Consider the following 57,671-nt stretch of genomic DNA (forward strand, 5'->3'; position numbering starts at 1 on the left):
CCGCAACGTCATGACTGCCCCCGATCGTGTGGTCGCCGTGGTCGTGACCTACAACCGCCTTAACCTGCTGCGCTTGACCCTGCAAGGCATCGAAAACGGTGCGAAGGTGCCTGATGCTGTTGTCATCGTTGATAACGCTTCGACTGACGATACTCCTTCTTTCTTGGCTAACCTTGAAACGTCTCTCACTGTTGATGTGGTGCGACTCGATGAAAATACCGGTGGTGCCGGGGGTTTTGCGGTGGGCATCGATAGAGCGCTGACACGACACCAGGCTGATCTCGTGTGGGTGATGGACGACGATACTGAACCGACCGAAAATACCTTGAGCGAATCGTATGCAGCCTGGTACAACTATGCCCCGGTGCGTTTGCAACGTCCTGCAGTTGTTGCCTCAACGGTGGTGTGGGATAACGGCCAAGAGCACCCCATGAATACTCCGCGCACTATGTTCGCAGCAGGGGAACAGCGCCACCGTCGCGCTCAAGCTGTTGGCGCCCGTCCCATTCGCTCTGGCTCCTTTGTCTCTCTGATGATGGATGCTGCCGTCATGCGCCAGTACGGGTTACCGCTGGCTGACTTCTTTATCTGGAATGACGATTTTGAGTATTCCACCGCGCTGATCCGCCACAGCAACGGAATATCTGTCGAAGGATCAGTGGCTAAACACCACACCAAAACCTTCGGTACCACTAACGCTGCCCCCGGCCCGCGTTTTTACAATGACGTGCGTAATAAGCTCTGGGTCTTTACCCGCCGCCGCACCCTCAACCCCCTCGAAAAATTCTTGTACGGGGGATCCACTGTACGTCTGTGGATGAGTACTATGCTCAACACCACTGACAAAAAAACCTACGGTGGGTACCTGGCTCAGGGAATCAAGGACGCGCTGATTCGCTTTCGCAGTAATGAGCAGGTTCTGCACAACCTCTATAGCTTGGAATCCACCCACCCCGTAGAACTTGCCCCGGTGGCAACAGACTTTACCGTGCTCATGAGTGTCTACCGTGCCGATACCGCTGAGCAACTTGAAGAATCGCTTCGCTCAAACCTCGTGGAACAAGAGCTCAAGCCTGCCGAGCTGGTCCTTGTTCTCGACGGGCTCCTTGCCCCAGACGTAGAAGCAACCATCGACCGCTGGATGCACAGCTCCCAGCAGGGGAGCACCTGCCCTATCACTCTCGTCCGTCTGACAGAGAACGCAGGTCTAGCCGCAGCCCTGACCGAAGGATTGCGCTACTGCAACCACGACATCATCGCGCGAGCGGATGCTGATGACATCTCAACCCCGCAGCGTTTCTCAACACAGATCCCGCGTATCGCCGCGGGTAACCTAGCGGTGTTGGGCGCGTCCATGCTTGAATTTGAAAGCACCACTAGCACCGATCAGCCTGTGCGCCAAGCATGCACCGGGGTGCAAAATATTCGCAGGGTGCTGCGCTCGCGCAACCCCATCATGCACCCCACCGTCGTTTTCCGTAAAAGCGCGGTGGAATCAGTGGGCGGGTACGAACACGTGACAGGTGCCGAAGACTACTGGCTGTGGGCACGCTTGAGTATGCGAGGCTATCGTCTTGATAATCTGGCTCAACCTTTGGTGCGCTACAGGGTCGGAGCCGGCGCCTATGAGCGCAGGGGTGGCACCGAAGCGCTGCGAAAAGACTTCGAACTTCAACATCGCCTTTACACCGGAGGATTCCTCACAGGAATTCAAACCGCCAAAAACTTGAGTGTGCGTCTGGTTTACCGGGCGTTACCGGTTGGTACTCGAAAGAACCTGTACCGATCAATGATTGGTCGTTCATTTGCTTCTACTTTCAGGAAGGGAGGGTAAACACATGGAAACTACCAACACAACAACCCTGCCCGTGGTAAATACCGGTTACGAGCGTAAGAAATGGTGGCAGTACGTTCAGATTGCCTTGGACTCGCTGTCATGGAGCCTTGCCCTGCCCCTGGGATTCTTCCTGCGTTATGGCGGTCAGCTGGAGCAGATTAACCCCACCGGTATCACCGTTGTGGTGCTCACCGCTATCATTGTGCAGATTGGGCTGGGCGCGCTTTTCGGTCTTTACCGCGGACGCTACTCCTACGGGTCATTTGCCGAGGGCAAAATTCTTTACCCCGTCACCCTAGCGGTTACGGTCTTCATGCTACTGGCGCTCTTGCTTTTCGCCTGGCACATTAGCGTGCCCCGTTCTGTCATTCTTATTGCCTTCCCCTTTGCCTTGCTGCTGATGATGGTCATGCGCTATCTCAAACGCATCGTTGAGGATTACACCAATCGTCCTTCTTACGAACATACTGAGCCGGTTATTGTCTACGGTGGCGGTTTTGTGGGTCGTTCTTTTGTTTCGAATTTGATGTCGGATTCAAAGTCGACCTACCGACCGGTAGCTATTGTCGATGATGATCCTTCTTTGCGTAATGCGCGCATCCAGTCTGTTGCTGTTATGGGTACTGGCAAAGACCTCGAGACCCTGGTCAAGCGCTACCATGCAACTAAGGTCTTTGTTGCAATGACCGATATCAAAGACTCGAAATTGAGCAATATTAGTCAGCGTATGCATGAGCTGGGTGTTGATGTGCACCGGGTTAAGAACATGATTTCTAATATTGCCGGTTTGAATGACGAGAGCGTTAAAGACGTCAACCGCCATATTCTTGAAGGTATTCGCGGCAAGATTGATTATCAGATTCGCACCGAAGACATCAAAGCCTACATTACGGGTAAGCGGGTGCTGGTGACCGGTGCCGGTGGTTCTATAGGTTCAGAGCTGTGTCGTCAGATTCATGAATTTGAGCCCGCTGAGCTGATGATGCTTGACCGCGATGAGACCCTTTTGATGGAGACCCGCTACACCATCTGGGGTGACTCCAACCTCAATGACCCCTCAGTGGTGCTGGCTGATATCCGTGATCGGGGCGCGCTGGAGAAAGTATTTACTGAACGTCAACCTGAGGTTGTATTTCACGCTGCCGCGCTTAAACACGTTACAGCGCTTGAGGCTTACCCCGAAGAAGCCTGGAAAACCAATACATTGGGCACCAAGAACGTACTGGAAGCTGCATCTAAGGTTAATGTTGAAGCTTTTGTTAATATCTCGACGGATAAGGCTGCTGACCCCACAACCGCTCTTGGTCAGTCAAAGTTGAGCGCCGAGATGCTCACCGCATGGTACGGGGAACAGACCGGCAAACGCTATGTATCAGTACGCTTTGGTAATGTCTTTGGATCGAGGGGCTCTATTAAACCGCTCTTCACCCGTCAGATTATGGACGGCGGCCCGATCACTGTGACCGACCCTGACGCTACCCGTTACTTTATGCTGATTCCCGATGCTTGCCTGCTAGTGATGACAGCGGGAGCAATCGGTGCCCCCGGCGAAGTGATGGTGCTCGATATGGGAAAGCCTGTCAAAATCTACAGCGTGGCTGAAAACCTTATTCGAACTTACGAACGTTATGACGTGAACATCGCCGTGACCGGGTTGCGTCCGGGAGAGAAACGGGACGAGGTTCTGTTTGGTAGCAGCGAGGATTTCAGGGTGAGCGATAAGAACTCCTTTATCTCCCACACGCGCGCTATTCCGCTTGATCCTGAGCACTTAGATTACTCCAAGTGGTACAAGCACTATCTTGATGACCGCACCTACGGGCGTGACTCATCAGGTCAGCTTCACGCCCAAAAGATGGCGCACCGTACCGAAATATCACAGGAGCAATCATGAACCACGACATCATGACCTTAGCGGTACCCGCTGCGATTGCCGGTGTGCTGGGGCTTCTGCTTCCTTTCGCGGTGCGTCCTTTGTTGCACCGTTGGAACCTGGTGGATTTACCCACTGCCCGCTCTTCCCACACAACACCGGTTTTCCGTGGCATGGGGCTAGCAATTGCCTGCGCGGTAGCTATCGCCTTTTTTATCAGCCTGGTTCTGGGACTCGTGACGGTCGATCGCTCGATTGCGATCATTGTTTTAGCAGGCGCTATCGCATCGGGCATGCTTGGGTGGGGTGAAGACTTCCGCGGGGTGCCAATCATTGCTCGACTAGCGGTTCAGTTTTTGGTGGGCGCGGCAGTCACCATCGGTCTGACCCTGGTTTTGGGAACTTCTATTTGGTGGATTCCTTTGGGCGTTATTGCCGTCATTGCTTATATCAATGTCACTAACTTCATGGACGGTGTCAATGGTATTTCGGGCTTGCACGGTTTCATGGTGGGCGGAGTTTATGCCTACGCTGGTTACAGCACTGATACTCGATGGCTCATGGTAGGCGGTGCCGCCCTTGCCGTCGGTTATCTTGCCTTCTTACCCTGGAATATTCGTACCGGTAAAAATGTCTTCTTGGGGGACGCCGGATCCTACTTCCTGGGTGGAGCCATTGCCTGTATGGCGGTGGGTGCTTTTCTCTCGGGCATCTATGTTGAGTACATTCTCTCGCCGCTGCTCATTTACTTAGCAGATACCGGCACTACTCTCTTACGCCGCGTCCTCCGCGGAGAACAGTGGTACAAACCCCACCGTTCGCACACTTACCAACGTCTTACAGACTACGGCTTTAGTCATGTGGCAAGTGCTCTATTAGTCAACGGCCTATCGTTGGTTGTCTCTGTCATCACAATTGTGGCGTTGCCTTTTGAAACGCAGCAGGCGCTGGGCGCCGGGCTGGTGGTTTTGATTCTGATTGGTTTTTACCTTGTCCTCCCATACCTTCTCAAGCGTCGGGCGGAGAAACATGCGTAAGGCATCACAGCGTACTAGCTACGATTCTGATATTCCGTGGTTACGAATTTTTCGCGAGGTCAGTAAATATTTCCTGTGGGTAGTAACAGGAGGCTTAATCCTTGCTATTATCGTAGATGGTATCAACGCGGCTTTAAGTTTCGGCTTGGGGGCTGCGCTGGTCTACATCTGTTTTGCAGTTGGAATCGTGGTTGTCATTGTTGCTGGGCGTCGTTCGATGTCTGAGGCAGTAAGGGCGCTGATGCTGGCATACGTCGCGAAAGTAACCTTCTTGGGGCTTGTGTTGCTGACAGTGCCTGTTCCCGATTACTTAAGAAACAACTGGCTTGCTGTAGGCGCCCTCATCGCAGTGGTGGTTTGGCTCAGTGTGGAGATGAAAACAGTCATGGGTATGAGAATCTTATACTTTGATGCCCATGATGGCTCTCACTCGATTGACGCACAAGCAAGAAAGAGATAGATGAAAAAACCGAATAATCAACCCCGAAAATCTGATTTGAGATCACCCGGTCAACTTGTTGCTGGGGGAGGGCTATCGGGTGCTGTTATGACACTTATCTATGTCGTAATCGGGATTGCTTTCTGGAGTTTGGTAGGCTTTGTCCTCGATAGGCTCTTTAGCACTCATTTTTTTATCTGGGTAGGAGTTCTCTTAGGAGCCGTTGGCGGTTTCTACTTGGTGTACTACCACATGACCCACACTCAAGAACGAGAAAAATAATTTTCTCTGACATAACTTGATAAAACTTACAGCTGTCTGCTCTGGTAACAGCAGCATGCGTAGCAGGAAAGGAACTTGCCTTGATTTCAAACGGGCTAGTAGTAGCGGCATACACCCCGCCCACTGTGGATGATATGCATCTACCCGATTTCTTCCAGATTGGTTCGTTTGGCTTCGGCAAGCAGATGCTGCTGGTGCTGCTCTCGGTCGTCATTGTTGCTGGCTTCTTCATGTGGGCTGGACGCAAGCGCGCAATGGTGCCTTCACGCGCACAGTTCCTAGCTGAATCGGGTTACTTGTTCACTCGTAACTCCATTGCTAAGGAAATGATTGGCGTACACCACTTCAAGCCCTTTGTTCCCCTGCTCTTCACCTCATTCTTCTTTGTCTTGGTGAACAACCTTTACGGTTCAATTCCCGTCCTTCAGCTTCCCAGCTTCTCGCACGCTGGTAGCGCTTACGCACTTGCTGGCATCGCCTACATCTCGTGGATTGTCGCCGGTATCAAGGCAAAGGGCCTGGGTCAGTTCTTCAAGGATATGACCATGCCTTCAGGCGTTCCTCCGTTGCTACTTGTTATCTTGATTCCGATTGAGCTGTTGTCAAACCTGGTGATTCGCCCTGTCACTCACGCTCTGCGTCTGTTCGCAACCATGTTCGGTGGTCACATCGCTTTGATGGTTGCCTCGTCGCTGACTGCCTACCTGGTCACTGAGGTAGGTGGCGCCACCGCAGTAGTCGGTCTGGCATCAGGCTTCCTGGGTATCTTCCTCTTCTTCCTGGAGCTTATGATTCAGGTTATCCAGGCATACGTCTTCACCCTGCTCTTCGCGGTCTACATCCAGGGCGCAGTCGCTGAAGGTCACTAAATAAAGATTTTCTCGCGAGAAACCTTTTTCGTGGAGAATAAAGCAACCCGTCACCCGCGGGTCAACAAACCCTCAAAACTACATCTAGAACACAACACATACAGTGTCATGAAGACACAACAGTTCTAGATGCAATCGAAAGGAAACACAATGGAAATCGCTGGTTCATTGAGCGCAATTGGTTACGGTCTTGCAACCATCGGTGGTGGCATTGGCGTAGGCATCATCTTCGCAGCTTACTTCACCTCAGTAGCTCGCCAGCCCGAGTCGCAGCGCACCTTGCAGCCCATGCTGTTCGTTGGCTTCGCGCTGGTTGAAGCACTCGCAGTTCTCGGTTTCGTGCTTGCACTGATTAGCTAGTCTGATTAGCAAACACGTCCACACCAACTAGAGAACAGGAAAATTCCCCATGTCACATTTGATGGCAGCTGCAGAGGGTCACGCTAACCCCCTCTTTCCCAACCCTTGGGAAATCGCCATTGCCGCCATTGGGTTCCTGCTGCTCCTTGGCATCGTCATCAAGTTCGTTGTCCCGATGTTCGAAAGAATTTATCAGGACCGAAAAGAAGCTATCGAGGGCGGTCTCGCCAAGGCTGAAAAGGCCCAGGCTGAGGCTGCAGCGGCTCGTGATGAGTACAACCAGCAGCTCGAAAGCGCTCGTCTGGAAGCTCAGAAGATTCGTGAAGAAGCTCGTGCAGAAGGCGAAGCTATTCTTGCAGACTTCAAACAGCGTGCAACCGTTGAAGCTACCCGCATCACCGATAACGCTCAGAAGACTATCGAAGCAGAACGCGCAGCAGCGTTGACCTCACTTCGTGCTGAGGTTGGCACCCTGGCAACAGTTCTTGCAGGCAAGATTGTCGGCGAATCCCTGAACGACGATGCACGCTCAAACCGTGTAGTAGATCGTTTTCTTGCTGACCTTGAAACCGAACAGCAGAGTGTAGGTGCTACTCGGTAATGACAGGAGTATCGACTGAATCACTGAAAAAGGTTGAAGCAGCGTTGCAGACAAATGCCTCGCAGCATGCCGCTTCACTGGCTGAGGAACTCTTCGCAGTCGTTGATGTTATCGACCGCGATGGCACCTTGCGTCGAGCACTAATTGATCCTTCCCGCGAGATTGAATCTCGCACTGGAATCGTCAAAGCAGTCTTTGCAGGCAAAATCTCAGACTCCGCTTTGAACGTTGTGGCTGAAGCAGTATCACAGCGTTGGAGCGAAGAACGAGATTTGGCAGATGCTCTTGAAACCGTAGCAACTTTGTCAGCAGCTATTGCTGCAGAGTCACGCGGGGGAGTTGAGGCACTGGAGACAGTCGTCAATAACCTGCTGATCTTCATCAACACTGTGAACACTTCGGCTCAGGCTCAGGAAGCACTCGTCGATGGTCGGGCAAGCAATGAAGCAAAAAAGAAGCTGGCGATTTCACTGGGCGGCACCAACGTTGCCCCTGAATCTCAGCTTCTGCTGGAACGTGCTGGCGCGCGTCCGCGCGGTCTCACAGCAGCCCGCGTCGCACAAAAGTTCGTGGAAATCATCGTCAAGCGTCAAAACCGCTGGATCGCCCGTGTTACCGCGGCGCGTCCGCTGTCTGAGGCTCAGATCGTGAAGCTCCAGAACGCACTGAACAAGGTATACAACAAGAACCTTAAGCTCGATATCACTATCGACCCCGCGGTTGTTGGTGGTCTTCGTGTTCAGGTCGGAGACGAAATTGTAGACGGTACCGTCTCAACCAAACTTTCTGAGCTCGATCGCGCAGTAGCGTAACAAACGCATCTGTCTTGATGCAGACGGTGATTTAGTAGATACAACGGTTTGTTCTCGACCGGTTAGTGGATAATCACCAACCCGTCAGAGAACACTCACGCAAGATTCGGTCTGTGTATACCGTTGATAAAACCGTATACCAGCCACAAATTAGGAGAGCAGGACACAAGATGGCCGATTTGACCATCAACGCCGATGATGTCCGTAATGCGCTGAATGACTTCGCGGCGTCTTACGAACCCGGCAACGCAGAACGTGTTGAGGTAGGTCGCGTTGCAACCGCATCAGACGGTATCGCACGTGTTGAGGGCCTTCCCTCAGTAATGGCTAATGAGCTGCTTCGCTTTGAAGACGGCACTTTGGGCCTGGCACAGAACCTTGACACCCGTGAAATCGGTGTAATCGTCCTTGGCGATTTCACCGGTATCGAAGAAGGTCAGGCAGTTCACCGCACTGGTGAAGTACTGTCTGTACCCGTAGGTGACGAGTTCCTCGGTCGTGTAGTTGACCCCCTCGGTCAACCCATTGACGATTTGGGTCCCATCAAGGCTGAGGGACGCCGTGCATTGGAACTCCAAGCACCCGGTGTTACCCAGCGTAAGTCAGTTCACGAACCGCTCCAGACCGGTCTCAAGGCAATCGACGCCATGATCCCGATTGGTCGCGGTCAGCGTCAGCTGATTATTGGTGACCGTCAGACCGGTAAAACCGCAATTGCGGTTGACGCGATTTTGAACCAGAAAGCTAACTGGGCTTCAGGCGACGTCAACAAGCAGGTTCGTTGCATCTATGTTGCAGTGGGTCAGAAGGCATCAACTATTGCCGCAGTACGTACCACCCTTGAGGCGCAGGGCGCTTTGGAGTACACCACCATCGTGGCGTCTCCTGCATCCGATGCTGCAGGCTTCAAGTACCTGGCACCTTACACCGGCTCGGCTATCGGCCAGCACTGGATGTACGGTGGCAAGCACGTTCTGATTATCTTTGATGACCTGTCAAAACAGGCAGAAGCCTACCGTGCAGTGTCACTGCTGCTCCGCCGTCCTCCGGGTCGTGAAGCATACCCCGGCGATGTCTTCTACTTGCACTCTCGTTTGCTCGAACGCTGTGCAAAGCTCTCAGACGAGCTGGGTGCAGGTTCTATGACCGGCTTCCCAATCATTGAAACTAAGGCAAACGACGTTTCAGCCTTCATTCCGACCAACGTTATTTCGATTACCGACGGTCAGATCTTCTTGCAGTCAGACCTCTTCAACGCGAACCAGCGCCCCGCAGTAGACGTGGGTATCTCGGTGTCACGCGTTGGTGGTGCGGCTCAGACCAAGGCAATGAAGAAGGTTTCAGGTACCTTGAAGCTCGAACTTGCTCAGTACCGCGCAATGGAAGCATTCGCTATGTTCGCATCTGACCTTGATGATGCCTCAAAGCAGCAGCTGACCCGTGGCGCACGTCTGACTGAGCTTCTGCGTCAGCCCCAGTACACCCCCTACGCGGTTGAAGAACAGGTTGTTTCAATCTGGGCTGGTACTTCAGGTCACCTGGATCACCTCGAGGTCTCAGACGTTCTTCGCTTCGAAGAGCAGTTCATCGACCACCTGCGTCGTACCACCAACGTTCTCGACAACATCGGTGCAACTGGTAAGCTCGAAGACGCTGATAAGGATGCACTTGAGGCGGCGGTTGCTGAGGTCAAGCGTGACTTCCGCTCAGAGGGTTCAAGCCACCTGGTTGATGCGGGTCATGAAGAGTTCAAGCCGGTTTCAGACGCAGAAGTGTCACAGGAAACCATTGGTTAGCGATTAGTTTCTGAAAAATAAGCTTTCGGGCTTTGTCGAGAAATCTCAAAGCCCGAAAGCCTACAGAAACAGAAAGGAAGCTTCATGGGAGCCCAGATTAGGGTTTACCGTCAAAAGATTGCTTCAACATCGTCGATGAAGAAAATCTTCAAGGCGATGGAGATGATCGCAACCTCACGCATCAATAAGGCTCGTCGTAACGCTAACGCCGCTAGCCCCTACGCAAATGCTTTGACCAAAGCGGTTACTGCTATCGCAACTCAGAGCTCAATCTCGCATCCGCTCATCAACCAGAGCGTCAACTCCCGCCGGTCGGCAGTGTTGGTTCTGACTTCTGATCGCGGCCTTGCAGGTTCTTACTCAGCCTCCGTGCTGAAGAAGACTGAAGGTTTGATTGAGAAGTTGCGTGGTGAAGGACGCGAGGTTCAGCTGTATCTTGTAGGTCGTAAGGCAAAGTCATATTTTGATTTCCGCGAGCGTTCCTATGAGAAGGCGTGGGAGGGTAACACCGATGCGCCCGAGGTCCAGACCGCAGTTGATATTCGTGATGCGTTGCTTGAAGCCTACGCTCGTCCCTTTGAAGAGGGCGGCGTTGACGATCTTCACATCGTGTACACCGAGTTCATCTCAATGGTTACCCAGGAAACCAAGATTCTGCGTCTGCTGCCTCTGGCAGTGAGCGATGCCCGTTCAATGGGCGAAGAAATCGTTCCTGGTCACCGTCTTGAAGATGATGAGTTCAAGCAGAACTCAGCCTTCGACTTTGAGCCCAACCCGCAGGATGTACTCGATGCGCTGATGCCTCGATACATTGCGTCTCGCCTTTACGCTTGCCTCCTTGAAGCAGCAGCATCCGAACTGGCATCTCGCCAGCGCGCGATGAAGTCAGCGGGCGATAACGCTGATGAGCTCATCAAGAAGTACAAGCGACTGATGAACAACGCTCGTCAGGCTGCGATTACTCAGGAGCTGTCAGAAATTGTGGGTGGCGCGGACGCGCTGGCCTCATAACCTGAAACTACCTCAACAACAAACTTTAATCTCAACCAGGTAAGTGAGAGAAATGACTGCCACTTTGAATGAATCGGCTACCCAGCCGACTGGCGGCGCTACTGGTCGCATTGCCCGTGTTATCGGGCCTGTGATTGACGTAGAATTCCCCGCCGGTCAGGTTCCGGGTGTCTACAATGCACTCACCGCTGACCTCACCGTCAACGGTCAGACCCGCAAAATTACTTTTGAAACCGCACAGCACCTCGGTGATTCACTGGTTCGTGCGATTTCACTGCAGGCTACCGACGGTCTCGTCCGCGGTCAGCACGTAGTAGACACCGGAGCACCTATCACCGTTCCCGTGGGAGATGCCGTCAAGGGTCACATCTTCAACGTTCTCGGTGACGCACTGGATGTTTCCAACGATGAGATCAAGGCTGATACTTACTGGCCGATCCACCGTTCAGCACCTAACTTTGCTGATCTTGAAGGCTCCACTGAAATGTTGGAGACCGGCATCAAATCCATCGACCTTCTGACCCCTTACATCAAGGGCGGTAAGATTGGTCTGTTCGGTGGTGCTGGTGTTGGTAAGACCGTTCTGATCCAGGAAATGATTACCCGTGTTGCTCGTAACTTTGGTGGTACCTCAGTGTTCACCGGTGTTGGTGAGCGTACCCGTGAAGGTAACGACCTCTGGGTAGAAATGGAAGAGGCAGGTGTTCTTAAAGACACCGCACTCGTCTTCGGCCAGATGGATGAACCCCCTGGAACTCGTCTGCGCGTTGCGCTGACCGGTCTGACCATGGCGGAGTACTTCCGCGATGTTCAGAACCAGGATGTTCTGCTCTTCATCGACAACATCTTCCGCTTTACTCAGGCGGGTTCTGAGGTCTCAACCCTTCTGGGTCGTATGCCTTCAGCTGTGGGTTACCAGCCCAACCTGGCTGACGAAATGGGTCTGTTGCAGGAACGCATCACCTCAACCCGCGGTCATTCGATTACCTCGATGCAGGCAATTTATGTGCCTGCGGATGACTACACCGACCCGGCACCTGCAACCACCTTCGCACACTTGGATGCAACCACCGAGCTCAACCGTGACATCGCGTCCCGTGGTCTATACCCCGCGATCGACCCCTTGACCTCGACCTCACGTATTCTTGACCCCCAGTACATCGGGCAGGAACACTACGACACCGCTATTCGCGTCAAGGCGATTCTGCAGGAAAACAAGGAACTCCAGGACATCATTGCGATTCTTGGTGTTGACGAGCTTTCCGAAGAGCAGAAGGTCGTTGTGTCACGTGCACGTCGTATCGAGCAGTTCCTCTCACAGAACACCTACACTGCTAAGCAATTCACCGGTGTTGAGGGTTCAACTGTTCCGCTCAAGGAAACCATCGAGTCCTTCCAGATGATCTGTAACGGCGATGTGGATCATATCCCCGAGCAGGCCTTCTACAACATCGGTGGTATGGACGACGTCATGCGCCGTTTTGAGGAACTCAAGGCACAGACTGGAGCTAAGTAATCATGGCTCTCAAGGTAGAAGTTGTATCACGCGAAGAAACCGTGTGGACCGGCGAAGCTAAGTATGTTCGTGCTCGCACCACTGAGGGCGACATGGGCATTATGACTGGCCACGTTCCTACCTTAGCTTTGCTTGCTGAAGACGGCGAATTGTTGGTTGAAGCAATGAACGGTGAGAAGTTTACTGCTCGCCTGCACGAGGGTTTTTTGACGGTGTCAAATAACCGCGTGACTATTGCAGCAACCGCGGCGACTGTCTAGTCTCTGACTAAAAAATGAGCGGCACTTCCCTTTCAAGGGAAGTGCCGCTCATTTTGTGGTGTGTCTAAAAGTTACTGCCGTGGTGCGGGGAAAATTAGAAGAGTCGTGACTCCACATCGTCTACACCGCGCATAGCGTCGTAGTCCAAGGTCTGGCAGCGGATGCCGCGGTCTTCGGCAAGAGTACGGGCCTGTGGTTTGATGCGCTGGGCAGCAAAGACGCCCTTGACAGGACGCAACAGGGGGTCGCGGTTAAGTAGTTCCAGATAGCGGGTGAGCTGTTCAACACCGTCAATATCACCGACGCGCTTGAGCTCGATAGCAACGGTAGCGCCGTTGGCGTCCTTCGCCAGAATATCGACAGGACCAATAGCGGTGGGGTACTCCCTACGAACCAGGGTGTGACCTGCGCCGAGTACCTCGATTTGCTCAGCCAGTAGGCGCTGTAAATCAGCCTCCACACCGTCTTTAATCAGCCCGGGGTCAATACCAAGATCGTGTTTGACCTCCTCAAACTTCTCGTAAACCTTAATGACGAGCCTGTCATCGGTTTTTGCCGCTTGTACACGCCAAAGCTCAATGACTTCAGCATCAACGTCCTCACCAATTTCGGTGTCCTCAAACTCTTCGCGAGTGGCGATATGAAGACGCGCCGGTGGGCTCATCCAGTTGAGCGGCTTATAAGAGCCGCCGTCTGAGTGAATAAGCACCGAGCCATCATTTTTCACCATAAGTAGGCGCTTGGCACGGGGTAGGTGGGCGCGCAGGCGACCTTCGTAGTCTACGGAACATGTTGCTATTACTAGTTGCACCGTTCAACTCTAACGCACGGGTATTGAGCAGCTCTAGTTCATGCGGGGTAATCTCAGCTACCCGCTGCTACCGAGCGGTAAAAAAGTATGGGAAAATGTTCAGCATGCCCAGAAGATCACCCAAGCCGCGCTCGTCCTCTAACCTGAGCAAATGGCAGAAGCCAAGACCTACTGGTGGGCGCGATATCTCGCGTATTCTCGACCCCCTGCCCACAGTGGAATCTGCCTGGGATGGAGACTGGTTTATTGCTCACATTCCCGCAGTCAATGCTAAGAAAACCTATAAGTGCCCAGGATGCAATGGTTCCGTTAAACCGGGTGTTGCACATTTGGTGGCGTGGCAGGAAGATCATCTTTTTGGTAAAGAGCGCGGTATTGAAGAGCGCCGTCACTGGCATCAAAAATGTTGGAATACCCGCCGCAAATACTAGGTGCTCGGTATAAATACTTGTGAAAACGCGTCCTTGCTGGTTGGAGCAAGGACGCGTTTTTTACGGATCTATCTGCTGGTGGTCTAATGTGGCTAGCGTTGGATACCTACCTGCGATCTTGAACCGGTATGAAGACCTCTCGTACCAGAATCAGTAGGGAGGCGGCTACCGGAATAGCGATGATTGCTCCGAGTACTCCCCACAGGGCGCCGCCGGCTGCTACAGCAATGATGGCAAGCCCGCCGGGAACTGCCACTGCTTTTGACATGATGCGTGGGGAAATCAGGTACGCCTCAATTTGCAGGTAGATGATGTGGCAGATGGCAAAAAGAAGAGCTGTTTTCCAGCTCACCACGAGACAGACGAGCGACACAAAAATCATGGCGGTGACCCCACCCACCAGGGGGATAAATGCGAGAATAAGCACGAACAGCGCTAGGAGCTGGGGGAAGGGCGCTTGGATGATCAGCATAACAATGAGCGCGAAGCTTGCATTGAGCACAGCAACCAGCGCCTGCCCCGCTACGTATTGACCGACGGAGTGTGTGATTTTCTCGGTCAGGTCTTTGACGCGCGGACGCCGAGACGCTGGCACCAGGCGAACACCCCAGCTTTTGATGATGGGTAGTGAGGCGAGAAAGTAGATTGAGAGAATAGTGACGATTAGAATGCCCGTGCCAATTTCAGCGATGGTTGATCCGGCACTGATGAGTCCGTTGAAGAAACCGCTCATGACGTTGGAGTCTTGGGTGAGGTGGGCGAAGAAGTCTTGCACTCCGTTATCAATGTAGGAGCGTACTTGGAACTGCTGATCTAAACGGGTGAAGAAATCGGAATTGAGGAAGGTCTCGAAGGTGTCGGGAAAGTCGTTGATGAAGGAAACAGCCTGCTTGCCGACGACAGGCACCGCGTAAACGATGAAACCAGCCACGACCAGTAAAAAGGCGCCAACGACGGTGGCAACACTGGCAAGGCGAGGCAACCCCCAAGCGGTGAGTCTCTGAACCAGCGGCTCTAAACCCAGCGCAATGAAAACGGCACCTGTTACCCAGCCAGCTAATGCGCCTATGTTACTGAAGGCAAACCAAATGATGAGGGCGGCACTGACACCCGAGGTTGCCCAGAAACCGAAGTAAAAGGGGTTGGCAATGGTGCTTGATGCAATGTACTCGCGAGGTGTACTCTCTAGGCTTTCGGGTTTTTCGGGGAGCAACTGGGCGTGTTCTTCTTGGGGTGCAAAGCGAGGTTCGGGGGCGTGGGAGAGCGAACTGCGGTGCGCATGACCCTCCTTAACCTTATTTTTTACTTTGCGCGCTATATGCGAGCCTTTCTTGCGAAAAGATGCCCCGGCGTTCATGGTATGCTCCTGAATTTTTCCCTCAATAACGGTTATAAGTCTAACCCCTGCACCCGGTAGTTACGCTGCTGGCTTGATGGTTGCCTTGAGCTTCTCGGAGGAGCTTTAGAATGGAGCTGAGAGAACACTGACCAATTTTTATGAAAGGGTGTTTTGATGACTCAGCCGACCCAACCTTTACCCCAACAGCCGCAGACACCGATTCCCGCTTCTGTACGCGGTGCCTACGACCTCTCCCAAGCACAAGCTGCTGCGCCTTCGCCTGAACCTGCGGCAGAACCCAGCTGGCGTTTTGATGTTGAAACCCCAGAGGATTTCCAAAAGTACGTTCAGCTCTCTCAGCAGGGCGCGGTAATTTTTGCCCTGTGGGCTGAACACTCACCGGCGTCCAAAGAAACTCTTGAGATTCTTGAACGCACTATTAATACTGCCGGGGGCAATCTTCTACTGGCAGCTGTGGATATTGTTAAGTTGCCCGAAATCGGTCAGGCATTTCAAATCCAGGGCGTGCCGGCAGCTATTGCTGTGATTGCTGGTCAGCCCGCGCCCATGTTTAACTCTCAAGTAGGTGAAGAGCAGATTCTTCAACTGCTGCAGCAGGTTTTGCAGCTCTCCGCCCAGCACCAGCTCCCCGGTGGTTTTGAACCTCACGGTGGGGAAGCAGAGAAGCCTCTGCCGCCGCTGCATCAAAAAGCTGTAGATGCTATTGACGCTGGGGACTTTGCTGGTGCCCGTGATGCCTATACTCAGGCTCTCAACGAGAACCCCGGTGACCGCGATGCCAAGATTGGGCTGGCACAGGTTGGTTTGCTGGAGCGCGTGGGAGATTTGTCGTTGGCGGACGCGCGTGCTGCCGCGGCTGCCAATCCCACTGATGTTCAAGCAGCCTTTAACGTGGCTGATCTTGACGTCACCGGCGGTCATGTTGAGGACGCTTTCAACCGGTTGATTACGCTGTTCAAAGCAGTAGATGCAGAGCAGAAGAATACTGTGCGTGAGCGTTTGCTAGAACTATTTGACGTGGTGGGGTCTGACGATCCCCGAGTGAAGAAAGCCCGCGCTGATTTGATGATGGCTATCTTCTAGTAAAGCTGGCATATTATTGCCCGGATAACTTCATGACCCGCTACCGACCGACAGTAGAAACTGCCCCGGTCGATAGCGGGTTTTGTGCTCTTGCGGGCGCGGTCACCGCTTTTATAGTAATGTGATTTACATGAGTGATATAATCCCGGAACCTTTAAGCAATGACCAGAATAAAGCTGACTACAACCGCTACGAGACCGAACAGGTAGCCCCCGACTCAAACCTCTCGGTAGGTGCAGCGCCCGCGCGTCCGCCCGTGACGGAAACCCCTGTGACGCCTGAAACAACAGAACCCAGCTCACCTGCAGTCTCAATCTCGGGATTGGTCAAAGTATTCGGTGATAAGGTCGCTGTCGATGGCATCAACTTGGTCGTACCCCGAGGCTCTTTTTACGGACTGGTGGGGCGCAACGGTGCGGGTAAAACCACCACCCTCTCTATGGCTACCGGTATGCTGCGTCCGACCCAGGGCCAGGTACACATCGGTGGAATTGATGTGTGGCAGCAACCACTGGATGCTAAAAGGCGCGTGGGCGTTCTTCCTGACGGGGTGTATCTCTTTGACCGCCTCACCGGTGAACAGCTCATTACCTACGCGGGGCGTCTGCACGGTTTGGACGCGCAGACCGTCACCGAACGAACCGCTGACCTTCTGCGGGCTATGGATCTAGAAGAAGCAGCTGGACGCGTCGTTGCCGACTACTCTGCGGGCATGACCAAGAAAGTTGCGCTCGCTGCGGCTATGATTCATGCGCCCTCGGTACTGGTACTCGATGAGCCCTTTGAGGCGGTTGATCCGGTTTCTGCCTCGAATATTCAAGATATTCTCAAAGCCTTTGTGGTACACGGAGGCACCGTTATTCTTTCCTCGCACGTCATGGATCTGGTGCAGCGCCTGTGCGATCACGTTGCCATTATGAACGACGGACGTATTCTGGCAGCAGGTACCACCGAAGAGGTGAGCCAGGGTCTCAGCCTGGAGGAGCGCTTTATTTCGCTGGTGGGTGGACGCCACGAGGCGGGGGAGGGTATCTCATGGTTAAGATCCTAACCTCTTTGAAATGGGAGTATTTCAAGGCCTCGTTCCGCAATAATATCTGGTCTTTAATCGGTGCAATTTTCGGTGGCTTGTACGCTTTGGGCGCTCTCATCGGTTTCGGTGCTGGCGCTGTTGCCGCAGGCAGCAGCCGTGAAGCAATTTTTATCTTCCTGATTCTTTTTGGCTCTGCTCTGGCACTATTATGGTGGACGGTGCCAGTGGTTGCATCGGGTGCCGATGCCACTTTAGACCCCGACCGTCTGGTGCCCTACCCTCTGACCACTCGTCAGCTGCAGTGGGGGCAGTTTTGGGGCGGTTTTATCGGCTTGCCGGGGTTCATCACCCTTGCCTTTATCGCGGTGGCTACCGTTGCCACCGTGAGACATCCGCTCGTTGCTTTAAGCTACCTGCTGGTAGCACCTGTAGCGGTGCTACTCATTATTTCTTTCTCTCGCTTCATCACCCTGGTAAGTCTGCGTTTGCGCTCTAACCGCAAAACCGCTCAAATCATGAGTGGCGTTGCTTTTGTTCTTCTGATAGGTTTGGGTCCTATTTTTATGGGACTAACTAACCTTCTGTCAGCGGTATGGGATCAGCTGCCTACTATCGCGCGCGTCCTAGGATTTACTCCGTTAGGTGCCCCCTGGGCGGTGCCCGCCCACCTTGCCGTGGGCGATTATCTGTTGGCGGGGTTGAGCCTGGTTCTGGCTCTTATCTACACTGCTGTTGCTTGGTGGCTCTGGCACAGACAGCTAGCTCTGACGATGGTAAATGTGGGGGCATACTCTGGCAATACCGCTAGCAAAACGGTGAACCGCGGCAGTATTGGTCTGCTGGGTGTTTTCCCCGCAACTGCCCGTGGCGCTATCGCAGCCCGCACGGTGCTTACCCTGCTCAAAGACCCGCGCCCAAGCTTGCACGTCATTATGGTGCCGGCACTTTATGTTATCTTCTCGGTGACCGGGATCAACAGCGATGACCCCTTTGTAAATCCGGTGGTTCCCTTCCTTGTACCGGCAATGGCAGGTTATGTCTACGCCTATCTGGTCTCTTACGATAACTCTGCATTCTCTATGCATGTGCTTGCCCCTCTGCGCGGTATTGATGACAGGCTGGGGCGTGCCTACGGTTTGATGCTCGTGTTAGGCCCGATGATTCTCATCGGAACCACCGCCTACATGCTAATCATACATAGCATTACCTACCTACCGATTGTGCTTGCCATGAGCATCATGATGTTCCTCAACGGTATTGGTATGGGCGCTTTACTTGATATGGTGCTTTCCATACCCACGCCACCACCGGGCACCAGCCCCTGGAAAAGCCAGCGCAACCCAGACGGTGTTGCCAAAAGCTTTGTGCAGATGGGCTTTACTATCTTGCTTTTTGCTACCGCCCTCCCCAGCAGCGGCTTCTGGATTGCGTACGCCGTTACACAGAACCCCCTGTGGAGCTGGATTGGTGTTGCCTTTAGCCTGATTTTTGGTCTTGCCTTCTTCTACCTCGGTATCACCATCGGCGCAAAACGCTTTGATCGGCATTCGGCGGACGCTCTCCAGCGGGTGAGTCGCAAAGCCTAGGGTAGGGGGGCAGGGCAGCTTTTTTAGCTCCTCATCATCCCTTAGACTGAAACTGGAAAGACCTCACAGACAAGGAGCATGCCAGTATGTCATCTATTCCCGGCGTTGAAGACCCTTTCGCACCGAGCACCTCAGGCGGTACCGCCGTCCTAGAACGCGAAGAGACCCAGGCTGCTGAGCCCGGCGACCACGAGCGTTTTTCACACTACGTGCGTAAAGAAAAGATTATGGAATCAGCCCTCACCGGTGAGCCGGTGCGTGCGCTCTGCGGCAAAATCTGGACCCCCGGGCGTGATCCTGAGAAGTTCCCCGTTTGCCCCCAGTGCAAAGAGGTGTACGAGGGTCTAGCACCGGGTAAGGATGACGAGCAGTAAGCTCCCCAGACCCAAAGAGCAAAGAAAGTACCGCCTGACGGCGGTACTTTTTTCTTCCTGCAAAACACTATCACTGTGAAACCCGCGATATTCTCACGAATACTGCGGTAACTATCCAGAGACAAAGAAACAGTGTGACTTTCTGCTACCCACTGGGGGTGGGCAAGCGCGGCATACGGGGGCTAGAATCTTAAAGCTGACCCTCTGTGAGCTCAAGAGGGGTAACCCGCACACTATGGAGGTAGAAGTGAGCACTCACGAACAACCCACTTTGTTTGGCGCTGGCGCTGATTTGCCTCCGGCTTACCCCGAACGCGCCGCATGGGGCACAGCCCCTAAACTGCGTGCCTGGCAGCAAGAAGCCATGGAAAAATACTTTGCCACCAACCCGCGCGACTTCATGGCGGTAGCAACCCCCGGCGCGGGTAAAACCACCTTCGCGCTTACCGTTGCTAAAGAACTCTTCAACCGCGGAACCATCAACCGCATGACCGTTGTGGCACCCACCGACCACCTCAAGCGTCAATGGGCGGACGCCGCCGCTCGCGTCGGTATCTCTATTGACCCGAACTTCAAGAACTCTGACGGCTCCCACGGACGCGAGTACCAGGGAGTTGCGCTCACCTACTCCCAGGTCGCCAACAAACCCCTGCTGCACCGGGCACGCACCGAAAACGGGCGCACCCTGGTGATCCTCGATGAAATCCACCACGCCGGTGACTCCCTGAGCTGGGGCGATGGTCTGCGTGAAGCCTTCGAACCAGCCCACCGCCGCTTGGCTCTCACCGGCACACCCTTTCGCTCAGACACCGCCGCTATTCCCTTCGTACAGTACGAAGAAGATAAAGAAGGCATCCGCCGCTCAAAGTCCGACTACTCCTACGGTTACGGGCCCGCCCTCAAAGACCACGTTGTGCGACCGGTCATCTTCATGGCATATTCCGGTCAGATGCGCTGGCGAACCAGCGCAGGCGAAGAAATGGCAGCTAACCTGGGTGAAGGATTCACCAAAGACATCACAGCCCAGGCATGGCGCACAGCCCTTGACCCTCAGGGGCAGTGGATTCCTACCGTCCTTGCCGCGGCAGATAAACGTTTGACCGAAGTGCGTCGAACAGTGCCGGACGCTGGCGGTCTCGTCATCGCTACTGACCACGCCGACGCCAAAGCCTACGCCACGCAGCTACAGAAAATCACCGGTGAAAAACCCGCGGTTATCCTCTCTGACGACAAAGAAGCCTCCAACAACATCGACAAGTTCTCAGAGGGAACCTCCCGCTGGATGGTAGCGGTACGCATGGTATCTGAAGGCGTGGACGTTCCTCGCCTAGCGGTCGGTGTCTACGCTACCTCCACCTCAACCCCGCTCTTCTTCGCCCAGGCAATCGGACGTTTCGTGCGCTCGCGCAAACGCGGCGAAACAGCCTCCGTCTTCTTGCCCTCCGTACCGCAGCTCATGATGCTCGCCAACGAAATGGAAGAAGAACGCGATCACGCCCTCGACCGCAAAACCACCGGCGACGATATACCCCAAGACCCCCTCAACGAAGGTCTCGACGATCACCTCATCAACGAAGCTAACCAAGAAGAAAAAGCATCCGACGAACTCACCTGCGGAAAATTTGAAGCCATCGGCTCCCAAGCCTCATTTCACGGAGTCCTCTTCGACGGCTCAGAATTCTCCATGGGCGGCATGGACGACGCCACCGACGAAGACCAAGACTACCTCGGCATACCCGGACTGCTCGACGCCGACCAAGTAGGCACCCTACTGCGCGCCCGCCAACAAGAATACGCCTCCAAACGTCCAGCATCTGCCCGCACCACCGAACCCAACGTCGTCGACCACCGCCAACTCAAAAACCTCCGCAACCAACTCGCCAAAAATGTCTCAGCCTGGGCAGCCAAAACTGGCAAACCCCACGGTTCTGTTCACAATGAACTTAGAAGAGTATGCGGAGGACCGGCGGTACCTCAAGCTAACGCCGACCAGTTGCAAGCCCGCTTAGATAAGTTGCAGGACTGGTTCTTGGGACGGAAGTAGCCACTTTTCACAGAGTTATCTGTGATGGAACTTTTCTGGAGGGAGATTTCTTGTTCCTCGCTTACTCGGGAAATCTCCCTCCAGCAAGCTAACGCCGACCAGTTGCAAGCCCGCCTAGATAAGTTGCAGGACTGGTTCTTGGGACGGAAGTAACTATAGAAAAGAGGACTTTCCCCGCTGACACGGGAAATCCCCTGAGAAGGTATAAGGCGTTGACTCTAGTATCGAGCGAATACCTGACAACCGAAGACCTTATTGGTAGCGGTTATCGAGATGCCAGCACCGAAATCGGTAAACCCGGGGGTGAGAATATTCCTGCGGTGACCGGGGGAATTCATCCACTGGGTCATCAGCGCTTTCGCCATATCTTGGGCACTGTTTTTCTTCCAGTTATAAGCCACGTTCTCGGCAGCCAGATTCCACCCAGCGGGAATCTGGTCGCTATACGAGGGGTTGTGGTAGAGCGAATCCTCACGAGCCATAACACCTGACCAATCTTGAGCTACCTTCTGGATTGAAAGATTGTGCTTCAAGGCAGGAGACCCGACTTTAGCTCGTTCGGCGTTCACCAAGGGGAGCAGAGCTTGTACGACCTGCTGCTCATAGCTCAAGGACGGAGTCACGGGGCTTACCTTGCCCACGGGCTTGACCTTGTGACTAAAGCGGTAGAGGAAAGCTGCCATGGCATCGCGGTTGATGGGTTCGAGAGGGCGGTATTCAGCGCCGCGGGCAGTAACCCAACCGGTCGAAATGCCTTGAGCGTAGAGCCAGCACATTTCTTTATAGAACTGCTGGCTGGGTACTAGATCGACAAAAGGCGACCGCACCGGGGCTGAGAAGTTCGGTGAACCAGCGTAACGGTAGAGGAAAGCTGCCATGGCATCGCGGTTGATGGGTTCGAGAGGGCGGTATTCAGCGCCGCGGGCAGTAACCCAACCGGTTGAAATACCCTGAGAACGTAGCCAACACATCTCTTTGTAGAACTGCTGGCTGGGCGAAAGGTCGCTGAAAGGCGAAACGGTCGGGGGCGTGAAGGCAGGATAGCCCGCGTGACGGTAAAGGAAGGCTGCCATCGCGTCCCTCTTGATAGAAAGAAGAGGGCGGTATTCTTTGCCGTGAGGGGTATCCCAGCCCGTGGTGATTCCGATGCGAGCGAGCCAGTTGATTTCATGAGAAAAAGCTGTGCTGGGTGGAACGTCAATGAACGTTGCTGCTGAGGCTGCCTGCGGTAGCGTGAGACTAACACTAGCCGCTGTAACACCGGTTAGAAACGCGCGGCGAGAAAAGACGAGATTGCCCATGAGAACTCCTTGTAAGATGAAGCGAATGTGATACGCATCTATCGTATAAAGCCCGAACAGATCTCTAGGAGGTAACGCCCGTGGCGTCCTAAAAAACGAAATGTTACACCTGTAACCAGAGCCACCGACCCCCACAGTTGTCGATGGATGTACCGAACAACGGGTATACAAAAACCCTCCGGTAACCGCAGCACCGGAGGGCAAGGGAAAAATCTAGAGGGCTTCTGCGAGCGTGATGCCTGCGTCCTCGAGTTCTTCAAGCGCGTCCTCGTAGCCATCCTCAGACACGGGGGAGGTGAGGTCGGTTAGTACGCGAGTTTCGTAGCCTGCATCCACTGCATCAAGGGCGGTTGCTTTGACACAGAAATCTGTGGCGATACCTACAACATCAATATCGGTGATCTCGCGTTCGTTCAGCCAGTCATCGAGGGAGAGCTTGGGGGTGTCATCCTCAACTCGGGCGTTGGCTTCGCGTTCTCCGGTCATCACGGTATCTTCGGGGGCAAGCAGACCCTCAAAACCTGAGTAGGCTGCATCGTAGGTACCTTTGCGAAAGTACGCCTCAATGTAGTCGGTGTCCAAATCGGGGTGAATCTCAGCGCCAGCTGATTCAGCGACGCAGTGTACGGGCCAAGAGTCTTTGTAATCAGGGGTTTCACTGAAATGGTTACCGGGTTCGATGTGCCAATCCTGGGTAGCGGCAATGGCATCGTAGGTGTCATGGGTTCGTTCAACGTATTCACTGATGAGCGCGGCAACCTCGGCACCACGCTCGGTAGCCAGGGTACCACCGGGGCAGAAATCGTTTTGAACATCAACAATAATGAGTGCGCGTGACATATTTTTACCTTTCGGTGGTGACAAATTCGGTGGGAATTACGGGGTCGCCGTTTGAGAGACGGGTGGCTGCCTTGGGCAGCTCCAAGACTGAGGACGCGTGGCGTTTGGTCGCAGCCTGAACGCCGGTAGCACCTGTGTACCCTTTGACAAGTTCACCGTTACGTACCAGATCGACAATGAGTGCGCGGTCGTTAGAGTCTGCGGGGGATTCTGTATCAACGCCAATGACTTCGGCAGTTGCTACCCCGTAGCGGTCAAGCCTGCGAACGGCTTGTTTGACGCCACCAACAGATGCCTTGCCAGCAGATGCCTTGGCAACGGGTTCCATCTTGCCTGCTGAGTTTTCGCGGGCAACGATTTTGTAGACCATGGAGCTGGTGGGTGCGCCCGAGCCGGTGACGAGCTTGGTGCCCACACCGTAGGAGTTCACCGGGGCAGCTGCGAGGGACGCGATGGCGTACTCGTCGAGATCGCTGGTAACAGTGATTTTGGTGTTGTGGTTGCCGAGGGAGTCAAGGAGTTCTCTCACCCACATTGCCTGGGCGATGAGGTCGCCGGAATCTAGCCTGACGCCGCCGAGCTTGTCGCCTGCTAGCTCAATGGCAAGGCGTACCGCTTTTTCAACGTCGTAGGTATCAACGAGCAAAGTGGTGTCGAGACCGAGTGAGTCGAGTTGGGCGCGGAAGGCGTCTTCTTCGCTATCGTGCAGTAGGGTAAAGGCGTGGGCGCTGGTGCCGATGGTGGGCAGATCGTAACGCAGACCGGCTTCTAGGTTTGAGGTGGCTGTGAAGCCCGAGATAATGGCTGCGCGTGCGGCTGCTACTGCTGCTTGGTCGTGGGCGCGGCGCGAACCCATTTCAAGGCAGGGACGCGTTCCTGCGGCAAGAGACATGCGCGAGGCTGCTGATGCCACAGCAGAGTCGTAGTTGAGAATAGAAAGAAGGTAGGTTTCAAGCAACACTGCTTCAGCGAAGGTACCTTGTATTTGAAGTACGGGGGAGTAAGGGAAGAATACCTCTCCCTCGGCGTAGCCTGAGATGTTTCCGCTGAACCGGTAGTTCTCAAGATATTCAAGGGTTTCGTCGTTGACGATGCCCCGGTTAGCTAAGAAGTCGAGTTCTTTGCTGGAGAAGGTGAAATTCTGCAACCCTTCTAAGAATCTACCGGTGCCCGCGAGTACCCCGTAGCGGCGTCCTGCCGGTAGCCTGCGGGTGAACACCTCGAAGGTACACTGGCGGTGCGCTGCCCCCGACTTCAGGGCTGCCTGAAGCATGGTGAGTTCGTAATGATCTGTCAGTAATGCTGTTGATAAAGCCACGGTGTCAAGTCTAATCGGTGCGAGGGGGTTTTACCTAGGCACCGATGGCAGCGAACAGATTGGGGCTAAAACTTCACAAAGTAAAAGCTGGGGGCACACGTGGTTTAGGATAGATGGGAATGTAAGAGTTCGCTGATTACTTGGCGTGGGTTGGGGAGTGAGACTGTGTTTGTATCACCGCTGCTATCGGTAGGCGAGACTGAAACCTTGCCTCGGGCGGATTTTGATGAGGCTGTGAGCCTTGATTCCCCGTGGCAGGTAGTTGTGTGGAATGACCCGGTGAACTTGATGAGTTTTGTGACCTACGTTTTTCGTTCTCACTTTGGGTTTAGCACCGAGAAAGCCCAGCGGCTGATGCTCGCTGTACATGAAGAAGGCAAAGCGGTGGTGTTTACCGGTTCTCGCGAAGAAGCTGAACAGCACACCTCTGCCTTGCACGGTTGGGGTTTGTGGGCAACCTTTGAACGAGTGGAGGTATAAGAGATGGCTGAAGGATTCACCCGCACTACTGCCGGGTACGTTGCTGTTTTCGAACCTGAAGAAGTTCAGCTGCTCACTAAGTTATTTGAGGATGTCGCCCTGACTTTGGAGCCTGAGGCTGCTCAGCATGAGGACGAGTTCGCGCGGTTATTAGGTATTAAGGCGGACGCCGCTGCGCCCACTGATGCTGCGGTGTTGCGTATGTTGCCGGTGGCTAGCGATGATCCTGAAGTTGCTGATGAGTTCCGTAAATTCACCGAATTGGGTTTGCGCGAGCAGAAGATGAGGGCTTTGACGCAAGCGTCGATGGACGTGCACAGCGGACGCGTGGTGCTGAACCAGGAGAAAGCCAGAGTGTGGGCGGGCGCTCTCAACGATGTGCGTCTGACCTTGGGCACCCGGTTGAATCTTAAGACTGACGAGGATTCAGCTCGCTTGGAGAAACTCTATTCTGATCCTGAATCTGTTGAGGACATCGAGGGGTATATGGCTTTGCTGTATAACTTCACTACCTGGCTACAGGAGACATTGATGAGCTCAATGCTGGAGAGCCTTGACCTTGCTGAGAATGATGCAAACCGGTAAGCGAGTCGGGTGCGGTGTTGTTACTGTGCTCTGAGTGGGAGAAGAGAGAGAAGCGCAGTAGCGTGATGGCTCCCTCAACGCACTAAAAGGTGTCCGCAACTACAGCTAGCGGGTGCTGATTTCTACTACTGTAGGTTACGAAAGACTATGACATATTCAGCTGAAACCGTTTCGAGTGCGTGGGGCTCTCAGATACCCGCACGCCCCACTCCCAGTGCGCCTATTGGTGTGTTTGATTCTGGTGTGGGTGGGCTGACGGTTGCGCGTGCCATTATGGATCAGCTGCCACACGAGAACATTATTTATGTTGGCGATACCGCGCACGGGCCTTACGGGCCGCTGACTATTGCCCAGGTGCGGGCACATGCTCTGCGTATTATGGATGAGTTGGTCGATTCGGGCGTGAAGATGTTAGTGATTGCCTGCAATACCGCTTCTGCCGCGGTGCTGCGTGATGCGCGCGAGCGTTACACCCGTTCGTACGGTATTCCGGTGGTTGAGGTTATTCAACCCGCCGCGCGTCGTGCCGTTGCCGCGACCCGAAACCGTAAGGTGGGAGTGATCGCCACTGAAGCGACAGTGACCTCGCGTGCTTATGAAGATACTTTTGCTGTTGCCTCTGATATTGAGGTGATATCTGTTGCCTGCCCTCGTTTCGTGGAGTTTGTTGAAAAAGGCATCACGAGCGGTTCGGAACTACTTGAAACGGCGCGTCAGTATTTGCAGCCCTTGAAGGACGCGGGGGTCGATACCGTGGTGTTGGGCTGCACCCATTACCCGTTGCTGACCGGCGTTATTTCATACTTGATGGGTGATGACGTGACCCTAGTGTCTTCATCTGAGGAGAGCGCCAAGGACGTTTTTCGTGCCCTAGTGGAGCACTCGATGGAGCGTTCTGCTGAGCTACCGACCTCCCACGAGTTCTTGGCAACCGGAGAAACCGAAACTTTTGACCGTCTTGTTCACCGTTTTCTGGGCTCGGTGGATGCTCGTGTCCGCCACACTGAATCTGTGGCGGAGCGTTTCCCAACAGGTTCATTAGCCGTGGTGCCAGCTGCACCGACGGTGAATGTTTCACCGGAACTATCAGATCAGCCTAAGGGTTCACCTGCTGATTCAACTTTCCCAGGTCATTCCTCGGGCACTGCGTAAGGAAAAATCCAATGCGTCTTACCATTATCGGAAATTCAGGATCTTTTCCCAGCCCCCATTCTCCGGCGTCATGCTATATGGTGACGGCGACGGATGATGCGGGTAAAACTTGGCGCATTGTGCTTGATATGGGTAATGGCGCTTTTGGCGTGTTGCAACGCCATGTTGATCTCAAAGATGTTGATGCTATTTTGATTTCGCACTTGCACCCCGATCACTGTATCGACTTATCGGGGGTGCACGTGGCGGTGAAGTGGGATCCGCGTGGTTGGGAGAAAGAGCCTATTCCTCTGTACGGTCCTTCAACTCTGCATGATTATTTGCGTCATACACACGGTCATTACGATGAGGTGGGCATGAGCACCGAGTTTAATTTTCACAGTTGGGCTCATCACGAACAAGTACACATTGGTCCTTTCACCGTGACGCCTTTTGAGGTGCTGCACCCTACCGAGGAGCCCTACGCGATGCGCATTGAGTGTACTACCGCTGAGGGTAAAACAGTGCTGACCTATTCGGGTGATACCGATTACTGTCGGGGCATTGTTGAGGCATCGCAGGGTGCTGATTTGCTGCTGTGTGAGGCCGCCTATCAGGAAGGGCGCGACGATGCCCTGCGCGGTATTCACCTTACGGGCAAGCGCGCCGGTCAGGTAGCTGAAGAGGCGGGGGTGCGCAACCTTCTGCTCACGCACCTGCCGGTGTGGACTGACCCTGCAACGGCGCTCGCCGAGGCACAAGAAACTTTTTCTGGACCCACCGGTATCGCCGAAGTATCGGCAAGCTACCGGGTGCATCCGCATCCGCAACCTACCAACCCGCCTACCACCACCTTATCTGTGGTGCAGTGTCACTAAGATTTTCTAGAGATAAAGAGAGCACAAAAACTATGAGCGAAATTTCTGTACAGCGAGAAGACGGACGCGCCACCGATCAGTTGCGTCCGGTGAAGATTACCCGCGGCTGGTCAGCCAACGCTGAAGGCTCAGCCCTGATTGAATTTGGCAATACCCGCGTGCTGTGTACCGCTTCTTTCACAGAAGGCGTGCCCCGCTGGCTTAAGGGGCAGGGCACCGGTTGGGTAACGGCGGAGTACGCTATGCTGCCGCGCGCGACCGGTACCCGTTCCTCCCGTGAATCAGTCAAGGGCAAGATTGGCGGACGCACCCATGAGATTTCACGTCTGATTGGTCGCTCCCTACGAGCCATCATCGACACCAAAGCACTGGGGGAGAACACGATTGTTCTTGATTGCGACGTACTCCAGGCAGACGGCGGTACCCGCACCGCAGCGATCACCGGTGCCTACGTGGCTTTGGCTGAGGCAATCCAGTGGGCTAAGAATGAGAAGATTCTGCCTAAGAACGCTCAGCCACTGACCGGTTCTGTTGCCGCTATTTCTGTTGGCATTATCGACGGTGTTCCTATGCTCGATCTTCCCTACGTTGAGGACGTGCGTGCTGAGACTGACATGAACGTTGTAGTTACCGGTGAGGGTAAGTTTGTTGAGGTACAGGGCACCGCCGAGGGTGCTGCTTTTGACCGCGATGAACTCAACCAGCTGCTCGATTTGGCGCTGGTGGGCACCACCGAACTGACCCGTATTCAGCGTGAAACCTTGGAGAGCTAAGATGGGTGCGAAAGTAGTACTTGCCACCCACAACGCGGGTAAACTGCGTGAACTACGCGAGATTCTGCGCGGTCGCATTGAAGGTCTTGACGTTGATACCGATGTGGTGTCAGCAGCAGATGTCAGCCTGCCCGATGTTGTGGAAGACGGAGTCACCTTTGCAGAGAACTCCCTGCTCAAAGCACGCGCCGCAGCCAGCGAGTCCGGTCTTATCGCCATTGCCGATGACTCCGGGCTAGCCGTTGATGTTCTCGGGGGAGCCCCCGGCATCTTCTCTGCCCGCTGGGCTGGGCAGCACGGGGACGACACCGCCAACCTCAACCTGCTACTGGCGCAATTAGCAGATATCGCCGAGGAGCACCGCGGCGCTCGCTTCATGTGCGCGGCGTCCTTGGCAACGCCTGAGGGCGAGACCGCCGTGGAGCACGGAGAGCTTCCGGGCATTTTGCTACGCGAACCCCGCGGAGAAGGCGGCTTTGGTTACGACCCAATTCTTGCCCCCACCGAACTCACCGGAGAACTAGCGGGAAAATCCTGTGCAGAAATTGGTGCGGAGGTTAAAAACTCGATGAGTCACCGCGCTCGGGCATTTACCGCCCTGATTCCCCACCTGCAGAAAGCTCTTGCTGTAAAGTAAGGTGAATCACTGTATAAAGGTTGGTGAGTAGGATGCCCACAGTAGTGCATCTGGAGCAGATGAAGTTTCTGCCTGTCGTCAAGGCAGTCATGACCCAAGCCGGTCTGAACATTGCGATGGATCGCTGGGACGTGCGCAATAGCGGTAGCGCTCACGTGGTTATCAATATGGGCAACCAGCTGAGCGTGCGCGTTGCTAAGACCGACCGCACTGCTTTTTTAGTAGCTAGACGCACTGAAGTTTTGAGGCGACTGCCCACCAACCTTTCCTTTGAAGTTCCCCGACCCATCACCCGCGTTATTACCCGTAACGGGTACACCGCTATTGGCTATACCTGGATTAAGGGTGAACCTCGTAATCCAGGTTCAGCCCCCGAAAAGGCTTTGGCTACTTTAGTAAAAGAGATCCGGGCGGTAGATACCGTGGGCATGGTGCCCTATCTCGATACCCAGCACGCACACTGGGGCGGGACCGACTGGGAGAAAACCTTGCGTGAACAGGTTGTACCGCTACTGCTCAGTAATAACCAGAAACTAGCCCGCGCAGCCATTGACAGTGTGCTCGCTCTTGAACCGGTTGAACCAACCCTTGTACACGGTGATTTAGCGGGGCATAACATTCTTTGGCAGGGCGATCGTTTGGCAGGGGTCATTGACTGGGATCACACCACCATTGGTGACCCTGCCTTTGACCTTGCCACTTTGGGCAATTGGTACGGCTGGGAGTCCCTGAGCAAAGCGGTAACACCGGCTGAGATTGATCGGGCGCGGGTTCTCTCTCGTCTGCTGGCACTCCAAGCTGTGGCTTATACCCTCAACAACGGTATGGGCGGTGCAATTGTCCGCCTTGCTGTGGAACGCGCCGACGACTGGTTAAGAAGCCACAGGGACGAACTCACATAATCCTTACGCCAAGGGGGCACCTGCTTAGATACTCACCGTGCGGTTACTGTGGCGAACCGATTTGCGCCAACCAGTTGCTGAGAATGAGATCGAGAGCAGGCAGCGCCTCGGGCAGAACCTCGATGTCGTCGGTGGCTGATGCTGGGTGGCATGCTGCCAGTAAAACGGCGCTCAACGCGAACATCCGGTAGTCAGTTGTGCCGGTGAGTGCTCTGTCATACTCGGCGATTTCACTCAGTATCTCAGTGATTGTATTTTCTTGTTTTTGCAGGCTGGCTTCGGCATGCAAGACCATTGTCAGAGTAGCCCCTAGCTGGGCAGATGCGGTCAGACCCGATCCAAAAGCTGCAGAAAGATTTTGTAAGGTCAGCGGCTGACGTGCGCACTTGAGGGCGGCATCGACTGCCTCCAAAACCTCGGCAGCACCGTGAGTAAATGCGGCGTCGCGGGTATCTGCCAACCAATCCCGCACCCTGAGGGTTGCGGTGTGCAGGGCAGACTCCTGAGCGTCCTGGGCACCGAGTAAAGAACGTAGCAATAGGGCGCAGCTTACTGCCGCCGCCCGTGCCTGCTCGGCATCATGGGTCAGCGTCGCTGTTTTAGCTGCTAAAGAGATTACAGTGCGCTCATCAGCAACCGGTAGCAAACCCAGCATCGCTACGGGCAGCATCGCTGATGCTGAATCGTTGGTGGTAATGGGAGCCTTACCCACCAGCTGCATTTCACCACCGTTCAAAATCGTGAGGGTGGCGGCGTCCGTACTGCGTCTGCTGCGCATTACAGCGGTGTTATCGAGGGGACGCGGAGGAGCAAATGGCACCGCATCTGATATCAGAGTGCCGCCGGTACGCAACCAGCGCGTATAAGCAAGCCAGATGCAGGCAAGTTCATCGGCGTGGACTCCATCGTTATTCCACTCCAAAACCTCGCTGATGCCATCGAGCGTATACAGAGCTAACTGAGCATCGGCAAGAGCCGTCGACGAACCGCCACCGGGCACCGCGAAAAGAGCACGGACGAGGGCAGCAACCTGGTCTCGGTAACGGTGGGTGCTGGCATCGGGGGCTGGGAAACGGGTATCCATAACCACCATTCTACGGGTGATAAATTGTCATCTGCTAGGTGCGGTACATAACGCCCCGTAAACTAGAGACTATGCGTATTCTTCACACTTCTGACTGGCACTTAGGCCGCACTTTTCACGGTCTCTCGCTGCACGAAACCTGCGTCGAATTTACTAACGAGCTAGTAGAACTGGTGACCACCCGTGCTATTGATGCGGTGCTGATTAGCGGTGATGTATACGATCAAGCTCAGCCTCGCCCCGATACTGTGGCTTTGCTTTCTCACACTCTGACCCGGTTAGTCAAGGCGGGGGCACAGGTGATCGTGACCAGCGGTAATCACGATTCTGCCCTGCGCCTGGGGTTTGCCGCCGATATTTTGCGCGCCGGTGGTTTGTTTATGCTGACTGAAGCATCAGCCCTTGAGATCCCGGTGGAACTTACCGCAGGCGGGGTAAACGTGAATGTCTACGGCATTCCTTATCTTGAACCGCGTGCTTTCGCCGGCAACTGGAACATAGAACCCACCCATGAGGCAGTGCTGGGGCACGCTCTTGAACGCATCAAGCAGGACGCGCGCACCCGCACCCCGCACGCCACCCTTGTCATGGCGCACTGCTTTGCAGCCAACGGTGTGGACTCTGACTCTGAACGGCGAATCAGCGTCGGCGGTGCGCTGAGCGTGCCTTTGAACCTTTTTGATTCTTTCGATTACGCGGCGTTGGGGCACCTGCACGGCAAACAAAAGCTAAGCGAGAAAGTGCGTTATAGCGGATCACCGATCGCCTACTCCTTCTCTGAAGAAAAGCACCGCAAGGGCGCGTGGATTCTTGAGGTAGATCAAAGCGGTATCACCTCTATTGAGGGGCACGAATGGGAAGCTGGCATTAAGCTAGCCAGCCTCACCGGAACCCTTGACGAGCTGACCACCGCTGAAAACGCCGAACACTACGCCAACACCATCTGCCGCATTACCCTCACCGATACGGAACGCCCTTCCCAAGCACTAGAAAAACTGGGAGCGGTCTTTCCCTCCATCGCCGAACTCTACTTCAAACCCAGCGGAATAAGTCCTGCAACCGATAAAGCCCACCGTCTCACCGAAAAAGAACGACCGCTCATCGATGTCTGCGCCGATTTCTACTCCTACGTACTGGGGAGAGACCTTACCCCGGCAGAACGCGTAGTCGTCACCAGCGTCGTCGAAGAAACCCACACAGCCAAGGTAAGCCAATGATCATTCACTCCCTCACCCTCAAAGCCTACGGGCCGTTCCCGCGTGAAGAACACATCGACTTCGAACGGTTGAATGAAGCAGGTATCTTTCTGCTGAACGGTCCCACAGGAGCCGGCAAGACCTCTATTCTCGACGCCATCAGTTTTGCCCTCTACGGAGAAACCCCCACAGCGCGTCCTCAACTGCGTAGCCGCTTTGCCAATGAACATGATGAACCGGGAGTAGAACTAGAGTTCACGGTGGGTTCAGAACGCCTAAAAATAGTGCGTAACCCTAGATGGGATAGACCCAAACTCAAGGGGACGGGGTTCACCCCACAAAATGCTAAGGCACTGCTGCAAAAACTAGAAGACGGTCAGTGGAAAACCCTCAGCACCGGTCACTCCGAGGCTGCCGGAATGATCCAAGACCGCATCGGTCTTAACCGAGAACAATTTTCTCAGGTAATTCTGCTACCACAGGGGGAGTTCGCTAAGTTCCTCAACGCAAAATCAGATGAACGCGAAGCACTGCTTAAAAAGCTCTTTGATACTAAGGACTTTCAGACAGTACAAGAACAGCTGCAAGAACGCGCACGCTCAGCCACTGCCGCCTCTCATACCGCTCGGCAGGCAGTAGATGCTCTGACTGATTCGCTCAAGGGCATGGGCCAGCAGTCCACTCACCGCAAAGAACATGACCTCTACCAAGAAATCAAAACGCTCGTAGAGCAGGACGGCAGCACGGACTTCCTAGAGCAGCTCCAGGGCTATCTCACCCAGCTAGAAGACCTAAACCTCACAGAAACTGAAGAGGAAACAGCAGAAGAAACCTTTGACTTCGTTACTGAGCACACCCGACTACGTCAGCAGCTGGCAGATGCTGAGCAGCGACTAAGCGGCGCCCTTTATCAACTAACCCAAACCCACGAAACCAGCCAGGGAAGGGCACAGCACCTGCGAAAGCAGCTCGATGACTGGCAACGTTTTGCTACCATCACCCAGCGCAAACGCAAGCTGGACGCGCGAGCCGACGACATCGCCCAGACCGAGCAACAGCTGCAGGCGGCGCAGCGGGCAGCACCCGTGCTACCAGCCATCCAACAGGTCGCCACCTCAACCGCCGCCTACGAAAAAGCCCGTCAAGCCCATGCCAAAAGCATCGACGCAGAGCAAGCAGCGCACGCCGTACTCACCGAGATACCCCCGGTGGAAACCCACCCCGAAGCAACAGTGCTCAGCGCACCGGAGCATCAACTCAGCCACCAGATCGCACAAGCCCTCAGTGCCCTTGACCGACTCGAAAAAGCGCTCGCTGACCGGGAACGTACCGCGGCTCAACGCCAACAGGCGCAGTCTGAACTTGAAAAAGCTGAGCACGCACAAGCAGAACTTTCCGTCGCCGAGACCCAGCATCGGGAGCAAACCTCAACGGTCATCGAACAACTGACCGCTTTTGAAGGCATCGAACGAGAGCTTGAAGAGGCTCAGCATAGCCATCAGCGGGCTGTCGCTGTTGTTGAACTGTCGCAGCAGTGGGAGCTACAACAGAAAAAGGTTGCTAGCGCTGAAACTGTTTTCAAACAAGCTGAAGCTACCAGGCGTAATGCCGCTCAAGCGGCTGAGGATATCCAGCAGCTGCGTTTTAGCCAGGCAGCTTATCTGTTAGCGCAGCAGCTACAAGCAAATGAGAGGTGCCCCGTCTGTGGTTCTGCCGAACATCCGGCACCAGCTACCGCTCCGCACGATACTCAGCTCATCGAACAGGGTGATATTGATGCTGCTATCGAGCACCGTAATCGCGCTGAAAAAACCCGCGATAAAGCCCAAACAGTTTTTGAATCAGCCCGTCAGAAACTCAAGGAACTGGTCGCAGAGGGCGCTGTAGAACCGGCGCACGCTGCCGAGGCTGAGATACGGGCGAAAACCGCTGTTGAAGGTATCCAGCAGAGAATCTCAGAGCGAGATGCTCTCCACCGAACTTTTACTCGCTTAGAAGAGCAGGGCAAGAAACTTGAAGCGAAACTGGCTGCAACAGCAACCACGATAACCCAGCAACAGCAGCTAGTGAGTGTCTATGCCCAGGAGCTTGACCGATTACAACTAGAACTTGAAGGGCGTGAAACAGAACGCAGCGTAGCCACCCGCAAAAAGCTGGTATGTGACTACGGCACCGCAGCAGCTGAGCGCGTCCGCCTCAAAGAGCTTACTGACTCTGAAAGTGAGCGTCTAGATCAAGCAAAAACCGCGCTCACCCAGTTGCTGATGGCATCGGAATTTGAGACAGCTGAACATGCGGAGGAAGCCTCGCTACCAGCTGCTGAGATCAGACGTCTTAACACAGTGGTGAGCGATTTCCGCACTGCTGATGAGCGTTTGACCGGGCAGCTGGAAGATCCTGTGCTTCAGGCAGTGGCGCAGGCACAGGAACAGGGCGTAAGCGCCCCCGACTCGCAAATAGTCGAGGACCTTGAAACGCTAGTGAAGCAACTGGCCGATGCCCGTGATCGTGTGATTCATTTACAGGCTGAGATGACCGCAAACAGTGGAGCGTTGGTGAGCGTGGGCGAGCGCTACGAGTGTCAGGCTGAAGTGTCACAGTCCCTGGTGGATGAAGCAGCCCGATGGAATCTGTTGGCGAATACTGCTAACGGGTTGGGGTCTGATAACAGCCTGAATATGACTCTTACGACGTATGTGCTGGCTGCCCAGTTGCGTGAGGTGACGGCTAATGCTTCCGATCATCTTAAGCGGATGACTCACGGCAGGTACACCCTGAAGTACAGCCACGAGAGAGAAGACGGTAAGGGCAGGGGCAACTCCCGCGCTGGGTTGGGCATTGTGGTACACGATGCCTGGCATGATGATGATAGACCCACCAAATCGCTTTCGGGCGGTGAAACTTTCATGGCTTCTCTTGCCCTTGCTTTGGGGCTGGCGGAGGCTGTTCAGCAGCGCAGCGGAGGTATCGATATAGACACGCTCTTTGTGGACGAAGGCTTTGGTTCTTTGGACGATTCGACCCTGGAAGAAGTTATGAACACCTTGGATTCGCTGCGAGCCGGTGGTCGCGTTATCGGTCTTATTTCGCACGTTGCTGAAATGAAAAACCGCATCCCAACCCAGGTTCAAGTGAACCGTTCACCGGAGGGTTCTTCTCTTGTCATCTCTTAAAACCCGCGGTGAACTGATGGCGTTTGACGCGCATCCGGGTATTCGGCAGCGGTGGCGCTATTCAGCGCGCTACACGTTGCAGCGGTTCCGGTTGCTTTCCGATGCCCTGGGCGGGCAGTTTATGGCTTTTGTGGTGCTGATGCGTCTTGTGCCGCCTATGCTGTCGCTATCGCTGCTGATTGGTGTTGCTGAACAGACGAGTGAGGTGAGCGTGGGCGGGTTCGCTGCTGGCATTGTTGCTCTCACGTACGCGGCGATGATGCCGGTGTACAGCGTCCTGGCTCAAAGGTTTGGTCATGCCCGTCTTTTGCTGTGTACAGGTATTGCGAATATTCCGGCGATGTCTTTGCTGTCGTGGCAACTGGTAGAGATTGCTGCGCAGGCACCCACCACTGTTAACGCTACGGGTATTTTGATAGCTGCCAGTGTTGCTGGGGCGACCATCCCACCGATGTCTTCGATGATGCGTTCGTATTGGAGCCGGGAATATAAGCGTACCCGCGACCGTAAAATGTTGAACTCAACTATTGCTTTCGAGTCTCTTTTTGAGGTGGCTACGCTGCCGGTAGCTGCTGTTGTTACCGGCTTGATCGCGCTGCTCATTGGGCCGATGTACTGCCTGTTTGCTCTCATTATTATTAACATGTTGGGCATGCTGTTTGTGGTCTCGCGCGTCAATAAACCGCTGTTCCCGGCGGTATCAGCCCAGGGGTTCAGAACCTATTCAGCGGTAGGCAAGGTGCCTTCTTCACGCGATTTTACGTGGCTGCCTCTCTTAGGCACCGCGTGCGTGGGAGTGATTGTTGGCTCTGCACAGTCTTCTTTAGCGTCACTGACTTTGGGCTCTGATTCGATTGAACAGCTGGGTTTTTACGTGGCAGTGATGGGTTTAGCGAGCGCTTTTGCCGGTGGTTTCTTGCTCTTCGGACGCGTACGAGTGGCAGGCTGGAACAGCTGGTTGGTGAGCGGGGCGGTTCTTATCGCTTTGACCATGCTGCTTTCTATCCCGGTGACGGGGTTCGGTGTGGTGCTCACGATGGTTGGGCTGGGGGTGGGCACAGGTGCGGCAACAGTCTGCATGGAATCTGTGACCACCTCAGCTTCTTTACGCGGCTACCTTGACCGTGCGCTGACCTCATCGCAGGCAACTCTGACTGCGGGCTTAGCGCTGGGACTGGTATGGGGCGCGATTCTGAGCGAGACTTACGGCTACCAGGTAGGTATGCTGATTCCCGTTGTTGCTGCCACCACCTACTTCGTGGTGGGTCACATTTTTGGTTTTTACTGGCGCAGATCGTACGAAGAACACCTCGAATCAACCTTCTAAGCCGCGCAACTTAGCGTATATACAAAAGCCACCGCAGAGATTTTTTGCCCCTGCGGTGGTTTTTAACGCACGCTATACGCCCAGGTGCTAGCGGTTTCTCCTAGTGACCGCGTGCAATCCATGCGTCCAGCTCGGGGGCTTCAAGACCGATGCCGGTGCTATCGCCATGACCGGTCAATACTGCGGTTGAATCGGGTAGCGTGAACAGCTTGTTCTTGATGGATTCGATGATGGTATTGAAATCTGAGTACGAACGCCCGGTTGCTCCAGGACCACCGCTGAAGAGGGTATCGCCTGAGAAGACGACACCGCTACTGTTCTCCCAGCTGAGGTCTTGTGAGTAGAAGCAAACAGAGCCGGGGGAATGACCGGGGGTTTCTAAAACGGTGAGTTCGGTGGTGCCGATGGTGATAGTGTCACCATCGGCTAAGTCGCTGTCGAACTCCCAATCAGGGTAAACCATCTCCCACAGCACCCTATCGGCACTGTTCAGATAAACGGGCGCGTTGAACCGATCCGCTGCTTCTTTGGCGCTGCGGATGTGGTCGTCGTGGGCGTGCGTCAAGAGAATCTTCTCAACGGTGCGACCGTCAACGGTGGCCGAGATTTTATCAACGTTGTGGGCGGGGTCGATAATCACCACAGATTCATCGTTGCCGATAATCCACACATTATTATCGACCTCCCAGGTGCCACCATCTAACGAGAAGGTACCGCTGGTAACAACATTTTCAATGCGTTCTGACATGAAAAAGTACTCCTTACAGCTCAACGATTGAGCGCAAGACTTTGCCGCTCTTCATCGTTTCAAAAGCCTTTTCAACGTCTTCAAGGGCAATACGCTCGGTCACGAAAGCGTCGAGGTCAAGGTTACCCAGCTGGTAGTGCTGAACGAACATGGGGAAGTCGCGTGAGGGTAGAGTGTCGCCGTACCACGATGACTTGATAGAACCGCCGCGTCCAAAGACCTGATCTAAAGGTAGCTCTGCGATGGTATCGGGAGCGGGCACACCCACGAGAACCATGCGTCCTGCCAAATCACGAGCCTCGAAAGCCTGTTTGAAGGTGGGTGCAATGCCGACGGCATCAATCACCAGATCAGCACCAAAGCCACCGGTGAGCTTCTGAATGCCCTCGACCGCATCAGCCTGCTTGGAATTAATAGTGTGGGTAGCACCCAGCGCGCGGGCGCGTTCCAACTTAGCATCATCAATATCAACGGCGATAATGGTGGTTGCACCGCCGAGCTTAGCACCGGCAATAGCGGCGGTACCTACGCCACCGCAACCGATAACAGCAACAGATTCTCCGCGCTTAACCTCACCGGTATTCAGGGCTGCGCCGAGGCCTGCGGTGACGCCACAACCCAGCAAACCAACTGCTGCGTACTGGTCATCGTCAAGGTCAGCTTCAATCTTGGTGCACTGCCCGGCAGCTACTAGAGTCTTTTCTGCAAATGAGCCGATACCGAGTGCAGGCTCAAGCTCAGTGCCGTCCTCCAGGGTCATCTTCTGGGTGGCGTTGTGGGTGTTAAAGCAGTACTGCAACTGACCCTTCTTGCATGCACGGCATTCACCGCACACTGCACGCCAGTTGAGAATAACCTTGTCGCCGGGCTCAACGTTAGTAACGCCCTCACCGACAGCTTCAACTACACCCGATGACTCGTGACCCAGTAGGTAGGGAAAGTTATTGCCGACGCCACCTGCAACATAGTGCTCATCGGTCTGGCATACACCGCAGGTGAGTACTTTGACCAATGCTTCACCGGGGCCGGGGTTAGGAACATTAATGGTGGTAACGCTGACATTACCTTTTTCGAGAGCTACAACGGCTTTAACCTTGTGCACTGATTCTCCTTGCAACGATATTAATCTGTGTGGTGGCGCACCGATAAAAGTGCCTATTACCTACCGTAGCCCATGCTGTGATTTAACCTCTACCTCCAGCGTTGAGGTTAGTTCTTGGCGTAAGAAATCTCTGGCTGTCGCGCGTGCTTTGCCCGAGGTGAGCACCGAGATGTGGTCGCGTCCTGCAACAACTTCTAGGCGTGCCGAATAACCTGCGGCTAACGTGGCGTCAACTAATTGTTGAGCGCCTGCGGCTAGAGCATCGTGTTCTCCGTGAAGTAGAAGTACCGGGACGCGTGCCTGAAAACTGGTGAGTGGGTTCGACAGTGCCCGAGCAAAGGTCAATAGTGCTGGGCGAGGAACACGGGTGTGAGCGAGAACCTGATCAAAAAGTCGTTCGTCGTGCCCCGGTGCTGGGTCTGAAGAAACAAGCTCATGGGCGGCAATATCAAGGTGATTGTGTGCTCCCATACCGATGATGGTTGCCGCAGCCAGCGGGCTAGAAGCGTCCGTTGCCAGCTCCCAGATAAGGCGCCCGCCCAAGGAAAACCCCAGCCCTACTACCGGTTGAGCTAGCTGGTAGATTTCACTGTTGAGATGCTGCACCATGATGTTGATATCTTTGGGCATTTCACCGGGTTCTACCTCAGCGTCATCTTCTACAGAATGGAGGGGAAGCGTTACCGCCCACACCCTAAAACCTGCCTGCGTCAGGGTTTTAACCCACCCTGTTTTCACCCAGTTCTGCTGCACAGAACCACCAAACCCGTGTACAGCAACCACCGTTGCCACATACTCACCGACTGGTTCAAAAATCTGAGACTCCATCGCGTTCTTCTTTCACCACACAAAAACCCGGCGCTCTTTGCAGAGCACCGGGTTTAGAGTTTACCCACTAGATCTTACTTAGCTACTACAGCAAGACTACTAGTTCTTTGACAGGTCGATATCGTTGATATTTTCCTTTTCGTTCTTTGCAGCTTCTTCTTGCATATTCATGCCAGAGTTATTCTGTAGGCGAATCTCACGCCCCTCTTCGACCAGCTTATCGAGCTTCTCCAGGTTCTTAATCGCCATGGTGTCATCACGAGGTTCAATCTTTAGGGTCTCCTCAGCCGGAATACCGGCGTGCAACTCGCGTGCTCGCTGAATTTCAGCATCAATCTGAGCACCAAAGAGCAGAACATTGTTCATGATCCAGACCATCATTAGCATGACAATCACACCACCGATAGCGCCGTAGGTTGCGTTATAGTTGGCGAAGTTTGAAACGTAGAAGGTGAAACCAGCACCAGCTACACCCATCATGATGAGTGCAAAAGCTGCACCGGGGGATATCCAACGGAACTTTGGCTGCTTAACGTTGGGGGTCGCGAAGTAGAGCACGCCCACTAAAATAATGGCAATGATCAGCATGACAGCCCAGCGAGCATAGTTCCAGATAGCTGCGAAGCCACCAAAATCCATACCGGTGAAATCGCCCACGACGTCGAGAACGTCCTTAGAAGTCAGCAGAACCATCATCATCGACACCATAATCAAGACCATGATGAGGGTAACAACAAGATTGATAGGACGCAGCTTCCAGATAGGACGCCCCTCAACAACACCGTAAATACGGTTGAGTGCGCGCCCGAAAGCGCCAACGTAGCCCGATGCCGTCCAGAGCGAACCCACCAGACCGGTCACCAACGCCAAACCAGCGGCACTTGAAGCAGTCAGCTGAGAGATGGGCTGCTCAACGACACCCAAAATATCTTTGGGAGCGTAGTCTGAGAGGAAGTTCAGAATCGCGTCCGTAGTCTGTTGACCATGACCGAAAACACCCAAAAGTGATACCAAAGCCAGAAGCATCGGCATAATGGAAAACACCGCGAAATAGGTCAGAGCCGCTGCAAGATCGGTGCTGCCGTTAGCGAGGAACTCTCTCAGTGAACGCTTGAAAATATAAATCCAACTGGGCTTACCGAGCTGCGTCAGTTTCTGCGGCTTTTCACCGGAACGCGGGTCAGAGCCGTGCTCTGCCCGCTTGATGGTCTGTTCTTCTGGAGTTTGCATGGGTCTCGTTTTCTAAAAGAGAGAAAAGTGAACGTCAAAGATGTGGTTTTATCGAATACACAGTTTACTGCTCAGTTCAGTAAATAGTGGAATTTTATCTGGCACCACTTCAACAAAAAAGTGGGGCTACTTTTTGAATGAGTTAGTAGCCCCACTTTTTTACTGCGAGTTTAGTTATTGATGCCCAGAATCTTGGCGGTGTACGCCATGATTTCATCGGCAACCTCTGGGTTACTGTTGAGGGAAACACCGTAGGCGGGCACCAGTTCTTTCAGGCGTGGTTCCCACTCGCCCATACGGGTGGGGAAGCACTGCTCAAGGAGCTTGAACATGATGGGCGCTGCGGTGGAAGCACCGGGTGAGGCACCCAACAAAGCTGCGATAGAGCCGTCACCTGCGGCAACAAGTTCGGTGCCGAACTGCAAGATGCCGCCCTTTTTCGCGTCCTTCTTCATGACCTGAACACGCTGACCTGCGGTGATGAGCTCCCATTCATCTGCCTGAGCTTCGGGGTAGTACTCGTGCAAAGACGCGATGTGAGCCTCACGGTTTTTGAGTACTTCAGTGATGAGGTACTTGGTGAGCGACATGTTATCTAGACCAGCACGCGCCATGGGGTAGATGTTATCCGGGCGCAGCGACAGCGGAAGATCAAGCAGCGATCCCTGCTTGAGGAAGTTAGTCTTGAACCCTGCGTAAGGGCCAAACAGCAGTGAACGCTTACCGTTAACGTAGCGGGTATCCAGGTGAGGAACAGACATAGGGGGAGCACCCACCGACGCCTGACCGTAGACCTTGGCATTGTGTTTGAGAGCGGTTTCTTCACTGGTGTTACGCAAGAAGAGACCAGAGACGGGGAAGCCACCAAAACCTTTACCCTCGGGAATGCCCGATTTCTGTAGCAGGCTCAAGGCGCCACCGCCGGCACCCAAGAAAACGAACTTGGCGCGAATGGTTTTATTGTGCTCTGAGTTCAGACGGTTCTTCACAGAGAGGGTCCAGCTACCGTCGGTTTCTTTGGTGACCTTGGTAACCTGCTGACCGAACTCAACCTGAGCACCGTTTTCTTTCAGGTAGTTGATCATGTGCTTGGTGAGCGTACCAAAATCAACGTCAGTTCCCTCGGGGGAGTAGGTTGCCGCTACGCGTCCGGGAGTACGACCGTTCATGGTCAGCGGTGCCCACTGCGCGATCTGGTCGCGGTCTTCGCTAAACTCCATACGCTCGAACAGCTTCTGGTTGCCCAAAGCTGCGTAGCGCTGTTTCATATAGTCGCTGTGCGCGTCCCCGAAAACCAGCGACATGTGCGGTACAGGATTAATAAACTCAGCGTTGGGAACCTTGCCTTCTTCGACCAAGGACGCCCACAGCTGACGAGAAATCTGGAACTGCTCGTTGATTCCAATAGCTTTGGTGGGATCAACGCTGCCGTCGGCTGCTGCCGGTGCGTAGTTCAGCTCGCACAGGGCAGAGTGACCGGTACCGGCGTTGTTCCACGGACCAGACGATTCCTGGGCGGGCTTATCAAGCCGTTCAAGAATGGTGATGTTCCAGGAGGGTTCAACTTCTTTTAGCAGGACGCCAAGGGTGGCGCTCATAATACCCGCGCCAACGAGGACGACGTCTGCAGTTTCAGTACGTGTCACAGTGAAAAACTCCATCAGTTGTGCGAAGGGCTCTGCCGTAGAACCCGTCTTTATCTGCCCAGAAATTACTCTGAGCAGTTACTACTGTTAGGGTATCGCGTGATACCTACCAATGCCTAACGTGTCTACCGAGGTTGGGCAAAGATGACGCAAAACTTAGGACGTACGGGGTGAAACGCCGGCGTAGGCAAGGTTGTCGAGACCGGTGGCGCTCATAGGGTAGGTGGTGACTGTGTTGGCGAGAGCAACGGAGCTAACAGCGAAAGCTAGGGGTATAGCAACGAAATGTTGCATGAGGTGGTAGCTTGCTTGCGCGTATTTTTCGCGGTGCTCGGTGAGATCTTCAATAGCATCAGCTGCGTAGAGTTCTTTGAAAGTGTCAGAGAGATTCTGCACGGGGGTAACAGCGGCTGAGTCACCGGTTGCCGCTGAAATGTCAGAGGAAGAGATAGCAGTGTCAATGTCTCCACTGATACCGCGAAGGGGAGCCAGGACGCGTCCTAGAAATGCTGCGGGATCACGGTAAGCGCCAATGAACCCGTCGAGATAAAGAGCCTGTTCGGCGGGTGCAGAACGTACGGCTTCTAAGTAACCGTCAGACCACTTGATCGGTCGTGGCTTGATGTTAAAACCTGCTCTGCTGAGATGCCCCGCGACGCTGGCGTATACCACCTCTGGTCTCTCCATGGAGGGGAGAGAGACATCAGTGGGGTAATAGAACTCTAAGGGCTCTCCTTTATAGGCGGATTCTTGCAACAGCTTTTTGGAGCGTTCGGGGTCGTAGCTAATGAGCTGGTTGATTTCATCAGAATCCATCATGAACAGCGGGGGAATGAAATCGCGCGCGCGGGTGGAGCCCTGCGGGAAAATCCCCGAAACGATAGCGTTCGCGTCAATAGCATGCGTCATAGCCTGACGAATGAGGGAATCTTGCATGAGGGGGTTTTGAAGGTTGAAACCTACGTAGGCAAGTGCGTAAGGGTCGCGGATGCGGGTTTGATAGCCCGCACGCGCCAAGGGCACAAAATCGTTAAGACCTACTTGGTCGTAGCCGTCAATCTCACCCTTGGTGAGGCGGTAATAACGCATCTGAGAACTGGTGATGGCGCTAAATTCCACCCTGTCAATACTGGGCGTTGTGCCCCAGTAATTCTCAAATTTTTCGAGGGTTACTGCGCCCTTGTTCCATGAGGTACAACGGAAAGGGCCTGTGCCTACGATCAGGTGTTCAGCAGATGGTTGTTGGTCAAGGGCAGAAGGTGAGCGTAGACCGAAAGCTGGTTGGCTCAGCGCTGCGAGGAAGGAGACGCTGGGGCGTGATAGCCGCACAACTAGCTGATTTCCTTGCCCCTGATAGGAAGCAATGAGCGGCTCTAATTCTCCTGCCGGGGTAGCCGTGCCAAAAAAGCTGAGGTAGCGCGATACAGCGCTGGACTGGGGGACGCTGGCAAGCTGCTTAAACCTGTCGAAGTTTTGTACAACAACCTCGGCGTTGAGGGCTTCTCCGTCATGGAACATAACATCGGTGCGCACCTCAAAGGTGTAGACCAATCCATCGTCTGAGACCTCCCAACTCTTTGCGAGACCGGGTTCTGGTAGCCCGGTATCTAGGTTAGGAAGAGTTAGCCCTTCAAGTATCTGCGCGCACACGCGTCCGGTCTCAAAGCTGGTTGAGATACCGGGGTCAAGCGAAATAACGGGGGCAGCGTTGGCAAAGCGAAGCACTTTCTCAGGAACCGCTGGGGCACTATCTGCGGGGGAAATCGCATCATTCGTGCATGCTGAGAGGGGGACACCCAAGGCGATTAGAGCTGAGAGACGGGCGAAATCTCGGCGGGAGAGGGCAGACGAATCCATGAATCTTCAGCTTTCTCTACGAACTAGCGACTCAGTGGCGAATCTTTAGCGGGGAAAAAGCAACGCACCATTGCGTGCCACCCGCTTACAAACCGCCACAAATAACTGAAGCCCAGATGAAAATCTGGGCTTCAGTGCGCGAGGAGGGACTTGAACCCTCACGCCGTAAGGCACAGGAACCTAAATCCTGCGTGTCTGCCAATTTCACCACTCGCGCTGAGATAGTAAATATCAACGGAAAACATACTACCGTAATCCGTTGAAAATCTCCTAATCGAACCGGTCGAGAGGTGACCGGTTAGCTGTCGATACCCAGATCGCGGCGAAGTTTAGCCACATGACCTTTGGCTCGCACGTTGTATTGAGCAAGCGCTACCTTGCCCTTCTCGTCAACAATAATGGTTGACCTAATCAAACCCACATAGGTCTTGCCGTAGTTCTTCTTCTCGCCCCACGCACCGTAGCTTTCAGCCACTGCATGGTCTTCATCGGAAAGCAAGGGGAAGGTCAGCGACTGGTTGGTGGCAAACCGTGCTAACGCGTCCGGTAAATCGGGGGAGACGCCCAAAACCTTGTACCCATGCCCGGCAAGGCTCTCAAGGCTGTCACGGAAATCGCAAGCCTGGGTGGTACATCCGGGGGTGGACGCCTTGGGATAGAAATAGATAATCACCTGCTGCCCGCTGTAGTCAGCAAGAGCAACCGTGTTGCCTGCTGCGTCCTTCAGGCTGAAATCTGGTGCTGTATCACCGGGGGTAAGTCGCTGGCTCATAACCCATCACTTTCGTTGCAGAGACTGTGAACAATGCATGAACATCTTATAAATATTCTCCCCATGAATATAGGCGGGGTGAGAAAATTTTTTGCTCAGAGCTATAAAAAATTTCTTCAGTTAACCCTATAATGACCGTATGCCTGATATCGGTAAGTGGTCCATAAATCGTTTATTATCAACAGCAGCTCGGATGCTTGAGCACAGTTGGAATGCTCAACTCAAAGACTTGGGGCTGACGCACGCAGGAGTCACTGCTTTGGGAGTTATCTCTCAAAACGGTGAAATTTCTCAGGTGCAAGTTGCCCACATTGTAGGCGTGCAGGCGCAGACGATGGGGAAAACCCTCGCGCGTCTTGAAGCCTACGGTCATATTGAACGGGTAAGAAGTACTACGGATCGTCGTAGCTACCTTCTAACTATCACTGAGAGTGGTCTTGCTGCCCTCGATCGTGCTGAAGAAGTTGATAATAAGTTATCGCAGTCGGGGGAGCTTGCTAACCCCGACTTTCAAAATATGCTCATCAGCGTGATTCAAGAGCTCTCCACCCACGAAGGTGGTAAAGAAATCTTCGAGTCAGCCACTGAGGGCAACCTCAAGCCCAGTACGGAGAAAGTGAACAACCTGCAGGTGGATTCTGAACTGTCAGCAGACACAGACGTCACCGCAGTGATTGAAACAGACTCTGGGTCAGGGCTGAAAAATAAATAGTTCATCCATATACCTGTAAGGCGGCAGTGCGAACTGCCGCCTTCTTTTATGCCCTAAGGTGCTGGAAGTGGGCACGGGGTGGGGCAGTGGTGAATAAGCAAATAGAGTGCCCTTGCTAACATTTGCTCTTTTTGAGTTGCGCGGTTCATCTGGGTGTTCTATAGTTATATAAGTCTTCACGGCATTAGTCGAAAAGATATGCACCTCTAGCTCAATTGGCAGAGCAATTGACTCTTAATCAATGGGTTGTGGGTTCAAGTCCCACGGGGTGTACTGGGAAAGACCTTACCGCTTGCGGTAAGGTCTTTTTTGCGTCTGCCGAAGAATCTGTTTGAGCTGTTATGGTAAAAGTGCGGCTTGAGCTGTTGAGCTGTTGAGCTGTAAGGGGAACACTTTTTGTTCTAAAACTTCTTGTAATCCCGAGCTTCATCTTTAAGCGCATGATTCACCTCATGGTAAGAGGTGAATCATGTATCAATGGGTGGTTTAGTGGTTTTGGCTAGTAGAGATGCACATCACTGCCTTTTGATTTGTTCGTGAGCTGGTGACTGTGTAGAGTATTACCTGTTGCTTCGTTCAGAAGCTACGCACCTCTAGCTCAATTGGCAGAGCAATTGACTCTTAATCAATGGGTTGTGGGTTCAAGTCCCACGGGGTGTACATATAAATACTTGAGGGTCTCACCGTTTGGTGAGACCCTCAAGTATTTTCTATACCCAAGATTCTTGATCAGCTTTTTGCTTGCCCGGGGAGTGAAAAGCTCTATAACCTCAAGCCTCGTGAGATAACTTGCCTCTGCGCCTCAAATCTGAATGAAGAAAGAGGCAGGAGACAACAGCCATTGAATCTACAGCTGCTCTAAAACGGTGGACTGCTTCAAGAACTCTGCAAAATCCTCTAAGTCAACGGTCTGATCGAGGGTGCCAGTGCCGTGACTGCTTTCGAAAGAGTGTAGGGCTTGAAAGTTCAGTGCGAAAGATGATCCGTTCGTGGTTTCGATAACAAGCTGTTCGTGGGGGTTAATACCAAGGCTCACGAGATTAGTGTTGTCTACTGAGGTGGGGGTTCCTCCGCTGGCGATCTCAGGGAAGGTAACGGGTGCAACAACGATTCCGCGTGGTGCGTCCCGGTAACCCACGAGAAAGTATGTCTGGTCTTCTTGCTGACCGGTCGCAATGTCCTCATTGTCATAGCGTGAGGTTCCTGTGGCTAAGACGAGGTTGTAGGCGCCAAAGTTGATAATCTGCTCATCAAAGACGGTGTGCAGTATCTGAGCTATTTCATCGCTGGTCAGTGCTACTAGTTTCATGTGAGCCAGTCTACTCGGTAGCCCTGTAAAAAGAGCAGAGAAAAAACTGTAAAGAACCATAAAACATTTTGTTACGTTTAGCCCCAGCTACGTGACTCACTTGCTTCATGAATGAGACCTGCTTCTCAAAAGGTGAGCAGGCTTTGACCCTCCCACTGCCCCCGCCGCATACTGTTAGGTATGTCTATGCAGTATGTTCAGGTAGAAATTCTTAAGCTTGTGGTCAATCCCTAGGGTGGTCGCAGGCTTATCAATGACCCTGATAAAACATATACACCCTTCGCACCAACTCCCACGGCGAAGGGCTTTTTTATAGGCGCTAAGTACCCAAAGCGTCACATGCCGGCACAGCTGGTATAAATGACACAAGATTATAAACAGGTTAGAGATAACGACCGCTGAGCTATCACACCGCACAGTACTAAAGCTTTTATCACTGACATCAATCAGCAAGGATGAAACATGAGCACGGGATTACCAGGCACTCCTGCGACAGTTGCATCGCACACTGGTGAGCGTCGAAACGCCGCGTCTGCAGCTACCTCGAAGCCCGCCGTAGAGCGCATGACGGGGTCACAGGCAATTGTCCGCTCGCTTGAGGAGTTGGGCGTCACTTCAGTTTTCGGTTTGCCCGGTGGCGCTATTTTGCCCACATACGATCCGCTTCTTGATTCCACAAAGATTAACCATATTCTCGTGCGCCACGAACAAGGCGCAGGTCATGCTGCTCAGGGGTATGCGGTATCAACCGGTGAAGTGGGAGTCTGCATTGCGACCTCTGGTCCCGGTGCAACGAACCTCCTCACCCCCTTGGCAGATGCGAACATGGACTCTGTGCCGATGGTGGCAATTACTGGTCAGGTTTCGTCAAAAGTTATTGGCACTGACGCTTTCCAAGAAGCAGATATCGTGGGTATGACCATGCCCATCACCAAGCATTCTTTTATGGTGCGAGATGCCCAAGAAATTCCCCGTTGCATCGCAACAGCCTTCCACATTGCTGCAACTGGACGCCCCGGTCCGGTACTGGTTGATATTACCAAGGACGCGCAGCAGGGCATGATGGATTTCTCATGGCCCCCAGCCATCGATGTGCGCGGCTATCACCCGGTGACTCGAGGTCACTCCAAACAGATTCGTGAAGCTGCGCATTTGATTGCAGAGGCACAGCGTCCGGTGCTCTACGTGGGTGGTGGTGTCACTCGCGCGGACGCGTCCGACGAATTGGCACAGCTCGCTGAGATTACCGGCGCACCGGTAGTAACCACCTTGACCTCACGCGGTGCATTCCCTGATTCTCATCCACAGAGTTTGGGCATGCCCGGTATGCATGGAACGGTGCCCGCGGTGACCGCTATGCAGAAATCAGATGTGCTGGTGGTCTTGGGTGCTCGGTTCGATGACCGCGTGACCGGTGTGGTTGACACTTTCGCCCCCGATGCCAAGGTCGTTCACATTGATATTGACCCCGCCGAAATCTCCAAGATTCGTTACGCAGATGTGCCGATCGTGGGCGATGTAAAATCTGTTCTGCCTGAGCTGAACGCAATCCTAAGCACCGAACTTGCTGGCTCCATGAGTGATTTGAGTCCATGGTGGTCTGTTCTTGAGAAGTGGCGCAAAAACTTCCCACTGGGCTACAGCTCAACAGAGGACGGTCTGGGGCAGCCCCAGCACGTGATTGAACGCATCAGTGAAATGACAGGTCCTGACGCCTACTATGTGGCGGGCGTCGGTCAGCACCAGATGTGGTCAGCCCAGTTCATCAAGCACGAAAAACCCCGTCACTGGATCAACTCGGCAGGTCTGGGCACAATGGGTTACTCTGTTCCGGCAGCGATGGGCGTAAAAGTTGCTCATCCCGAAGCTGTAGTATGGGCAATTGACGGCGACGGCTGCTTCCAGATGACCAACCAGGAGCTGGCAACCTGCGTTCAGAACAACATTCCCATCAAGGTAGCCATCATTAACAACTCGTCCTTGGGCATGGTGCGCCAGTGGCAGACCCTCTTCTACGATGGTCGCTACTCCAACACCCACCTCAACACCGGTGCTAACAGCGCTCGCATCCCCGATTTCGTCAAGCTGGCGGAGGCTTACGGTGCGGTGGGTCTGCGCTGCGAAAGCGATGATGAGGTAGATGCAACGATTGAGCAGGCTTTGGCTATCAACGATCGTCCTGTGGTGATTGATTTTACGGTTAGCCCCGATGCGATGGTGTGGCCGATGGTGCCTGCCGGAGTTTCAAACGATTTAATTCAGATTGCTAAAGAAACTTCACCCGACTTTGACCGAGAGGAAGTTTAGAAGTCATGGCTCGTCATACTCTTTCAGTTTTGGTTGAAGACAAACCGGGCGTTTTGGCGCGTGTATCTGGGCTTTTCGCCCGCCGTATGTTCAACATTGATTCATTGGCAGTGGGGCACACTGAGGTTCCCGGTATTTCTCGTATCACGATTGTGGTTGATGCTGATGCGGCAATCCTTGAGCAGGTTACCAAGCAGCTCAATAAGCTGATTCATGTACTCAAGATTGTGGAGTTGCCCGCAGAAACTTCGGTGCAGCGCGATCACATTATGGTCAAGGTGCGTGCTGATATTGCGACCCGCTTGCAGGTGACTCAGGCAGCTGATTTGTTCCGCGCGTCCATTGTTGATGTCTCAACCGAGTCGGTGGTGATTGAATCAACGGGTTCGGCTGAGAAGAATAACGCCCTGCTCGATGTGTTGGAACCTTTTGGTATTCGTGAGATTGTTCGTGCGGGTACTTTGGGGCTTGGGCGAGGTCCGCGGTCGATGAGTGAAAAGGCACTGCGCGGCTAATGCCCATTATGTGAATGTAATGTTCACTATATAAGACGCTGTGGTGCCGGGCACCATCTCGCACCCAAAACCCCTATTATTGATTTCAGGTACATTGCTTTGATAAAAGCGCCTGAAAAACTATCAAGGAGAGAAACCTCTTATGGCAGCAAAAATTTTCTACAACGATGACGCTGATTTGGCAAACATTTCAGAGCGCCAGGTAGCCATCATCGGCTACGGCTCACAGGGTCATGCACACGCTCTTAACCTGCGCGATTCAGGTGTTGACGTACGTGTTGGTTTGGCTGAAGGCTCAAAGTCACGCGCTAAGGCAGAAGCCGAAGGTTTGCGCGTGCTGAACGTAGCAGACGCCGTTGCAGAAGCTGACCTCATCATGATTCTGGTTCCGGATCAGGTACAGGCTGAGGTCTACAAGAAGGATATCGCCCCCAACCTCTCCGAAGGCGATGCTCTATTTTTCGCTCACGGTTTCAACATCCGTTTCGGCTACATTGAAGCACCCGCTGGCGTTGACGTCGCAATGGTTGCGCCCAAAGGTCCCGGTCACACCGTTCGTCGTGAATTTGAAGCAGGACGCGGCGTCCCCGCCATCGTCGCTGTTGAAAAGAACGAGTCAGGCAAGGCTCTTGAGCTGGCACTGGCTTACGCTAAGGCAATGGGCGCAACTCGCGCAGGCGCTATCGAAACTACTTTCACTGAAGAAACCGAGACTGACCTGTTCGGTGAGCAGGCTGTGCTGTGCGGCGGTACCTCACAGCTCGTTCAGTACGGCTTCGAGGTTCTAACCGAAGCTGGCTACCAGCCTGAAATCGCCTACTTCGAGGTGCTGCACGAACTCAAGTTGATCGTTGATCTGATGATTGAGGGTGGCATCGCCAAGCAGCGCTGGTCAATCTCAGACACCGCTGAGTACGGCGACTACGTTTCTGGTCCCCGCGTGATCTCACCCGAGGTCAAGGAGAACATGAAGGCTGTTCTTACCGATATTCAGGAAGGCGCTTTTGCGAAGCGTTTCATGGAAGATCAGGCTGCTGGCGCTCCCGAGTTCAAGGAACTGCGCGCCAAGGGTGAAGCTCACCCCATCGAGGCAACCGGTCGCGAACTACGTCAGCTCTTCTCCTGGAACAAGGCTGCTGATGACTACACCGAAGGTAGCGTAGCCCGCTAAATTCAGTTTTATTGATGCTGTCATGATGCACCGCCGAGACCCCGTAGAAATTCTGCGGGTGCTCGGCGGTGTTCTTGCACCGGTTACTTGCCTTCATAGAACAAGAGGTAACCGCTGGGCAACTGTTACATATTTTTAACCGTTCGCACCAATCAATGTTTATTGTCTGTGCCATTTTGGTGGCACAATAGAACCAATCCCACAGGTGTGTGCGTTGGCCGTAAATGGTGAACCGATGCAAACTCTCTGTAGCGAAGCGCGCCCTGTGTTTCGCGTCCCTTCCCAGCGCTGCGGCTCATAAAGCTACCTCAGCGCGCGGCATCGCAAGAGACTTCTTACCCAAGATTTTCTAAGGAACACTCCCGTGACTGAAAAACCCGTTGTACTGATCGCTGAAGAACTTTCCCCCGCTACCATTGAAGCGTTGGGTTCTGATTTTGAAATCCGCACCACTGACGGGGCTGACCGCACCCAGCTTTTGTCAGCAATTGCTGATGTCGATGCGATTTTGGTGCGATCAGCTACCCAGGTTGATGCTGAGGCTATCGCTGCTGCCCACAAGCTCAAAGTGATTGCCCGCGCTGGTGTGGGCTTGGACAACATCGATATCAAGGCAGCTACCGCAGCTGGCGTGATGGTTGTTAACGCGCCCACCTCCAACGTCATTTCAGCGGCAGAGCTTACGGTCGGGCACATTCTGGGGCTTGCCCGCAATATTTCAGCGGCAGACCGTTCTATGAAGCAGGGGGAGTGGAAGCGTTCACTGTATTCGGGTACCGAGTTGTATGAGAAGACCATTGGCATTATCGGTCTGGGGCGCATTGGCGCCTTGGTGGCAGAGCGTCTGAAAGCTTTTGGCACCGAGATCATTGCCTACGATCCCTTTGTGACCGCAGCCCGCGCTTCTCAGGTTGGCGCTCAGCTGGTTGAACTTGATGAGCTCATTGAGCGCAGCGATTTTATTACTATTCATATGCCTCGCACTCCCGAAACCTTGGGCATGATTAACGCCGATGCTTTTGCCAAGATGAAGAACAGCGCCTGCGTCGTTAACGTGGCACGTGGCGGTTTGATTGATGAAGCTGATCTTGACGCTGCTTTGCGTGCCGGTGAGATTGCCGGTGCGGCTATTGACGTTTACGTGAAAGAGCCCGCTAAGAACGTGCCCTTTATCGAACTCGATAACGTGGTGGCAACCCCTCACCTGGGCGCTTCAACTGCTGAGGCTCAGGAGAAGGCAGGCATCTCGGTGGCTCGTTCGGTGCGCTTGGCTCTTGAGGGAGATTTGGTGCCGGACGCGGTTAATATCGCTGGTGGCGCTATTGATAAGGACGTGCGACCGGGTGTTCCTCTTGCCGAAAAGCTCGGACGCATTCTCACTGCCCTGGGCGAAGATGAGGCTCTTGCTCGCGTTGAAGTGAAGATCGCCGGCGAGATTGCTACCAAGGACGTCACCTCCCTCAAGTTGTCAGCACTCAAGGGCGTCTTTACCGATGTTGTTTCTGACAAAGTCTCGTATGTGAACGCACCCGTCATTGCAGAGCAGCGCGGAGTAGATGTTGATTTGGTAACCACCGCTGAAACTGACTACTTTCGCAACGAAACTATTTTGACCGGCGCGCTGAGCAACGGAGACAACGTGAGTGTGGGCGGTACGGTGACCGGACCCAAGCACATTATCAAGCTGACTAGTATCAACGGTTACGACCTTGAAACGCCTATCACTGATTACATGCTGATTCTTGAATACGAGGATCGTCCTGGCATCATTGCTGCGATGGGTACCCTATTGGGTACCGCGTCCATCAACATCGCGGGTATGCAGGTTTCTCGTAGCGAGAAGAATAAGCGTGCTGTCTCAGTGCTCTCACTCGATTCAGCAGTACCGCACGAGGTAGTGGAGTCAATCCGCAAGGTTGTTAACGCAAACCGCGCAGCGCACATCAATTTGGCTGACTAAGCTGCCACCAACAGCTGCACTACATTCAACCAAGACCTAAACCGAGAACAATGAGCGTGAAACCGCAGTCTCACCCTTCGCCGAGTACTAGCTCACTGTGCGGGGTATAGACTGCGGTTTCCTTCTGCCATGGGTGAGACTCTAAATAGGGCTTTACCTGCTTTTTCGGTAAAGTTGGGTGTATGACTTCAGAACCTTTTTACATCACTACCGCCATTGCTTACCCCAATGGAGACCCCCACATCGGGCACGCTTACGAGCACATTGCCACCGATGTGATGGCACGCTTTAAACGCCTGGACGGTTTCAACGTTCGTTTTCTGACCGGCACCGATGAACACGGTCAGAAGATGCAGACTACCGCCGCGAAATTGGGGATGACTGCTAAAGAACTGGCTGATCAGAATGCTGCTCGTTTTAAGGCGATGGATGATGCCCTAGGTATCTCGTATGACCGTTACATTCGTACTACTGATGCTGATCATTACACTGCATCCCAGGCGATCTGGAAGCGTATGGAAGAAGCCGGTGACATTTATCTTGACAAGTATGCTGGCTGGTACTCGGTACGTGATGAGGCATTTTACGCTGAGGATGAGACTGAGGTGCGTGATGGCGTACGCTATGCCAGCTCAACCGGTACCGAGGTAGAATGGACTGAAGAGGAGTCATATTTCTTCCGTCTGTCGAAGTACGCTGATCGCCTCAAAGAGCTGTATGCTACTGAGGGTTTTGTCTACCCCGAATCTCGCCGTAACGAGCTTGCCGGGTTCATGAAAGACGGGCTGACTGACCTATCTATCTCTCGCACCAGCTTTGACTGGGGTGTGCCTGTGCCCGGTAACGAAAAGCACGTCATGTACGTGTGGGTGGACGCGCTCACCAACTACCTGACCGGTGTTGGTTTCCCCGACACCGATAGCGAGCTGTTCACTACGTTCTGGCCCGCAAACTACCACGTCATTGGTAAAGATATTTCCCGCTTCCACGCTATTTACTGGCCTGCTTTCCTCTGGTCGGCGGGTATCGAGCTGCCCAAGCGCGTCTTCGCACACGGTTTCTTGCTGGTAGACGGTGAAAAGATGTCAAAATCCGTGGGCAACGTGGTTGATCCCAACGACTTGGTGAAGTCCTTCGGTTTGGATCAGGTGCGTTTCTTCCTCCTGCGCGAGGTAACCTTCGGTCAGGACGGTTCTTACTCAGCAGAAGCGATTAAGAGCCGCATTAACTCTGATCTGGCAAATGATCTGGGCAACTTGGCGCAGCGCTCGCTGTCGATGGTTGCTAAGAACTGCGAGGGTAAGGTACCTGCTCACGGTGAGTTCGCCGCCGAAGACACCGCGATGTTAGAGGCAGCCTATAACCTGTACACCCCCGTCCGCGCGGACTGCGAGGATCTTGCTTTCCATAAGGCATTGGAGCGCATCTGGCAGGTTATTGCTGAAGCAAACCGCTACTTCACCGCGCAGGAGCCTTGGAAACTGCGTAAAACTGACCTCGAACGTATGAATACCGTTCTTTACGTCACTGCCGAAGTTCTGCGCGTGGTCGCAACCCTGGTTCAGCCGATCATGCCCGAATCGATGGGTAAGTTACTTGACCTTTTGGCCGTCTCAGAAGAGAACCGCGTGTTCGCGGCTCTGGAGAACAAGCTGACGGTTGGTGCCGAGCTACCCGCACCGTCACCGGTCTTCCCTCGTTATGAGGAACCTAAGGATGCCTAAAACTCTTAAGAGTTTTACAACCAGCAAAGAGGTGCGGTCTGGGCACTGCGCGTCCTTTGTGTAGTTTAGAGACTACTTAAAGCGAAAAGCTGCACCGGTCGGTGCAGCTTTTCGCGTAGTTACTAGACCCAGCCCAGGCGGGTGAGCTGAGCTGAAATCATGTGGGAAATCACGAGATATCCCCAACCATTGAGGTGGAAGTAATCATCGGCGTAGAGCGATCGCGGGGCGTTACCAGCATCGAAATCTTTGCGGTCATCATCTGACTTCCACACATCAGAACCAGCTAAGTCACCGTAGCGTAGCCAGGGTTCCTGGGAACGAATGCGCAGCCAACCCATGGTGTCGAGGTAGCGGTCCCCGTAGGTGTTAGCTGCCCAGGTGTTGTACGCATTAACTTGGGCAAGCTGCTCAGAATCAGGGGATTGCTTAGCTGAGGGGTAGTGGCCCATCACCAAAGTGGTTTCGGGGGCAACTGATATTGCCGCCTCTGTGTCTTCCTGCAGCTTCGCCAGATTCTTTAGATTGTTACGACCAATCTGAATAAGGTGGTGGGACGCGCGAGAAATCATCTCCTGGCGGGAATGGAAATCTGTGGCGATGCCCGCCGGCGCGTAGCGTTCTTCACCGTTGACCAAACGGAAGAAACGGAGCTGACCCTTAACGCCGTCAGCAGCCGAAAGCACACCGGGGATATCCTGCACGTAACCGGGGAATACCGTATGGGGGTTCCACTCGGTAGTAGTTGAAGGGTCTACATCGACCATCACAGAACCAGAAGCCGGAATCATATCGTTGGGGAAAACCAAGCGGTAACGGTATGCCTTAACACCGCGGCGGGCAAGAATATTTGACGAAATCTCACCGCTGCGTCCAAAATTCAGTACCTCGATACCGTTAAGAGCTTTCAATGACGTCTCGATGCGAGCGTCTAACCCCTTGGGCACACCCTGAGCAACGTGCAAGTTTTCAATAGTTGAGCTACCCCACAAGGCCAAAGAAAAACCCTTGGGTGACTGGTATGAAAACTGAGGGGTCTCAATGACTTCCTCGGCGGTAGCTTTGGTGGCAGATGCAGCGGCAACGCCCACGCCTGTTGCCAAAGCACCAAGCATCAAGGCTCGGCGAGAGGTTGTTAGGGCCGGTGCTGGCAAATCAGCAGAAGTCATAAGCGTGAATCTTGCTCCGTGATCAAAAAGTACAAAAATGCAACGAAATCCGTTGGCAGATAACCAGTGTAGTGTGTAAGACTATACGAAAGATACGTCCTGAAGGTGGAGTTTGTCGGTAACAATGGTCACGTCCTCTTTTATTGTGCGCTCTCTTACTGTATTGGGTTTGCTGGTGGTCGCCGGGTGCTCCTCCGCACCCGAAAACCTCAACGATCTCGAACCAGTTGATAAGGTCAATGAGAAGAACCTTGAGCAACTCACCTCGTGGATTTTCCCACCCGAAGAAGCTGAGAAAGCTCGCGCTGCTTTTATCGAGCGATGCGTTGCTGCCAACGGCGGCGGAACCTACACCATAGCCGATGCCCAACAGAACACCCTCGAAGGAATTCTCGGCACCGGTTTCACCGTCAAAGAAGCAGATAAACACGGCTACGAACTAGCTAACGCTGGTGCAAGAGACGGGCTTGCTAACTCTGATACAGCGGGTAGATCAGCCTATTTTGGTAACTCAAAACTAGGCACCGTTGAGACCTCACTTCTGGGGTATTCCTCAGGAAAAATTGCTGCTAACAGTTGCCTTGCTCAGAGCTTCCAATACATCTACGGTAGCGTCGAAGATGGTCTCAAAGCTGCTGAACTTGCTCCATCCTTCGGGCGAGCCGTGCGCGATGAAGTACTCGATGATGAAAAGTACAAAGACCTCCAAAACCGGTGGGCAACCTGCATGAGCGAAAAAGGGTTCTCAGATATCTCAGATACCGCCCAGGCACCCGCTCACGCTAACAGCCACCTGCCCAAAGAGCAGAAAAAAATCGCAATTGCTGATGCCACCTGCCGCCACAACGTAGACTTCGACGCTCAAGTATCTGATATTTCCCAGCGTTACTTCGCCAGCATCTACGAACGCGTCAAAAATGTGGGCGACGAGCTTGAAAAAATCCACGATCAAGCAGCCAAAAACGTTGAGGCAGATAAAACTGACCCCAAAGACAGCTCGCCGATTGAGCTTCAACCCACACCCACCGCGTCCGCATCATAAAAACACCCCGAGCGCCTAGCATGTGTGCATCGTGAGACGCTGGTCTGACAGATGAATAGAAATAGGGCTAATCTTGTTCTATGCATTACATCTCAACTCGCGACTCATCAGCCACCAAGGCAACCTTTAGCGATATTCTCCTCGCGGGGTTAGCACCCGACGGCGGTCTTTACTTGCCCGAAGAGTATCCTCAGCTTGACGATGCCACCCTGACGCGCTGGCGCACTGTACTTGCCAATCAGGGGTATCACGCGCTCGCAGCAGAAATTCTGCAACTTTTTGTAGACGATATTCCCGCAGAAGATCTCGCTGGCATTGCCTCCCGTGCCTACACCCACCCCAAATTCGCGAGTGAAGACATTGTGCCGGTCAGTCATCTGGAGGGCAACCTGTACATTGGTCACCTTTCTGAAGGACCCACTGCTGCCTTCAAAGACATGGCGATGCAACTGCTCGGTGAGCTTTTCGAGTACGAACTTGCCCGCAGAAATGACACCCTGACAATTGTGGGAGCGACCTCGGGTGATACCGGGTCTTCC

51 protein-coding genes and 3 tRNA genes (2 of these 54 running past the window's edge) are annotated in these 57,671 nt (G+C 53.8%); 38 read left to right on the forward strand and 16 right to left on the reverse strand.

Annotation, left to right across the window (positions count from 1 at the left end; translation table 11 throughout):
• From JR346_RS03990 to JR346_RS04045, 12 genes are all read left to right on the forward strand, one after another.
• Positions 1-1,834: the 3' portion of a glycosyltransferase gene (locus JR346_RS03990; protein ID WP_240334015.1), read on the forward strand. The gene continues 41 nt to the left of window position 1, outside the view; the window shows 1,834 of its 1,875 coding nt (coding positions 42-1,875); the start codon falls outside the window, past its left edge; its stop codon occupies positions 1,832-1,834.
• Between the two features lie 4 nt (positions 1,835-1,838).
• The gene (locus tag JR346_RS03995) at positions 1,839-3,731 is read left to right on the forward strand and encodes a nucleoside-diphosphate sugar epimerase/dehydratase (RefSeq protein ID WP_205483439.1); all 1,893 of its coding nucleotides are present in this window, start codon (positions 1,839-1,841) and stop codon (positions 3,729-3,731) included.
• Positions 3,728-4,747 (forward strand): glycosyltransferase family 4 protein, encoded by a 1,020-nt coding sequence (locus JR346_RS04000; protein ID WP_240334016.1) that lies wholly within the window; start codon positions 3,728-3,730, stop codon positions 4,745-4,747. Before JR346_RS03995 ends, JR346_RS04000 begins: the two co-directional genes overlap by 4 nt.
• Positions 4,740-5,207, forward strand: a complete 468-nt coding sequence (locus tag JR346_RS04005; protein ID WP_205483441.1) for a hypothetical protein — start codon at positions 4,740-4,742, stop codon at positions 5,205-5,207. The genes JR346_RS04000 and JR346_RS04005 overlap by 8 nt, the downstream gene beginning before the upstream one ends.
• Before the next feature lie 341 nt (positions 5,208-5,548).
• Positions 5,549-6,337, forward strand: coding sequence for a F0F1 ATP synthase subunit A (gene atpB / locus JR346_RS04010; protein ID WP_239478672.1), 789 nt, complete (start codon positions 5,549-5,551; stop codon positions 6,335-6,337).
• A 150-nt stretch (positions 6,338-6,487) separates the two neighbouring features.
• Positions 6,488-6,697, forward strand: coding sequence for an ATP synthase F0 subunit C (atpE, locus tag JR346_RS04015; protein WP_204876885.1), 210 nt, complete (start codon positions 6,488-6,490; stop codon positions 6,695-6,697).
• 49 nt (positions 6,698-6,746) lie between these two features.
• On the forward strand, positions 6,747-7,298 hold the full coding sequence (locus tag JR346_RS04020; RefSeq protein ID WP_204876883.1) for a F0F1 ATP synthase subunit B: 552 nt from the start codon (positions 6,747-6,749) through the stop codon (positions 7,296-7,298).
• A complete protein-coding gene (locus JR346_RS04025) occupies positions 7,298-8,110 on the forward strand; it encodes a F0F1 ATP synthase subunit delta (protein ID WP_204876881.1) in 813 nt (270 codons plus the stop codon). The genes JR346_RS04020 and JR346_RS04025 overlap by 1 nt, the downstream gene beginning before the upstream one ends.
• 170 nt (positions 8,111-8,280) lie before the next feature.
• Positions 8,281-9,906 carry a F0F1 ATP synthase subunit alpha gene (gene atpA, locus JR346_RS04030; protein ID WP_204876879.1) on the forward strand — a complete coding sequence of 542 codons (1,626 nt, stop codon included), beginning with the start codon at positions 8,281-8,283 and terminating at the stop codon, positions 9,904-9,906.
• Between the two features lie 84 nt (positions 9,907-9,990).
• Positions 9,991-10,917, forward strand: coding sequence for a F0F1 ATP synthase subunit gamma (locus JR346_RS04035; protein WP_205483443.1), 927 nt, complete (start codon positions 9,991-9,993; stop codon positions 10,915-10,917).
• A gap of 52 nt (positions 10,918-10,969) precedes the next feature.
• Entirely contained in the window at positions 10,970-12,433 is a 1,464-nt protein-coding gene (gene atpD / locus JR346_RS04040; RefSeq protein ID WP_205483445.1) for a F0F1 ATP synthase subunit beta, read from the forward strand.
• Positions 12,434-12,435: 2 nt separating this feature from the next.
• Positions 12,436-12,693, forward strand: coding sequence for a F0F1 ATP synthase subunit epsilon (locus tag JR346_RS04045; protein WP_204876866.1), 258 nt, complete (start codon positions 12,436-12,438; stop codon positions 12,691-12,693).
• Between the two features lie 94 nt (positions 12,694-12,787).
• On the opposite strand, the gene nucS is transcribed toward JR346_RS04045, so the two are convergent.
• On the reverse strand, positions 12,788-13,504 hold the full coding sequence (gene nucS, locus JR346_RS04050) for an endonuclease NucS (RefSeq protein ID WP_204876864.1): 717 nt from the start codon (positions 13,502-13,504) through the stop codon (positions 12,788-12,790).
• Between the two features lie 104 nt (positions 13,505-13,608).
• On the opposite strand from nucS, the gene JR346_RS04055 reads away from it, so the two are divergent.
• Positions 13,609-13,935, forward strand: coding sequence for an ATP/GTP-binding protein (locus JR346_RS04055; protein WP_205483447.1), 327 nt, complete (start codon positions 13,609-13,611; stop codon positions 13,933-13,935).
• Positions 13,936-14,041: 106 nt separating this feature from the next.
• On the opposite strand, the gene JR346_RS04060 is transcribed toward JR346_RS04055, so the two are convergent.
• Positions 14,042-15,292: an AI-2E family transporter gene (locus JR346_RS04060; RefSeq protein WP_205483449.1), complete on the reverse strand. Its 1,251-nt coding sequence runs from the start codon at positions 15,290-15,292 to the stop codon at positions 14,042-14,044.
• Between the two features lie 156 nt (positions 15,293-15,448).
• Here JR346_RS04060 and JR346_RS04065 point away from each other — a divergent pair, with 156 nt between their 5' ends.
• From JR346_RS04065 to JR346_RS04085, 5 genes are all read left to right on the forward strand, one after another.
• Positions 15,449-16,378 carry a tetratricopeptide repeat protein gene (locus JR346_RS04065; RefSeq protein WP_205483451.1) on the forward strand — a complete coding sequence of 310 codons (930 nt, stop codon included), beginning with the start codon at positions 15,449-15,451 and terminating at the stop codon, positions 16,376-16,378.
• 130 nt (positions 16,379-16,508) lie between these two features.
• The gene (locus JR346_RS04070) at positions 16,509-17,429 is read left to right on the forward strand and encodes an ABC transporter ATP-binding protein (RefSeq protein WP_205483453.1); all 921 of its coding nucleotides are present in this window, start codon (positions 16,509-16,511) and stop codon (positions 17,427-17,429) included.
• Positions 17,414-18,997, forward strand: a complete 1,584-nt coding sequence (locus JR346_RS04075) for a hypothetical protein (protein ID WP_204876854.1) — start codon at positions 17,414-17,416, stop codon at positions 18,995-18,997. Before JR346_RS04070 ends, JR346_RS04075 begins: the two co-directional genes overlap by 16 nt.
• 86 nt (positions 18,998-19,083) lie before the next feature.
• Entirely contained in the window at positions 19,084-19,371 is a 288-nt protein-coding gene (locus JR346_RS04080; protein WP_204876853.1) for a DUF3039 domain-containing protein, read from the forward strand.
• A gap of 235 nt (positions 19,372-19,606) precedes the next feature.
• On the forward strand, positions 19,607-21,415 hold the full coding sequence (locus JR346_RS04085; RefSeq protein WP_204876852.1) for a DEAD/DEAH box helicase: 1,809 nt from the start codon (positions 19,607-19,609) through the stop codon (positions 21,413-21,415).
• A gap of 218 nt (positions 21,416-21,633) precedes the next feature.
• Here the strand turns inward: JR346_RS04085 and JR346_RS04090 are convergent, their stop codons facing one another.
• The 3 genes from JR346_RS04090 to JR346_RS04100 form a co-directional block, all read right to left on the reverse strand.
• Positions 21,634-22,716: a CAP domain-containing protein gene (locus tag JR346_RS04090; protein ID WP_205483455.1), complete on the reverse strand. Its 1,083-nt coding sequence runs from the start codon at positions 22,714-22,716 to the stop codon at positions 21,634-21,636.
• Positions 22,717-22,929: 213 nt separating this feature from the next.
• Positions 22,930-23,556, reverse strand: coding sequence for an isochorismatase family protein (locus JR346_RS04095; protein ID WP_204876848.1), 627 nt, complete (start codon positions 23,554-23,556; stop codon positions 22,930-22,932).
• Positions 23,557-23,560: 4 nt separating this feature from the next.
• Positions 23,561-24,874 carry a nicotinate phosphoribosyltransferase gene (locus JR346_RS04100; protein ID WP_255521927.1) on the reverse strand — a complete coding sequence of 438 codons (1,314 nt, stop codon included), beginning with the start codon at positions 24,872-24,874 and terminating at the stop codon, positions 23,561-23,563.
• Between the two features lie 165 nt (positions 24,875-25,039).
• On the opposite strand from JR346_RS04100, the gene clpS reads away from it, so the two are divergent.
• From clpS to JR346_RS04135, 7 genes are all read left to right on the forward strand, one after another.
• A complete protein-coding gene (gene clpS / locus JR346_RS04105; protein WP_370592479.1) occupies positions 25,040-25,354 on the forward strand; it encodes an ATP-dependent Clp protease adapter ClpS in 315 nt (104 codons plus the stop codon).
• Between the two features lie 3 nt (positions 25,355-25,357).
• Positions 25,358-25,939, forward strand: a complete 582-nt coding sequence (locus JR346_RS04110) for a DUF2017 family protein (protein ID WP_205483457.1) — start codon at positions 25,358-25,360, stop codon at positions 25,937-25,939.
• Between the two features lie 147 nt (positions 25,940-26,086).
• Complete coding sequence (gene murI, locus JR346_RS04115; protein WP_204876844.1) at positions 26,087-27,091, forward strand: glutamate racemase; 1,005 nt, start codon at positions 26,087-26,089, stop codon at positions 27,089-27,091.
• 11 nt (positions 27,092-27,102) lie between these two features.
• Positions 27,103-27,948 carry an MBL fold metallo-hydrolase gene (locus JR346_RS04120; protein ID WP_205483459.1) on the forward strand — a complete coding sequence of 282 codons (846 nt, stop codon included), beginning with the start codon at positions 27,103-27,105 and terminating at the stop codon, positions 27,946-27,948.
• 32 nt (positions 27,949-27,980) lie between these two features.
• Positions 27,981-28,721: a ribonuclease PH gene (gene rph, locus JR346_RS04125; protein ID WP_204876842.1), complete on the forward strand. Its 741-nt coding sequence runs from the start codon at positions 27,981-27,983 to the stop codon at positions 28,719-28,721.
• A gap of 1 nt (position 28,722) precedes the next feature.
• Entirely contained in the window at positions 28,723-29,358 is a 636-nt protein-coding gene (gene rdgB, locus JR346_RS04130) for an RdgB/HAM1 family non-canonical purine NTP pyrophosphatase (RefSeq protein WP_205483469.1), read from the forward strand.
• 32 nt (positions 29,359-29,390) lie between these two features.
• A complete protein-coding gene (locus JR346_RS04135; protein WP_205483479.1) occupies positions 29,391-30,260 on the forward strand; it encodes a phosphotransferase in 870 nt (289 codons plus the stop codon).
• A 43-nt stretch (positions 30,261-30,303) separates the two neighbouring features.
• On the opposite strand, the gene JR346_RS04140 is transcribed toward JR346_RS04135, so the two are convergent.
• Positions 30,304-31,344, reverse strand: coding sequence for an ADP-ribosylglycohydrolase family protein (locus tag JR346_RS04140; protein WP_205483481.1), 1,041 nt, complete (start codon positions 31,342-31,344; stop codon positions 30,304-30,306).
• A gap of 71 nt (positions 31,345-31,415) precedes the next feature.
• Between JR346_RS04140 and JR346_RS04145 the strand changes: the two genes are divergently transcribed.
• The 3 genes from JR346_RS04145 to JR346_RS04155 are packed head-to-tail and all read left to right on the forward strand — an operon-like array spanning position 31,416 to position 37,040.
• The gene (locus JR346_RS04145; RefSeq protein ID WP_205483483.1) at positions 31,416-32,561 is read left to right on the forward strand and encodes an exonuclease SbcCD subunit D; all 1,146 of its coding nucleotides are present in this window, start codon (positions 31,416-31,418) and stop codon (positions 32,559-32,561) included.
• Positions 32,558-35,713, forward strand: coding sequence for an AAA family ATPase (locus JR346_RS04150; protein WP_205483485.1), 3,156 nt, complete (start codon positions 32,558-32,560; stop codon positions 35,711-35,713). Before JR346_RS04145 ends, JR346_RS04150 begins: the two co-directional genes overlap by 4 nt.
• The gene (locus JR346_RS04155; RefSeq protein ID WP_204876833.1) at positions 35,700-37,040 is read left to right on the forward strand and encodes a hypothetical protein; all 1,341 of its coding nucleotides are present in this window, start codon (positions 35,700-35,702) and stop codon (positions 37,038-37,040) included. Before JR346_RS04150 ends, JR346_RS04155 begins: the two co-directional genes overlap by 14 nt.
• A gap of 100 nt (positions 37,041-37,140) precedes the next feature.
• Here the strand turns inward: JR346_RS04155 and JR346_RS04160 are convergent, their stop codons facing one another.
• From JR346_RS04160 to bcp, 8 genes are all read right to left on the reverse strand, one after another.
• Entirely contained in the window at positions 37,141-37,788 is a 648-nt protein-coding gene (locus tag JR346_RS04160; protein ID WP_204876832.1) for an MBL fold metallo-hydrolase, read from the reverse strand.
• A 13-nt stretch (positions 37,789-37,801) separates the two neighbouring features.
• Positions 37,802-38,890 carry an S-(hydroxymethyl)mycothiol dehydrogenase gene (locus JR346_RS04165; RefSeq protein WP_205483487.1) on the reverse strand — a complete coding sequence of 363 codons (1,089 nt, stop codon included), beginning with the start codon at positions 38,888-38,890 and terminating at the stop codon, positions 37,802-37,804.
• Positions 38,891-38,950: 60 nt separating this feature from the next.
• Positions 38,951-39,718 carry an alpha/beta fold hydrolase gene (locus JR346_RS04170; protein WP_205483489.1) on the reverse strand — a complete coding sequence of 256 codons (768 nt, stop codon included), beginning with the start codon at positions 39,716-39,718 and terminating at the stop codon, positions 38,951-38,953.
• A gap of 99 nt (positions 39,719-39,817) precedes the next feature.
• Positions 39,818-40,948, reverse strand: a complete 1,131-nt coding sequence (locus JR346_RS04175; RefSeq protein WP_204876829.1) for a YihY/virulence factor BrkB family protein — start codon at positions 40,946-40,948, stop codon at positions 39,818-39,820.
• Positions 40,949-41,118: 170 nt separating this feature from the next.
• Positions 41,119-42,594, reverse strand: coding sequence for a malate:quinone oxidoreductase (locus JR346_RS04180; protein ID WP_370592595.1), 1,476 nt, complete (start codon positions 42,592-42,594; stop codon positions 41,119-41,121).
• A gap of 156 nt (positions 42,595-42,750) precedes the next feature.
• Positions 42,751-44,451 (reverse strand): ABC transporter substrate-binding protein, encoded by a 1,701-nt coding sequence (locus JR346_RS04185; protein ID WP_205483493.1) that lies wholly within the window; start codon positions 44,449-44,451, stop codon positions 42,751-42,753.
• Between the two features lie 135 nt (positions 44,452-44,586).
• A tRNA-Leu gene (locus JR346_RS04190) sits at positions 44,587-44,668 on the reverse strand.
• 81 nt (positions 44,669-44,749) lie between these two features.
• On the reverse strand, positions 44,750-45,223 hold the full coding sequence (gene bcp / locus JR346_RS04195) for a thioredoxin-dependent thiol peroxidase (protein ID WP_204876824.1): 474 nt from the start codon (positions 45,221-45,223) through the stop codon (positions 44,750-44,752).
• 193 nt (positions 45,224-45,416) lie between these two features.
• On the opposite strand from bcp, the gene JR346_RS04200 reads away from it, so the two are divergent.
• The 3 genes from JR346_RS04200 (at position 45,417) to JR346_RS04210 (ending at position 46,595) form a co-directional block, all read left to right on the forward strand.
• Positions 45,417-45,935, forward strand: a complete 519-nt coding sequence (locus JR346_RS04200; protein WP_239478667.1) for a MarR family winged helix-turn-helix transcriptional regulator — start codon at positions 45,417-45,419, stop codon at positions 45,933-45,935.
• A 200-nt stretch (positions 45,936-46,135) separates the two neighbouring features.
• Positions 46,136-46,208 (forward strand) — tRNA-Lys (locus JR346_RS04205).
• 314 nt (positions 46,209-46,522) lie between these two features.
• Positions 46,523-46,595: transfer RNA gene (locus tag JR346_RS04210), tRNA-Lys, on the forward strand.
• Between the two features lie 187 nt (positions 46,596-46,782).
• Here JR346_RS04210 and JR346_RS04215 read toward each other — a convergent pair.
• Positions 46,783-47,244 carry a hypothetical protein gene (locus tag JR346_RS04215; protein WP_205483495.1) on the reverse strand — a complete coding sequence of 154 codons (462 nt, stop codon included), beginning with the start codon at positions 47,242-47,244 and terminating at the stop codon, positions 46,783-46,785.
• A 462-nt stretch (positions 47,245-47,706) separates the two neighbouring features.
• On the opposite strand from JR346_RS04215, the gene JR346_RS04220 reads away from it, so the two are divergent.
• From JR346_RS04220 to metG, 5 genes are all read left to right on the forward strand, one after another.
• Complete coding sequence (locus tag JR346_RS04220) at positions 47,707-49,551, forward strand: acetolactate synthase large subunit (RefSeq protein WP_204876821.1); 1,845 nt, start codon at positions 47,707-47,709, stop codon at positions 49,549-49,551.
• Between the two features lie 5 nt (positions 49,552-49,556).
• Positions 49,557-50,066 (forward strand): acetolactate synthase small subunit, encoded by a 510-nt coding sequence (ilvN, locus tag JR346_RS04225; RefSeq protein ID WP_204876820.1) that lies wholly within the window; start codon positions 49,557-49,559, stop codon positions 50,064-50,066.
• A 142-nt stretch (positions 50,067-50,208) separates the two neighbouring features.
• Positions 50,209-51,237: a ketol-acid reductoisomerase gene (ilvC, locus tag JR346_RS04230; RefSeq protein ID WP_204876814.1), complete on the forward strand. Its 1,029-nt coding sequence runs from the start codon at positions 50,209-50,211 to the stop codon at positions 51,235-51,237.
• A 364-nt stretch (positions 51,238-51,601) separates the two neighbouring features.
• Positions 51,602-53,197 carry a phosphoglycerate dehydrogenase gene (serA, locus tag JR346_RS04235; RefSeq protein WP_205483497.1) on the forward strand — a complete coding sequence of 532 codons (1,596 nt, stop codon included), beginning with the start codon at positions 51,602-51,604 and terminating at the stop codon, positions 53,195-53,197.
• A 182-nt stretch (positions 53,198-53,379) separates the two neighbouring features.
• Complete coding sequence (gene metG / locus JR346_RS04240) at positions 53,380-54,921, forward strand: methionine--tRNA ligase (protein ID WP_205483499.1); 1,542 nt, start codon at positions 53,380-53,382, stop codon at positions 54,919-54,921.
• Positions 54,922-55,043: 122 nt separating this feature from the next.
• Here the strand turns inward: metG and JR346_RS04245 are convergent, their stop codons facing one another.
• Complete coding sequence (locus tag JR346_RS04245; protein ID WP_204876808.1) at positions 55,044-56,090, reverse strand: hypothetical protein; 1,047 nt, start codon at positions 56,088-56,090, stop codon at positions 55,044-55,046.
• 112 nt (positions 56,091-56,202) lie between these two features.
• Here JR346_RS04245 and JR346_RS04250 point away from each other — a divergent pair, with 112 nt between their 5' ends.
• Both JR346_RS04250 and thrC read left to right on the forward strand, forming a co-directional pair.
• Positions 56,203-57,132, forward strand: coding sequence for a hypothetical protein (locus JR346_RS04250; protein WP_205483500.1), 930 nt, complete (start codon positions 56,203-56,205; stop codon positions 57,130-57,132).
• 80 nt (positions 57,133-57,212) lie between these two features.
• A protein-coding gene (gene thrC / locus JR346_RS04255) for a threonine synthase (protein ID WP_205483508.1) crosses the window boundary here: on the forward strand, positions 57,213-57,671 show its beginning. Its footprint extends 975 nt past the window's final position; 459 of the gene's 1,434 nt are visible here — the first part of the coding sequence; it begins with the start codon at positions 57,213-57,215; its stop codon lies beyond the right edge, outside the window.

Source organism: Rothia sp. ZJ932 (genome assembly GCF_016924835.1).
Classification (GTDB): Bacteria; Actinomycetota; Actinomycetes; order Actinomycetales; family Micrococcaceae; genus Rothia.

What these genes read in the sequence shown, in the direction of transcription:
- JR346_RS03995 (WP_205483439.1), top strand. Translation starts at nt 1,839, where the DNA reads ATGGAAACTACCAACACAACAACCCTGCCCGTGGTAAATACCGGTTAC.
- JR346_RS04000 (WP_240334016.1), top strand. Translation starts at nt 3,728, where the DNA reads ATGAACCACGACATCATGACCTTAGCGGTACCCGCTGCGATTGCCGGT.
- JR346_RS04005 (WP_205483441.1), top strand. Translation starts at nt 4,740, where the DNA reads ATGCGTAAGGCATCACAGCGTACTAGCTACGATTCTGATATTCCGTGG.
- atpE (WP_204876885.1), top strand. Translation starts at nt 6,488, where the DNA reads ATGGAAATCGCTGGTTCATTGAGCGCAATTGGTTACGGTCTTGCAACC.
- JR346_RS04020 (WP_204876883.1), top strand. Translation starts at nt 6,747, where the DNA reads ATGTCACATTTGATGGCAGCTGCAGAGGGTCACGCTAACCCCCTCTTT.
- JR346_RS04025 (WP_204876881.1), top strand. Translation starts at nt 7,298, where the DNA reads ATGACAGGAGTATCGACTGAATCACTGAAAAAGGTTGAAGCAGCGTTG.
- atpA (WP_204876879.1), top strand. Translation starts at nt 8,281, where the DNA reads ATGGCCGATTTGACCATCAACGCCGATGATGTCCGTAATGCGCTGAAT.
- JR346_RS04035 (WP_205483443.1), top strand. Translation starts at nt 9,991, where the DNA reads ATGGGAGCCCAGATTAGGGTTTACCGTCAAAAGATTGCTTCAACATCG.
- atpD (WP_205483445.1), top strand. Translation starts at nt 10,970, where the DNA reads ATGACTGCCACTTTGAATGAATCGGCTACCCAGCCGACTGGCGGCGCT.
- JR346_RS04045 (WP_204876866.1), top strand. Translation starts at nt 12,436, where the DNA reads ATGGCTCTCAAGGTAGAAGTTGTATCACGCGAAGAAACCGTGTGGACC.
- JR346_RS04055 (WP_205483447.1), top strand. Translation starts at nt 13,609, where the DNA reads ATGCCCAGAAGATCACCCAAGCCGCGCTCGTCCTCTAACCTGAGCAAA.
- JR346_RS04060 (WP_205483449.1), bottom strand. Translation starts at nt 15,292, where the DNA reads ATGAACGCCGGGGCATCTTTTCGCAAGAAAGGCTCGCATATAGCGCGC.
- JR346_RS04065 (WP_205483451.1), top strand. Translation starts at nt 15,449, where the DNA reads ATGACTCAGCCGACCCAACCTTTACCCCAACAGCCGCAGACACCGATT.
- JR346_RS04070 (WP_205483453.1), top strand. Translation starts at nt 16,509, where the DNA reads ATGAGTGATATAATCCCGGAACCTTTAAGCAATGACCAGAATAAAGCT.
- JR346_RS04075 (WP_204876854.1), top strand. Translation starts at nt 17,414, where the DNA reads ATGGTTAAGATCCTAACCTCTTTGAAATGGGAGTATTTCAAGGCCTCG.
- JR346_RS04080 (WP_204876853.1), top strand. Translation starts at nt 19,084, where the DNA reads ATGTCATCTATTCCCGGCGTTGAAGACCCTTTCGCACCGAGCACCTCA.
- JR346_RS04085 (WP_204876852.1), top strand. Translation starts at nt 19,607, where the DNA reads ATGGAGGTAGAAGTGAGCACTCACGAACAACCCACTTTGTTTGGCGCT.
- JR346_RS04090 (WP_205483455.1), bottom strand. Translation starts at nt 22,716, where the DNA reads ATGGGCAATCTCGTCTTTTCTCGCCGCGCGTTTCTAACCGGTGTTACA.
- JR346_RS04095 (WP_204876848.1), bottom strand. Translation starts at nt 23,556, where the DNA reads ATGTCACGCGCACTCATTATTGTTGATGTTCAAAACGATTTCTGCCCC.
- JR346_RS04110 (WP_205483457.1), top strand. Translation starts at nt 25,358, where the DNA reads ATGGCTGAAGGATTCACCCGCACTACTGCCGGGTACGTTGCTGTTTTC.
- murI (WP_204876844.1), top strand. Translation starts at nt 26,087, where the DNA reads ATGACATATTCAGCTGAAACCGTTTCGAGTGCGTGGGGCTCTCAGATA.
- JR346_RS04120 (WP_205483459.1), top strand. Translation starts at nt 27,103, where the DNA reads ATGCGTCTTACCATTATCGGAAATTCAGGATCTTTTCCCAGCCCCCAT.
- rph (WP_204876842.1), top strand. Translation starts at nt 27,981, where the DNA reads ATGAGCGAAATTTCTGTACAGCGAGAAGACGGACGCGCCACCGATCAG.
- rdgB (WP_205483469.1), top strand. Translation starts at nt 28,723, where the DNA reads ATGGGTGCGAAAGTAGTACTTGCCACCCACAACGCGGGTAAACTGCGT.
- JR346_RS04135 (WP_205483479.1), top strand. Translation starts at nt 29,391, where the DNA reads ATGCCCACAGTAGTGCATCTGGAGCAGATGAAGTTTCTGCCTGTCGTC.
- JR346_RS04140 (WP_205483481.1), bottom strand. Translation starts at nt 31,344, where the DNA reads ATGGATACCCGTTTCCCAGCCCCCGATGCCAGCACCCACCGTTACCGA.
- JR346_RS04145 (WP_205483483.1), top strand. Translation starts at nt 31,416, where the DNA reads ATGCGTATTCTTCACACTTCTGACTGGCACTTAGGCCGCACTTTTCAC.
- JR346_RS04150 (WP_205483485.1), top strand. Translation starts at nt 32,558, where the DNA reads ATGATCATTCACTCCCTCACCCTCAAAGCCTACGGGCCGTTCCCGCGT.
- JR346_RS04160 (WP_204876832.1), bottom strand. Translation starts at nt 37,788, where the DNA reads ATGTCAGAACGCATTGAAAATGTTGTTACCAGCGGTACCTTCTCGTTA.
- JR346_RS04170 (WP_205483489.1), bottom strand. Translation starts at nt 39,718, where the DNA reads ATGGAGTCTCAGATTTTTGAACCAGTCGGTGAGTATGTGGCAACGGTG.
- JR346_RS04175 (WP_204876829.1), bottom strand. Translation starts at nt 40,948, where the DNA reads ATGCAAACTCCAGAAGAACAGACCATCAAGCGGGCAGAGCACGGCTCT.
- JR346_RS04185 (WP_205483493.1), bottom strand. Translation starts at nt 44,451, where the DNA reads ATGGATTCGTCTGCCCTCTCCCGCCGAGATTTCGCCCGTCTCTCAGCT.
- bcp (WP_204876824.1), bottom strand. Translation starts at nt 45,223, where the DNA reads ATGAGCCAGCGACTTACCCCCGGTGATACAGCACCAGATTTCAGCCTG.
- JR346_RS04200 (WP_239478667.1), top strand. Translation starts at nt 45,417, where the DNA reads ATGCTTGAGCACAGTTGGAATGCTCAACTCAAAGACTTGGGGCTGACG.
- JR346_RS04215 (WP_205483495.1), bottom strand. Translation starts at nt 47,244, where the DNA reads ATGAAACTAGTAGCACTGACCAGCGATGAAATAGCTCAGATACTGCAC.
- JR346_RS04220 (WP_204876821.1), top strand. Translation starts at nt 47,707, where the DNA reads ATGAGCACGGGATTACCAGGCACTCCTGCGACAGTTGCATCGCACACT.
- ilvN (WP_204876820.1), top strand. Translation starts at nt 49,557, where the DNA reads ATGGCTCGTCATACTCTTTCAGTTTTGGTTGAAGACAAACCGGGCGTT.
- ilvC (WP_204876814.1), top strand. Translation starts at nt 50,209, where the DNA reads ATGGCAGCAAAAATTTTCTACAACGATGACGCTGATTTGGCAAACATT.
- metG (WP_205483499.1), top strand. Translation starts at nt 53,380, where the DNA reads ATGACTTCAGAACCTTTTTACATCACTACCGCCATTGCTTACCCCAAT.
- JR346_RS04245 (WP_204876808.1), bottom strand. Translation starts at nt 56,090, where the DNA reads ATGACTTCTGCTGATTTGCCAGCACCGGCCCTAACAACCTCTCGCCGA.